This window comes from Streptomyces camelliae (assembly GCF_027625935.1).
Taxonomy (GTDB): domain Bacteria; phylum Actinomycetota; class Actinomycetes; order Streptomycetales; family Streptomycetaceae; genus Streptomyces; species Streptomyces camelliae.
Genome location: NZ_CP115300.1, coordinates 6,836,140 through 6,893,810, shown reverse-complemented (window position 1 = coordinate 6,893,810; position 57,671 = coordinate 6,836,140). Strand labels below are relative to the sequence as shown.

42 protein-coding genes and 2 pseudogenes (1 of these 44 running past the window's edge) are annotated in these 57,671 nt (G+C 70.4%); 24 read left to right on the top strand and 20 right to left on the bottom strand.

The annotated features are described in order from the left end of the window. The first annotated feature begins 14 nt into the window (after positions 1–14). A complete protein-coding gene (gene corA / locus O1G22_RS31565; protein WP_225096535.1) occupies positions 15–1,142 on the top strand; it encodes a magnesium/cobalt transporter CorA in 1,128 nt (375 codons plus the stop codon). 3 nt (positions 1,143–1,145) lie between these two features. On the opposite strand, the gene O1G22_RS31560 is transcribed toward corA, so the two are convergent. Beyond that, on the bottom strand, positions 1,146–1,778 hold the full coding sequence (locus tag O1G22_RS31560) for a nucleoside/nucleotide kinase family protein (protein ID WP_270084423.1): 633 nt from the start codon (positions 1,776–1,778) through the stop codon (positions 1,146–1,148). A 105-nt stretch (positions 1,779–1,883) separates the two neighbouring features. Continuing rightward, complete coding sequence (locus tag O1G22_RS31555) at positions 1,884–2,264, bottom strand: winged helix-turn-helix transcriptional regulator (protein ID WP_225096818.1); 381 nt, start codon at positions 2,262–2,264, stop codon at positions 1,884–1,886. Between the two features lie 152 nt (positions 2,265–2,416). Between O1G22_RS31555 and O1G22_RS31550 the strand changes: the two genes are divergently transcribed. The 4 genes from O1G22_RS31550 (at position 2,417) to O1G22_RS31535 (ending at position 6,174) form a co-directional block, all read left to right on the top strand. Beyond that, positions 2,417–3,175 (top strand): NAD(P)-dependent oxidoreductase, encoded by a 759-nt coding sequence (locus O1G22_RS31550; RefSeq protein ID WP_270084422.1) that lies wholly within the window; start codon positions 2,417–2,419, stop codon positions 3,173–3,175. Positions 3,176–3,180: 5 nt separating this feature from the next. After that, positions 3,181–3,882, top strand: coding sequence for a DUF2293 domain-containing protein (locus tag O1G22_RS31545; protein WP_225096538.1), 702 nt, complete (start codon positions 3,181–3,183; stop codon positions 3,880–3,882). Positions 3,883–4,057: 175 nt separating this feature from the next. Next, complete coding sequence (locus tag O1G22_RS31540; RefSeq protein ID WP_270086603.1) at positions 4,058–4,537, top strand: anthrone oxygenase family protein; 480 nt, start codon at positions 4,058–4,060, stop codon at positions 4,535–4,537. A 149-nt stretch (positions 4,538–4,686) separates the two neighbouring features. Further along, a complete protein-coding gene (locus O1G22_RS31535; RefSeq protein ID WP_270084421.1) occupies positions 4,687–6,174 on the top strand; it encodes a glutamate synthase subunit beta in 1,488 nt (495 codons plus the stop codon). A gap of 54 nt (positions 6,175–6,228) precedes the next feature. Here the strand turns inward: O1G22_RS31535 and O1G22_RS31530 are convergent, their stop codons facing one another. Beyond that, positions 6,229–6,801: a carboxymuconolactone decarboxylase family protein gene (locus O1G22_RS31530; protein WP_270084420.1), complete on the bottom strand. Its 573-nt coding sequence runs from the start codon at positions 6,799–6,801 to the stop codon at positions 6,229–6,231. A 46-nt stretch (positions 6,802–6,847) separates the two neighbouring features. Here O1G22_RS31530 and pdxR point away from each other — a divergent pair, with 46 nt between their 5' ends. Beyond that, complete coding sequence (pdxR, locus tag O1G22_RS31525; protein ID WP_270084419.1) at positions 6,848–8,278, top strand: MocR-like pyridoxine biosynthesis transcription factor PdxR; 1,431 nt, start codon at positions 6,848–6,850, stop codon at positions 8,276–8,278. A 98-nt stretch (positions 8,279–8,376) separates the two neighbouring features. Here pdxR and O1G22_RS31520 read toward each other — a convergent pair. From O1G22_RS31520 to O1G22_RS31510, 3 genes and pseudogenes are all read right to left on the bottom strand, one after another. Next, positions 8,377–9,197, bottom strand: a pseudogene (locus tag O1G22_RS31520) (SAM-dependent methyltransferase). A 63-nt stretch (positions 9,198–9,260) separates the two neighbouring features. Further along, positions 9,261–9,515, bottom strand: coding sequence for a DUF397 domain-containing protein (locus O1G22_RS31515; protein WP_071382716.1), 255 nt, complete (start codon positions 9,513–9,515; stop codon positions 9,261–9,263). Then, entirely contained in the window at positions 9,516–10,376 is an 861-nt protein-coding gene (locus O1G22_RS31510) for a helix-turn-helix domain-containing protein (protein ID WP_270084418.1), read from the bottom strand. Positions 10,377–10,581: 205 nt separating this feature from the next. Here O1G22_RS31510 and O1G22_RS31505 point away from each other — a divergent pair. From O1G22_RS31505 to O1G22_RS31495, 3 genes and pseudogenes are all read left to right on the top strand, one after another. Beyond that, a pseudogene (locus O1G22_RS31505) lies at positions 10,582–11,289 on the top strand (ATP-binding protein); the annotation flags it as partial. A gap of 515 nt (positions 11,290–11,804) precedes the next feature. Next, on the top strand, positions 11,805–12,194 hold the full coding sequence (locus O1G22_RS31500; RefSeq protein WP_270086602.1) for a hypothetical protein: 390 nt from the start codon (positions 11,805–11,807) through the stop codon (positions 12,192–12,194). A 154-nt stretch (positions 12,195–12,348) separates the two neighbouring features. Further along, positions 12,349–14,346, top strand: a complete 1,998-nt coding sequence (locus O1G22_RS31495) for an ATP-binding cassette domain-containing protein (protein WP_270084417.1) — start codon at positions 12,349–12,351, stop codon at positions 14,344–14,346. Between the two features lie 6 nt (positions 14,347–14,352). Here the strand turns inward: O1G22_RS31495 and O1G22_RS31490 are convergent, their stop codons facing one another. The 5 genes from O1G22_RS31490 to O1G22_RS31470 all read right to left on the bottom strand — a co-directional run bounded on the left by O1G22_RS31490 (position 14,353) and on the right by O1G22_RS31470 (position 19,762). Beyond that, positions 14,353–14,523 (bottom strand): hypothetical protein, encoded by a 171-nt coding sequence (locus O1G22_RS31490; RefSeq protein WP_487416693.1) that lies wholly within the window; start codon positions 14,521–14,523, stop codon positions 14,353–14,355. A gap of 178 nt (positions 14,524–14,701) precedes the next feature. Continuing rightward, positions 14,702–15,352, bottom strand: coding sequence for a DUF899 domain-containing protein (locus O1G22_RS31485; protein WP_270084415.1), 651 nt, complete (start codon positions 15,350–15,352; stop codon positions 14,702–14,704). 78 nt (positions 15,353–15,430) lie between these two features. After that, on the bottom strand, positions 15,431–16,597 hold the full coding sequence (locus tag O1G22_RS31480; protein ID WP_270084414.1) for a cytochrome P450 family protein: 1,167 nt from the start codon (positions 16,595–16,597) through the stop codon (positions 15,431–15,433). A gap of 183 nt (positions 16,598–16,780) precedes the next feature. Beyond that, positions 16,781–18,739, bottom strand: coding sequence for an FUSC family protein (locus tag O1G22_RS31475; protein WP_270084413.1), 1,959 nt, complete (start codon positions 18,737–18,739; stop codon positions 16,781–16,783). A 258-nt stretch (positions 18,740–18,997) separates the two neighbouring features. Then, positions 18,998–19,762, bottom strand: coding sequence for a nucleotidyltransferase family protein (locus O1G22_RS31470; RefSeq protein WP_270084412.1), 765 nt, complete (start codon positions 19,760–19,762; stop codon positions 18,998–19,000). Between the two features lie 226 nt (positions 19,763–19,988). Between O1G22_RS31470 and O1G22_RS31465 the strand changes: the two genes are divergently transcribed. The 3 genes from O1G22_RS31465 to O1G22_RS31455 are packed head-to-tail and all read left to right on the top strand — an operon-like array spanning position 19,989 to position 29,217. Beyond that, entirely contained in the window at positions 19,989–21,197 is a 1,209-nt protein-coding gene (locus O1G22_RS31465) for a serine/threonine-protein kinase (RefSeq protein WP_270084411.1), read from the top strand. Positions 21,198–21,254: 57 nt separating this feature from the next. Then, the gene (locus O1G22_RS31460) at positions 21,255–24,128 is read left to right on the top strand and encodes a DEAD/DEAH box helicase (protein WP_270084410.1); all 2,874 of its coding nucleotides are present in this window, start codon (positions 21,255–21,257) and stop codon (positions 24,126–24,128) included. Positions 24,129–24,156: 28 nt separating this feature from the next. After that, entirely contained in the window at positions 24,157–29,217 is a 5,061-nt protein-coding gene (locus tag O1G22_RS31455) for a class I SAM-dependent DNA methyltransferase (RefSeq protein ID WP_270084409.1), read from the top strand. Positions 29,218–29,264: 47 nt separating this feature from the next. Here O1G22_RS31455 and O1G22_RS31450 read toward each other — a convergent pair whose 3' ends face one another. Continuing rightward, positions 29,265–29,447, bottom strand: a complete 183-nt coding sequence (locus O1G22_RS31450; protein WP_270084408.1) for a DUF397 domain-containing protein — start codon at positions 29,445–29,447, stop codon at positions 29,265–29,267. Then, positions 29,444–30,280: a helix-turn-helix domain-containing protein gene (locus tag O1G22_RS31445; protein ID WP_270084407.1), complete on the bottom strand. Its 837-nt coding sequence runs from the start codon at positions 30,278–30,280 to the stop codon at positions 29,444–29,446. Before O1G22_RS31445 ends, O1G22_RS31450 begins: the two co-directional genes overlap by 4 nt. A gap of 138 nt (positions 30,281–30,418) precedes the next feature. On the opposite strand from O1G22_RS31445, the gene O1G22_RS31440 reads away from it, so the two are divergent. The 6 genes from O1G22_RS31440 (at position 30,419) to O1G22_RS31415 (ending at position 36,401) form a co-directional block, all read left to right on the top strand. Continuing rightward, complete coding sequence (locus O1G22_RS31440; protein WP_333492380.1) at positions 30,419–30,835, top strand: ATP-binding protein; 417 nt, start codon at positions 30,419–30,421, stop codon at positions 30,833–30,835. Positions 30,836–30,967: 132 nt separating this feature from the next. Then, positions 30,968–32,179, top strand: coding sequence for an AAA family ATPase (locus O1G22_RS31435; protein WP_270084406.1), 1,212 nt, complete (start codon positions 30,968–30,970; stop codon positions 32,177–32,179). Further along, entirely contained in the window at positions 32,179–32,838 is a 660-nt protein-coding gene (locus O1G22_RS31430) for a hypothetical protein (protein WP_270084405.1), read from the top strand. The genes O1G22_RS31435 and O1G22_RS31430 overlap by 1 nt, the downstream gene beginning before the upstream one ends. A 109-nt stretch (positions 32,839–32,947) precedes the next feature. Continuing rightward, entirely contained in the window at positions 32,948–34,261 is a 1,314-nt protein-coding gene (locus O1G22_RS31425) for a DUF262 domain-containing protein (protein WP_270084404.1), read from the top strand. Next, positions 34,258–35,409: an AAA family ATPase gene (locus O1G22_RS31420; RefSeq protein ID WP_270084403.1), complete on the top strand. Its 1,152-nt coding sequence runs from the start codon at positions 34,258–34,260 to the stop codon at positions 35,407–35,409. Before O1G22_RS31425 ends, O1G22_RS31420 begins: the two co-directional genes overlap by 4 nt. 59 nt (positions 35,410–35,468) lie before the next feature. Then, positions 35,469–36,401, top strand: a complete 933-nt coding sequence (locus O1G22_RS31415) for a hypothetical protein (protein ID WP_270084402.1) — start codon at positions 35,469–35,471, stop codon at positions 36,399–36,401. 322 nt (positions 36,402–36,723) lie between these two features. Here the strand turns inward: O1G22_RS31415 and O1G22_RS31410 are convergent, their stop codons facing one another. After that, positions 36,724–39,468 carry an AAA domain-containing protein gene (locus O1G22_RS31410; RefSeq protein WP_270086600.1) on the bottom strand — a complete coding sequence of 915 codons (2,745 nt, stop codon included), beginning with the start codon at positions 39,466–39,468 and terminating at the stop codon, positions 36,724–36,726. Between the two features lie 445 nt (positions 39,469–39,913). Further along, entirely contained in the window at positions 39,914–41,011 is a 1,098-nt protein-coding gene (locus tag O1G22_RS31405) for a beta family protein (protein WP_270084401.1), read from the bottom strand. Between the two features lie 197 nt (positions 41,012–41,208). On the opposite strand from O1G22_RS31405, the gene O1G22_RS31400 reads away from it, so the two are divergent. From O1G22_RS31400 to O1G22_RS31385, 4 genes are read left to right on the top strand one after another with little or no spacing between them, the layout of a single operon-like run. Beyond that, the gene (locus O1G22_RS31400) at positions 41,209–48,111 is read left to right on the top strand and encodes a DEAD/DEAH box helicase (RefSeq protein WP_270084400.1); all 6,903 of its coding nucleotides are present in this window, start codon (positions 41,209–41,211) and stop codon (positions 48,109–48,111) included. Beyond that, positions 48,108–50,375 carry a UvrD-helicase domain-containing protein gene (locus tag O1G22_RS31395; protein ID WP_270084399.1) on the top strand — a complete coding sequence of 756 codons (2,268 nt, stop codon included), beginning with the start codon at positions 48,108–48,110 and terminating at the stop codon, positions 50,373–50,375. Before O1G22_RS31400 ends, O1G22_RS31395 begins: the two co-directional genes overlap by 4 nt. A gap of 36 nt (positions 50,376–50,411) precedes the next feature. Then, positions 50,412–50,828: a RidA family protein gene (locus O1G22_RS31390; RefSeq protein WP_270084398.1), complete on the top strand. Its 417-nt coding sequence runs from the start codon at positions 50,412–50,414 to the stop codon at positions 50,826–50,828. After that, positions 50,825–51,283, top strand: a complete 459-nt coding sequence (locus tag O1G22_RS31385) for a GNAT family N-acetyltransferase (RefSeq protein ID WP_270084397.1) — start codon at positions 50,825–50,827, stop codon at positions 51,281–51,283. Before O1G22_RS31390 ends, O1G22_RS31385 begins: the two co-directional genes overlap by 4 nt. A gap of 19 nt (positions 51,284–51,302) precedes the next feature. Here O1G22_RS31385 and O1G22_RS31380 read toward each other — a convergent pair whose 3' ends face one another. Then, positions 51,303–52,019: an aspartate/glutamate racemase family protein gene (locus O1G22_RS31380; protein WP_270084396.1), complete on the bottom strand. Its 717-nt coding sequence runs from the start codon at positions 52,017–52,019 to the stop codon at positions 51,303–51,305. Between the two features lie 5 nt (positions 52,020–52,024). Next, positions 52,025–53,485, bottom strand: coding sequence for an NCS1 family nucleobase:cation symporter-1 (locus O1G22_RS31375; RefSeq protein ID WP_270084395.1), 1,461 nt, complete (start codon positions 53,483–53,485; stop codon positions 52,025–52,027). A gap of 145 nt (positions 53,486–53,630) precedes the next feature. Between O1G22_RS31375 and O1G22_RS31370 the strand changes: the two genes are divergently transcribed. Beyond that, positions 53,631–54,308 (top strand): GntR family transcriptional regulator, encoded by a 678-nt coding sequence (locus O1G22_RS31370; RefSeq protein WP_270084394.1) that lies wholly within the window; start codon positions 53,631–53,633, stop codon positions 54,306–54,308. 375 nt (positions 54,309–54,683) lie between these two features. Here the strand turns inward: O1G22_RS31370 and O1G22_RS31365 are convergent, their stop codons facing one another. Next, positions 54,684–55,376 carry a uracil-DNA glycosylase gene (locus O1G22_RS31365; RefSeq protein ID WP_270084393.1) on the bottom strand — a complete coding sequence of 231 codons (693 nt, stop codon included), beginning with the start codon at positions 55,374–55,376 and terminating at the stop codon, positions 54,684–54,686. Between the two features lie 170 nt (positions 55,377–55,546). On the opposite strand from O1G22_RS31365, the gene O1G22_RS31360 reads away from it, so the two are divergent. Further along, positions 55,547–56,353 (top strand): RNA-binding S4 domain-containing protein, encoded by an 807-nt coding sequence (locus tag O1G22_RS31360; protein WP_270084392.1) that lies wholly within the window; start codon positions 55,547–55,549, stop codon positions 56,351–56,353. A gap of 65 nt (positions 56,354–56,418) precedes the next feature. Here O1G22_RS31360 and O1G22_RS31355 read toward each other — a convergent pair whose 3' ends face one another. Beyond that, positions 56,419–57,102: a class I SAM-dependent methyltransferase gene (locus O1G22_RS31355; protein WP_270084391.1), complete on the bottom strand. Its 684-nt coding sequence runs from the start codon at positions 57,100–57,102 to the stop codon at positions 56,419–56,421. A gap of 98 nt (positions 57,103–57,200) precedes the next feature. Then, a protein-coding gene (locus O1G22_RS31350) for an acyltransferase domain-containing protein (RefSeq protein WP_270084390.1) crosses the window boundary here: on the bottom strand, positions 57,201–57,671 show its 3' portion. Its footprint extends 438 nt past the window's final position; the window shows 471 of its 909 coding nt (coding positions 439–909); its start codon lies off the right edge, out of view — the gene reads right to left on this strand; its stop codon occupies positions 57,201–57,203.

Genomic DNA, 57,671 nt, shown 5'->3' with positions numbered 1-57,671 from the left:
GCGAGGAGATCCAGATGTCCATGGCGGGGAATCTGCGACGGGTCACGGGACTGGGCAAGGCCGCCGGCCTGCGCAAGGTGGCACGGCTGGCCAGGCGGCGGCCGCGCGTGGACCTGAGCCATCCCGCCAGATCACCGCTGGGCTCCTCGGTGGTCAACTGCGTGACGTATCAGGACGGTGTGCGGGTGCCGACCTGCACCGACCTCGTGGACGCCGTGCGGATGGTACGCAAGACCGGCGAGGGATTCGTCTGGCTGGGGCTGCACGAGCCGACGGACCGTGAGTTCGCGGGGATCGCGGAGCTGTTCGACCTGCATCCCCTGGCCGTTGAGGACGCGGTCGAGGCCCACCAGCGCCCGAAGCTGGAGCACTACGGCAACACGCTCTTCGCGGTCTTCAAGACCGTCTGCTACGTGGAGCACGAACGGCTGACGGCGACCAGCGAGGTGGTGAACACCGGCGAGATCATGGTGTTCGTCGGCGAGGACTTCGTGATCACGGTGCGGCACGGCCGACACGGCTCGCTGGGCCCGCTGCGCGAGGAGCTGGAGTCGCATCCGCACCAGCTGTCGAAGGGGCCCGCAGCGGTGCTGCACGCGATCGCCGACCATGTCGTGGACGACTATCTGAGCGTCACGGACGCGGTGCAGGCCGACATCGACCAGGTCGAGACGGAGGTGTTCGCCGAGGACGGCGCACGGCTCGACCCCGGCCGGATCTACCAGATGAAGCGTGAGCTGCTGGAGCTGAAGCGGGCGGTGGTGCCGCTGAGCCGCCCGGTGGAGGACCTGGCCACCCGGCCCATACGGGTCGTCCCTCCGGAGATACAGGCCTACTTCCGCGATGTGCTCGACCATCTGATCCGGGCCAAGGACCAGATCGCGGCGTTCGACGAGCTGCTCAACTCCATCCTCCAGGCCCATCTCGCGCAGGTGACCGTTGCGCAGAACGAGGACATGCGCAAGATCACCGCGTGGGCCGCGATCATCGCCGTACCGACGATGGTGTGCGGTGTGTACGGCATGAACTTCGACCACATGCCGGAGCTGCACTGGCAGTTCGGGTACCCATTGGCCATGGTCGTCATGGCGGGTGCGTGCGTGGCGCTGTACCGGGGCTTCCGGCGCAACGGCTGGCTCTGAGCGTCAGCCGCTCCAGGCGGGGTGGCGTGGGTCGTCGGCGCGCACCAGGACGTCCGCCGTGCCGGCCGGATCGGTCTCGGACGCGTAGCGCTCGAAGGCGGGCAGCGTCCAGTGTTCGGCCTCGGGGGTATGGCGGCGCAGGGCGGCCGGGGAGAGGAGGAGGTGCACGGTCAGGTCGAACGGGAACCAGTGGCGCAGCAGGAGGGGGCCATGGAGCAACAGGATCCCGCCGGGCGGGAGTTGGACGTAGGGGCTGCGGGTGGCACGGTCGGTGGCCGGGTCCCACAGGTCGGGCAGGACGCGCCCGCTGCCTCCGGGATCGAGCGGGCCGAAGACCTCACGCCAGAGGGCGCCGGTGTCGAACCATCCGCCGTAGTACGACTCCGCGTCGCGTCGCCCGTGTTCGAGGCGCAGCGAGGCGGGGCGCAGGAAACCTTCGGCGTCGACCACGAGCGAGGGCCGGCCGCGCACGCGCAGCGCCTCGCCGACCCGCTCGGCGAGGTCTCCGGGACGCGCGGCCGGGGCCCCGTCGAAGCCGACGCGCGGCCAGGCGCCCCCGTCGGCCGGCTCCAGTCCGGCGAGCCGGTCGGCCAGCTGCTCGGCGAGCCGGTCCCAGGTGATCGCTTCGAGTCGCACAGGGCCCATGATGCCGGGTGGCGGAGAAGGAGGTGGCGGCGCCTGCCGGAGGGCGGGGGTGCGCTCCGGCAGGGGACGGGTCCCGGGCGGCACGGGGCGGGCGGCTCAGCCTCGGTCCGCCGCTGTCCGCCGGGCTGCCAGCAGAGCGGGGAGATGGGTCTCGCTCCAGGCGCGGGCCGCGTCGAGAAGGGGGATCAGCGTGCGGCCGAGGGGGGTGAGGGCGTACTCGACCCGGGGCGGGTTCTCGTCGTAGGCGGTGCGGGTGACCAGTCCGTCGCGCTCCATGGCGCGCAGGGTCTCGCTGAGGACCTTGGGCGTGACGGCTCTGAGCGGAACACGCAGTTCACCGAAGCGGCGCGGGCCGTCCTGGAGACAGCGGATCACCATGCCCGCCCACTTGTCGCCCACGCGGACGGGCATCACGGAGGACGGACAGAGGGGGTGGAACATGTCGGGATCGAGAGGTGCGGGCCGGCCGGCATCCATGGCGCCGGCGGTGGACCGCGACAGGTCGGCCATTCTGTGCGGCGAGTCGGTCATGAGCCGAGGGTATCGCCGATACCGTTGAAGTAACCGGGGGTCCGCTCCCTAACGTCCTGGCCGTACGCGAACAGCCGTGCAGGACAGGGAGGTTGGGGATGAAGGGGATCGTGATCTTCGGTGCCGGAGGCCGGGCCGGGCGGGCGGTGACGGCCGAGGCACTGGCGCGGGGCCGCACGGTGACTGCGGTGGTGCGGGATCCGGCGCGGTATCCGGATCTCGGTGCCGAAGGCGTCACGGTGGTACAGGGCGATGTCCTGGATGCCGGGACGGTCGCCCGGGTCGCCGCCGGGCACGCCGGTGCCGTGCACGCCGTCTCGCCGTTCAGCGGGCCCGAGGACGCGGTCGGCTCGGTCGACCCGCGGTTCTTCGTGCGGGCCGCCGACGCGCTGCTCGACGGGCTCGGCGCGGCCGGAGTGTCACGGCTGGTCGCGGTGGGGCTGGGGGCCAATCTGCTCGGCGCGGACGGGCGGATGGTGCTGGACGACCCGGTGGCCTTCCCGCAGCCGCTGCGGCCCTTCGCACTGGCGCACACCGCCGGGCTGCACCGGCTGCGGGAACGCGCTGACGGTCCCGTCGACTGGGTGATGCTGACGCCCGCCGGGTTCCTGGAGCACGGCGGGCCACGGACGGGGCGGTACCGGGTCGGCGGGGAGCGGCTGCCCAGTGTCGGCGGTGCCGGGAGCAACGGCAGAGGTGAGCCGTGGCTGTCGTACGCCGATCTCGCGGTGGCGGTGGTGGACGAGATCGAGACTCCCGCGCGGCACCGTACGCGGGTGTCGGTGTTCAACGTGCGGGGCAGGGAGGAGGACGACAGGCAGGGACACGGAGTCAGTGGGCGGCGGCGGGGAAAGTAGCGCGTATGGGCCTTTCCTCGACATCAACTCCCCACTCCCCCGGGCGGCTTGTCGTCGTCCAGAGCGCCAAGCGCAAGCGGTGTGCCACCTGCCGGGGCGGGCCGCTGTCGCTGCTGATGCTGGAGGACGGGGCGCCGCGCTGTCTGGACTGTGCCGACCTCGGGCACCTGGTGTTCCTGCCGCGCGGTGACACGGCGCTGACCCGCAGAGCGCGGGAGGAGAGCACGCTGTCGGCGGTGGTAGTGCGGTTCAACCGGCGCAGGAGCCGGTACGAACGGCAGGGCGTGCTCGTGGAGGAGGCCGCGCTGGCCCGGGCCGAGGCCCGCTGTCTGGCGGACGCGGAGGCGCGGCGCCGGCGGCGGGCACGGGACGCGCGGCGCAGGGCGGCGGAGGACGAGCGGTTCGTGGCGGCGTTCGCGGCCGAGATACTCCGGTTGCTGCCCGGCTGTCCGGCCGAGCGAGCCCGGGCCGTCGCGGCGCACGCGTCCGTGCGGGGCAGCGGGCGGGTCGGGCGCAGCGCGGCCGGGCGGGCGCTGACGGAGGGGGCGGTGCTCTCGGCGGTCGTCGCGGCCGTACGGCATGTGGACACGCCGTACGACCAGCTGCTGATGAGCGGGGTGCCGCGGTACGAGGCACGGCGCCGGATCGCCCCGGCCGTGGCGGGCGTGCTGCGGGCGTGGCAGGGCACCGGGGCGGACGTCGGCTGAGGAACAGGAGGGCAGGAGGAAGGAGGGCCCGGAGGAAGGAGGGCCGGGAGGGAAGGGCGGGAGGGAGGGGACGGGAAGAGACGGGGTCGGCATGTGGTCCGGCCTGGGCATGGACTGGGGGACGGTGCTTCCGGGCCCCGGCCCGGGTGGGACGAGACGAGATGAGGGCGTGGAGATGATCGAGGGGCCGTTCTTCGTGCTGGTCGTGGCGGGGATCCTGGGCAGCGGGCTGGTCGCCGGGGTGTTCTGCGCCTTCTCGGCGTTCGTGATGCGGGGGCTCGCGGCGCTGCCGCCCGCGCAGGGTGTGGCGGCGATGAACGCGATCAACGTCGCGGCGGTACGGCCCGCCTTCATGACCGTGTTCGGCGGTGCCGCGATGCTGAACGCGATGATCGCGGTGGTGACGTTCGTGGTGTGGCCGGAGGACGGGACGGTCGAACTGCTGCTGGGCAGCGCGCTGTATCTGCTCGGTGCGTTCGGGCTGACGGCGGTGGCGAACGTCCCCCGCAACGACAGGCTGGCCCGGCTGGCGGCAGGCGCGCCGGAGGCCGCCGTGTACTGGCCGGTGTATGTGCGCGAGTGGACGTTCTGGAACCACGTCCGCACCGTCGCCTCGGCCGCGGCCGCCCTGGTCTACGTCCTGGCGCTCACCTGACCGTGCCCGGCCCGCCCACGGCCTCACCCGGACTGTCCACGGCCTCACCCGGACCGTCCCGGCCGCCGCCCGCTACTCTGCGCGACCCGCGGTGCGGACGTATCGTGGCCGGAAGAGTGCCGGAAGAGTGCCGAAAAGTGGCGACGATCATGGCCGATCCCAAGGGTTTCATGACCACGCCGCGCCAGGAGTGGCCGCGGCGGCCCGTCGAGGAGCGGGTGCGGGACTGGGACGAGGTGTACGTCCCGGGAGCGCTGCTGCCCATCATCAGCAAGCAGGCCGACCGCTGCATGGACTGTGGCGTCCCGTTCTGCCACGACGCCTGCCCGCTGGGCAATCTGATCCCCGAGTGGAACGACCTGGTCTCGCGGGAGGACTGGCGGGCGGCGAGCGACCGGCTGCACGCGACGAACAACTTCCCCGAGTTCACGGGGCGGTTGTGTCCGGCTCCCTGCGAGGCGGGGTGCGTGCTGGCGATCAACCAGCCGGCCGTGACCATCAAGAACGTCGAGTGCGCGATCGCCGACCGGGCCTGGGAGGAGGGTTTCGTCCCGCCGCGGCCGCCCGAGCGGCTGTCGGACAAGACGGTCGCGGTCATCGGTTCCGGGCCCACCGGGCTCGCCGCGGCGCAACAGCTGACCCGGGCCGGGCACACGGTCGCCGTGTACGAGAAGGACGACCGGCTGGGCGGGCTGATGCGGTACGGCATCCCCGGGTTCAAGATGGAGAAGCACCATCTGGAGCGGCGGATCGGGCAGATGCGGGCCGAGGGCACGAAGTTCCGTACGTCGACGGCGGTCGGGCGGGACGTCGGGGCGGTGGAGCTGCGCGGGCGGTACGACGCCGTCGTCGTCGCCACGGGTGCGACGGCGTGGCGGGAACTTCCGGTGCCGGGCCGGTCGTTGGACGGGATACACCAGGCGATGGAGTATCTGCCGCTGGCCAATCGAGTGTGTGAGGGGGATCTGGAGGTTTCACCGCTGTCGGCGGCCGGCCGGCATGTGGTGATCGTGGGTGGCGGGGACACCGGTGCGGACTGCCTGGGGACCGCGGTGCGCGAGGGGGCCGCATCCGTGACCCAGCTGGACATCTACGCGCTGCCGGGTGCCGAGCGGGACGAGGACACCGAGCCGTGGCCGACGTACCCGAAGGTCTACCGGCTGTCGGCGGCGCATGAGGAGGCGCGGGATCTGCGGACGGCGCCGGCGGCGGACGCGGACGCCCGGCTGTTCGCCGCGTCCACGCTCCGCTTCACCGGGGACGACGGCGGGCATGTGCGGTCGCTGCATCTGGTGGAGGTCGACGAGCTGCGCCGCCCGCTGCCGGGCACCGGGCGGACACTCCCCGCCGACCTCGTGCTCCTCGCCCTCGGGTTCTCCGGGCCGGACCAGGAGGACGGGCTGTTCGGACAGTTGGGCCTGGCGCTCACCCCGCGCGGCACGATCGCCCGGGACGACGGCTTCGCGACCAACGTCCCCGGGGTGTTCGCCGCCGGGGACGCGGCGCGCGGACAGTCGCTCATCGTCTGGGCGATCGCGGAGGGGCGGGCGGTGGCGGCGGCCGTCGACCGCTATCTGACGGGCAGTTCACGGCTGCCCGCCCCGGTGTCACCGCGGGACCGGCCGATGCGGGTGTAGGCGAGACGCCATGACGACCGTGATGACGGGGGTGACTGGGATGACGGGGATCGGTCACCCCTGCCGCTCGTCCGTGCCCGCCACCTTGCCCGTCGACAGGGCCACCCGGTTCCAGGTGTTGATCGTGAGGATGAGGGCGAGGACGTGGGCCAGTTCCTCCTCCTCGAAGTGGGCGGCGGCCTCGGCGTAGACGGTGTCGGGGACGCCTCCGTCGGCGACCAGGGTCACGGCCTCCGTCAGGGCGAGCGCGGCCTGCTCCCTCGGCGTGAAGAAGTGCCGGGCCTCACGCCAGACGGCGACCATGTGGAGCCGGTCCTCGCTCTCGCCGGCCTTGCGGGCGTCGTTGGTGTGCATGTGCAGGCAGTACGCGCAGTGGTTGAGGTGCGAGGCGCGGATCTGGATCAGCTCGACCAGCGCGGGGTCGAGGCCCTGACGGGCGGCGGCGTCGAAGCCGATGATCGCGCGGAAGACCTTCGGCGCGGCCTTCGCGAAGTCGAGTCGGGTGCGGCCGGCCTCGACGGCAGCGATCGCGGCGGTGACCTCGGGTGCGAGGGTGGTGTCGGGTGCGGAGGTGACGTCGGGTGCGGTGGTGACGTCGGGTGCGGTGGTGATCGTGTTCGTCGTCATGGCTTCAACCTACGGGCCGAAAAGACCGGCAGTAGGGTGCATTTCCATGACGGAATCATGGGTCAATTTCGCGGAGCGGATCGGTGCCGACCTGCACCTTGAGCTGTCGGGTCCGGGCGGGCGGCGGGCCGCGCTGATCCGGGCGCTGCGGGAGGCCGTACGCAGCGGACGGCTGGCTCCGGGCACGCGCCTGCCGCCGTACCGTTCGCTCGCCGCCGACCTGGGCGTGGCCCGCAACACGGTGGCCGACGCGTACGCGGAGCTGGTCGCGGAGGGCTGGCTGACCGCCCGTCAGGGTTCCGGGACCCGGGTCGCCGAGCGGGCGGAGCCGCTGCGCGGCGCCGTACGGACCCCTGTGAAAGCACGTCCCCGCGCGCGTGGGCCGCGGCACGATCTGCGGCAGGGCGCGCCCGAGGCCTCCGCATTCCCGCGGGCCGCCTGGGCGGCCGCGTACCGCCGGGCGCTGCAGGCCGCGCCGAGCGAGGCGTTCGGGCCCGGGGATCCGGCCGGGCGGCGGGAGCTGCGGGAGGCGTTGGCGGAATACCTGGCACGCGCGCGTGGCGTGCGGACCGAGCCGGACCGGATCGTCGTCTGCTCGGGCTTCGCGCACGCGCTGCGGCTGCTGTTCGGCCAGGGCGGCCAGGGCGCGGGCGGGGTGCTGCGCGGTCCACTGGGCGTGGAGGCGTACGGGCTGGGTTTCCACCGGGAGCTGCTCGCGACGGCCGGCGTGCGGACGGTGCCGCTGCCGCTGGACGGGGACGGCGCGCGCGTGGACGTACTCCGGCGGGAGCGGGCCGTACTGCTCACGCCCGCGCACCAGTTTCCGACCGGCGGCCCGCTGCATCCGGAGCGGCGGGCGGCCGTGATCGACTGGGCACGCGCGCGGGGGACGGTGGTGCTGGAGGACGACTACGACGGCGAGTTCCGCTACGACCGCAGACCCGTCGGCGCGCTCCAGGGCCTCGACCCGGAGCGGGTGATCCACATCGGGTCGGTCAGCAAGAGCCTGTCGCCGGCGCTGCGGCTGGGCTGGATGGTGCTGCCGGAGCGGTACGTCGGGCGCGTGCTCGCGGCGAAGGGGGAGCGGGAGGGCTGGGCGAGCGTCCTGGACCAGCTGGCGCTCGCGGAGTTCATCGTCTCCGGGTCGTACGACCGTCATGTGCGGCGCATGCGGCAGCGCTACCGGCACCGGCGTGACCGGCTCGTCGCGGCGCTCGCCGCGCACGCGCCGCATGTCGAGGTGACGGGTCTCGCGGCCGGTCTGCACGCGGTGCTGCGGCTGCCGCAGGGCACCGAACGGTCCACGGTCAAGGCCGCCGCATGGCAGGGCGTCGCCCTGGACGGCCTCGCCGCGTTCCGGCATCCGCAGGCCGAGCCGACGGCGGGTGACGGACTGGTGGTGGGGTACGCGGCCAGCGCCGAACACGCCTACGGCGCGGCACTGGAGGCCTTGTGCACGGTCCTGCCGCCCGGGTGAGGGAGCGGACGAGACTCCCACGGACCCGAGACTCCCCCGACTCCGAGAGTCCCCCGGCCCCGGGCCCCCGGCCCCGAGAGTCCCCCGGCCCCTGCCGCCTACCCCTTCCGGGCCACCGCCCCGTACCCCGGAATCACCCCGTCGTCCTGCCCCGGGACCGGTTCGCCCAGTTCCGGGTGCCACTTGTGGACGATCTCCACGCCCGGCTCGATCAGTTCGAGGCCGGAGAAGAAGCGGGCGAACTCCTCTCTGGAGCGCAGGGCCAGGGTGACGCCGGCCGCCTTCAGCTTCGCCACGGCGGCCGCCGACTCCTCGGGGGTGAAGTCGGCCGTCGCGTGGGTCATCATCAGGTAGCTGCCGGCGGGCAGTTCGGACAGCAGGCGGGTGACCAGTTCGTGCGCGCCGTCCTCGTCGGGGACGAAGTGCAGCAGGGCGACGAGGGAGAGCGCCACCGGGCGGTCGAGGTCCAGGATCCGGCGCGCGCCCGCGACGATCGCGTCCGGATCGCGGACGTCGGTCTGGAGGTACTCGGTCGCGCCCTCCGGTGTGCTGCGCAGCAGGGCCGCCGCGTGGGCCAGCACGATCGGGTCGTTGTCGCAGTGGACGACGCGGGCGTCGGGCGCGACCCTCCCCCACTGCCCGAAAGGCGTGGGAGGTACCCCCAGGCGACCTGGTGCAGACTCGGCTCGGTGGGTATGCCCGTGCCGATGTCCAGGAACTGCCGTACGCCCTGCTGGGCCAGCCAGCGGGTGGCGCGGTGCATGAACGCCCGGTTGACGCGGGCCATCACCGGCACCCGGGGGTCGAGGGCCAGCATCTGCCGGCCCATCGCCTCGTCGACGGGGTAGTTGTCCTTGCCGCCGAGATACCAGTCGTACATCCGCGCGGGATGCGGCTTGCTGGTGTCGATCTCGACCATTGATCAAGCACCCATCAATTCAGCGTCAGACAGAGGAGTTGAGGGAACGGTCACACAAGGAGGTCACGACAGCAGGAAGTCGGCCTCCCCCGCCTTGGCGCCCTCGATGAAGGCGGTCATCTCGTCCGTGGTGTAGATCAGCGCCGGTCCGTCCGGGTCGGTGGACTGGCGCACGGCGATCCGGCCGTCGGCCAGCTTCATCGCCTCCAGGCAGTTTCCGCCGTTGCCGCCGCTCCAGGGCTTGTGCCACCCCTCGCTGCCCAGCTCCCGCGCGGGCATGCCGTTGTAGACGTGTCCGCGGGGCTTGATGCGATCCATTCACAGCTCCTTGCGGAGATCCTGGAGGATCTCCTTCGTGCGTTGTGCCGTAGCGGCCTGCGCCGCCATGCGGTCCATGACCTCCAGGTGGGTCGCCACCTCGGTGCGCGCGTCCAGATAGACCGCGCCGGTCAGGTACTCGCTGTAGACCATGTCCGGCAGTTCTGACATGGCAAATCGGAACAGCACGAAGGGCCCGTACGTCCCCGGGTGCGGCCCGCCCGCGAACGGGGCCACCTGGAGCGTCACATGGGGCAGCTTCGCGGCCTCCAGCAACCTGTCGATCTGCGCGCGCATCACCTCCGGGCCACCGACCTGACGACGCAGGGCGGTCTCGTCCATCACCGCCCAGAATCGGGGGGCGTCGGGACGGGTGAGCAACTCCTGGCGTTGCATGCGCAGTGCGACGTGCCGCTCGATGTCGTCCGGGCTGGTCTGGCCGATGGCACCGGACGTGAGCACACCGCGCGCGTAGTCCTCGGTCTGGAGCAGGCCCGGGACGAAGTGCGGCTCGTACGAACGGATCAGGCTCGCCGCGCCCTCCAGGCTGACGTACATCGAGAACCAGCCCGGCAGGATGTCGTGGAACCGCTGCCACCAGCCGGGCTTGTTGGCGTCCTCGGCGAGTTGGACGAAGAGGTCGGCCTCGTCGTCGGGAACGCCGTAGGCCTTCAGCAGCAGTTGCAGGTACGGGATCTTGAGAGCGACCTCGGCCATCTCCATACGGCGGATGGTGGCGGGCGCGACACGCAGGACGCGGGCGGCCTCCTCGCGCTTCAGCCCGGCGCGTTCCCGCAGGTCCAACAGGCGCCGGCCGAGGACCACCTGGCCCACCGTCGGCGCGGACCGCGGCTCGCTCACGCTGCCACCTCCACCGAAAGCCTCACTCCACCGAGAGCCGCACAGCCATGTTTCCCGACAGCCCTGCGGCGCCGTTCGAAGATTCATTCGAAGACCGGGCGGGCCTTCGATGCCCTCAATTGGCGCCGCTCGACGTGCTGTTGCGAGCAGTGTGCCACGGCCCCTGACCAAGTCACACAGCACTCTGCAATTTTCAGAGTGACACTTGCCAAGTGTTCACGGCGGGGAGATAGTGGCAAGCGTGATTCCGTCCGCGCCCTTAGGAACAGACGCCGCCGCAGACCGTTCCGGTCTCGGTGCCGCGTCGGGAGCAGCCCCTCAGCGGGACGCTGCCGAGCGCCGGTTCCGCTTCGAGCTGGCCGCACATCCGGGTTCCGTCGCTCAGGCGAGACGCCTGGCGCAGGCCCGGCTCACCGGCTGGTCGGTGTGCGCGGACACCTGCGAGAGCGCAGCCCTGGTCATATCCGAGCTGGTCACGAACGCGATCGTGCACACCGCGAGCAGCCGTGTCGTGTGCGAGCTGCACGATCACGACAACATCGTGCGTATATCCGTCAGTGACGAGGGCTGTGCTCCCGGCGAACCCCACCCGTCCCCGCAGCGACCGGACGAGGAGCACGGGAGGGGATTGTTTCTCGTCGACGCGCTGTGCCGGGCCTGGGGTGCCCAGGAGCACGGCCCCGGCCTGCTCGTCTGGGCCGACCTGCCGCGGCAGACCGACGCCGCCCCCGGCATCGCCGACCCCTGCAACGACCTCGGCTGGGGCGCCCGCCCCAAGCCGGACCGTCCGGACGACTCCCGCGAGGACGAACCGACGGGGACCGGCCATGAGGACACGGAACAGGCCGTCCCGGGCGGGCACGCGGTCACGCAGCCACGCGGACACGGGACGTACGGCACACACGGGGTTGCGGAGCCGCTCGGTCACGAGTCCCACGGCACACACGGGGTTGCAGAGCCGCTCGGTCACGAGTCCCACGGCACACACGGGGTTGCAGAGCCACTCGGTCACGAGGCACACCGCACGCACGGGACCGGGGCGCAACTCGGGCACGACGCAAACCCCACGCACGGGACCGGGGAACAGCTCGGACACGAGGCACGCCACACGCACGGAGCCGCGGAGCCTTCGTTGTCCCAGGCGCCCGAGTGGCAGCACCGCCACATGCTGCCGGAGCAGCGGATGTATCAGGCAGCCGAGCAGTACGGCTACGGGATACCCGAGCCGCGCCGGCACGGCGGCCTGCCGGAGCCGCACCGGCACCGGCCCCCGGACCGCCCCTGGCACCAGCCGCTGCACCGGGCTCCCGAACAGCACCGCGCCGGGGAACGGCCGTGACCGGCGGACCCGACATCACCGGCGCGGACCAGAACGACACCGATGCGCCCGCCGCCGAGCGTCCGATCGGTCTCGACACCCTCGTCCGGATGCAGCGCCGGCGGCCCGTCCCGGACGCGCCCCGACGGCTGCTGCTCCCGGAGGGCATGACGGCCCCGCTCGGCTGTGACGCGGTGGCCGTGCCGGACCGGCTCGGCCCGCTCGTCGTACCGCGGTTGCCCCGGCTGGGCTGTGTGTACACCGACGGCGCGCAGTGGTGGTGGATCGTTCCGGCAGACTCCGACTACGCGCTCCCCTGGCCGTCTCCCGCCCAGTACGCCCCCGGCGCCCTGGTCACCGTGCCCGCCCGGCTCATCCATCGCCCCGAGGGCACGGTGCCGTACACCCCGCCGATTCCGCTGTACCTGGCCATGTGCCGAGCGCTGGGGACGGCGCCGGACTGGTCTCGGGCTCAGCCGCTGCGCTTGCTCGGGTCGTGACGCCGCGCCCTTTCAGGTCGGCTGCCTCAGTCGGCTGATCGGCCGACGGCCCCTCCCGTACCCCTCGTACGCCCCCCTCGCTCCCCCGCGCGCCCTGCCCGCCGTCGGTCCGCCTGGGGATAGTGGCGGTCGGTGACGCGCCGGGAGGTGGGCGGTGGGGAAGCGGCGGGACGCGGCTGAGCCCGTGGTGTCGGAGTCCGAGCGGCTGCTGTTCGGGGGGCCGCTGCGGTACGACATGGGGTGGAACGAGCACGCGGACGCCTTCCTGGAGCTGAGCTTCCGCGCGATGGTGGTGCGGCTGCCCGGCATGCTGGCGTCCAGTCTCCGGCTGGCCCTGCAGGCGGACGCCCGCGCCGCACGGGTCGTACTCGCCGCCGAGGCCGTCCGCGGCGCCGCCCAGGCGGTGATCCTGCTGGCCGTGAACAGCGTGCTCCGCGAGCTGCTCGCCGGCCCCGACGTCGGGCAGCGGCTGCGCTCGGCCGCCCCCGCCCTGTTCGCCGTGGCCGCCATGTCCCTGGTGAACGCCCTGCTGCGGGCGGCCTCCACCTATGCCACGGGGCGGCTGGAGCCGAAGGTCGAGCGGGTGGCGACCGAGCTGTATCTGGAGCGGGCGGCGAACGTGGAGCTGGCCGCGATCGAGGACCACGCCTTCCACAAGCTGCTGGACACGGCCCAGTACGGCGCCGAGTCCGCCCGCCGCATGATCTCCTACGGCACCCGGGTGATCAGCGCGCTGATCTCGCTGATCGCGGCGGCCGGCGTGCTGGCGGTGCTGCATCCGGTGCTGCTGCCGCTGCTGGTCACGATGACCCTGCCCAGCGCCTGGGGCGCGCTGACCAACGCGCGCCGGCGCTACGAGTCCTTTCACACCTGGGTGCAGCACGCCCGGGCCGGCCGGCTGATCAGCAACCTGCTCACCGAGCCCGCCGCCGCTCCGGAGATCCGGGTGCACGGGGTCGGGCCGTTCCTGCTGCGCCATTTCCGGTCCATGTCGGAGACGGCGGAGGCGGAACAGGCCCGGCTGTCCCGGCTGGCCGCGCGGACCGGCCTGATCGCGGCGGGCTGGACGGGCCTCGCCACGCTCGCGACGTACGCCACGCTGGGCGCACTTCTGCTGGCCGGTGCGATGGCCCTGTCGGTGGCCGGTACGGCCGTGATCGCGATCCGTACCGGTGCGTCGAGCCTGGACACGCTGGTCCTGGAGATCAACCAGCTGCACGAGGAGGCCCTGTTCGTGGGCGATCTGCACCGGCTCTACGCGGAGGCGGCGAAGCGGGCCGTCCCGACGGGCGGCGAGGCCCTGCCGGAGGATCCGAAGGAGATCCGGTTCGAGAACGTCACGTTCAGCTATCCGGGCGACCCGGCCCGTCCGGGCGACTCGGCCCGTCCGGGCGACCCGGCCCGTCCGGGCGACCCGGTACGCCCCGCTCTGGACGACGTCACCCTCAGCCTGCCGCTCGGCCGGATCATCGCGCTCGTCGGCGAGAACGGCTCGGGCAAGACGACGCTGGTCAAGCTGCTCGCGGGCCTGTACGTCCCGGACCGGGGCCGGATCCTGTGGGACGGCGTCGACGCGGCGCGGGCCGACCGGCGGCTGCTCGCCGAGCGTGTCGCGATGGTGGCGCAGGACTTCAAGCGCTGGCCGTTCACCGCCCGGGTGAACGTGGCCGTCGGCCGCTCCTCCGCGCCCCTGACCGAGGAGGCCCTGGCCGCGGCGGTCGCCGAGGCGGGGGCCGAGGAGGTGGTCGCGGGTCTGCCGCGCGGCCTGGACACCCTGCTCGCCCGCAACTTCAGCGGCGGGCACGAGCTGTCCGGCGGCCAGTGGCAGCGGCTCGGCATCGCCCGGGCCGCGTATCGGCGCGGGCGGCTGCTGATCGTGGACGAACCGACAGCGGCGCTGGACGCACGGGCCGAGCTGGAGGTGTTCGAGAAGATCCGGGCGCTGGCGGGCAGCGGGCAGACGGTCGTGCTGATCACCCACCGGCTGGCCTCGGTGCGGCACGCCGATCTGGTGCATGTGCTGGAGCGGGGGCGCCTGGTGGAGTCCGGCACCCCGCAGGAGCTGCTGGCCAGGGGCGGTGTCTATGCCGAGCTGTACGCGCTCCAGGCGGACCAGTTCACGGCCCGGGTGCCGGCGCCGAAGCCCGCCTGAGCCGGCTCACTCAGCGCCGTCGCCGCGCACGATCACCAGGAACATGTCCGTCGCGAGGTCCATGACGACCTCGGCGGGCAGGCCTTCCAGACGCCGGGCGTGCGCGAACTCCTCAGCGGGCCGGGACCCCCGCGGACCACCGGCGGGAAAGCGTTCGAGCACCGTTCGCCCGTTCACCATCTCGCACCTCCAGAAAGCGTCGCTCTGAGAGGAGTTAACGCCCTGGAGAACGGAATCGCCTCGCCGAGTGACGGGACTGAGACATTACCGACACCCGTTCGGCGCGGACCACGAGAATCCGCTCACTTTGCGACATGAGCCGGACACGCCATGTCCTCGAACGTCACCCGCTGTGTCAGCCGTCGTACTCGTCGTGCAGGCGCAGCCGGTCGCTGCCGGCGGGGCTGCGGCCCAGCGCGGTGAGATCGAGCAGACCGGCGAGCGTGCAGGCGCCGTCCAGCCCGTCCTCGAAGACCGAGTAGGTGTGGAAGACCCGGTCGTGGTCGCGCAGGAAACAGCTGATGCCCGGGCGCTCGGCCAGGCCCTGGTCGGACTCCACGGTGGCCTCGAAGTCGCGGTTGAAGTCGCCGTAGGACGGCACGTACGAGTACCAGGGCACCGTCCAGCCCATCCGTGCCTTGAACGGCAGGAACCGGGTGAACGGGGCCCGGGAGACGGATGCGAACGAGGTGTTCCGGGCGCGCAGATGGGCGAGATGGCCGAGCTGGTCGAGGAAGGCCGAGCAGCAGGGGCAGCCCGCCTCCCACTCCGGCGCGAACATGAAGTGGTGCACGACGAGCTGGGCCCGTCCCTCGAAGAGGTCGAGGAGCGTGGCCTTGCCGTCGCCGCCCTCGAAGACGTACTCCGTGTCGACCTCGACCATGGGCAGCCGCCGCCGCTGCGCGCTCAGCTCCGCGCGCGCCCGTCTGACCGCCTCTTCCTCGCGCTGCAACTCCTCGCGCGCCACGCGCCACTGCTCGCGCGAGACGATCTCCGGAAGCGACATGGGCCCTCCTGTCCGACGGTCGGTTCGGGATGGTGACCGTCGCCGGGGGCGGAACTCATCGCCGGGCGCGAAGATTTTTCAGTAGGTCACGGGCAGGGCCCTGAGCCCCCGGGCACGCATCGACGGACGCCAGGACAGTTCGGTGTCGGCCAGGGCGAGTTCGGGAAGGCGTTCCAGCAGGGCGGCCAGGGCGATCTCCGTCTCCGCGCGGGCCAGCGGAGCGCCGAGGCAGTAGTGGATGCCGTGCCCGAGGGCGAGATGCCCGGCGGCGTCGCGGGAGAGGTCGAGCCGGTCGGGGTCGGGGAAGCGGTCCGGGTCGCGGTTGGCGGCGGACAGCGAGACCCAGACCGTCTCGCCCGCCGGGATGGTCACCCCGGCGATCGTCACGTCCTCGACCGGGAACCGGCGCATGGCCAACAGCATCGGACCCTCATGACGGGCGAACTCCTCGACCGCCGCCGGGAGTTGCGCCGGATCCTTGCGCAGGGCGGCGAGCTGGTCCGGGTGCTGGAGGAGGGCCAGCACGGAGTTGCCGATGAGCTGGACCGTGTTCTCGTACCCGGCGAAGAGGATGAGGAAGGCCAGCGACATCAGCTCCTCCTCGCCGAGCCGGTCGCCGTCGTCGCGTACGGCGATCAGGTCGGAGAGCAGATCGTCGGCCGGCTCCTCGCGTTTGGCGGCGACGAGCCGGGTGAGGAAGCCCAGCATCGATGCCATGGCCTCCTTCGAGGCGTCCGGGCGGGCCGGGTCGGGGGCCGTGAGACAGTCGGTCCACTGCCGGAAGTCCAGCCGGTCCCCCTCCGGGATGCCGAGCAGGTCGCAGATGACGGTGATGGGCAGCGGGGCGGCGTAGGAGGCGACCAGGTCGGTACTGCCGTGCGGCCCGAGCGCGTCGAGGAGCCGGTCGGCGGTACGGCGGATCGGCGCGCGGAGCTGCTCGACGCGGCGCGGGGTGAAGGCCCGGCCGACCAGGCGCCGGATGCGGGTGTGGTCGGGCGGGTCCATGTTGAGGAGGTTGGCGTCGAGCGCGGGCGGCAGCGACAGGCCCTTGTACCTACCGGCTACACCACTCCGCTTGTCCAGCGACAGCCGCGGGTCGGCGAGCGCGGCCCGGACGTCCTCGTACCGGGTGACGAGCCAGGCGGGAGTGCCGTCGGGTCCGGCGATGCGCTGCACGGGGGCGGTGTCCCGCAGGCGCCGGTAGACGTCGTAGGGGTGATGGATGAGGCCGTCCGCGAGTTCCATGCGCATCAGCCTACGCGGCGTCAGGTCTCGTGCACCTGACCTGGCGGGCGTAGGCATGCAGTACTCCAACTCACGTACGAGTTAAGGAATTTCGAGGTGAGCGGTGGCTCGCAGCCGCACAAGCAGCACGCGGGTCCGCCATATGACTGCGCGAGTCCGCCGTACGACTGCACGGCTACGCGGCTACGCGGCGGCGGGCAGCGGGGGTGCCTCGATTCCCTGAAGCTCCAGCTCGGTCAGGGCCTCCCGCAGTTGGCGGATGTGCCGGGGGGTGAGCCGGCCGGTGTCGTCGAGGTGGACGGCACAGGCGGTGGTCGTGTCGACAAGTCGCTCCAGGACGTCCGCGACGGCGTCCGTGCCCGCGGTGTGCCGGGCCAGCGCGGGCAGTTCGGCGGCGGCGAGGGCGATGGCGGTGCGGGCCTCGGCGAGGGTGCGGTAGGCCTCACGGCGCAGTGCCCAGCGCTCGGCGCGAGCGTCGAGGGACTCACCCTCGGCGCGAGCGTCGACGGACTCACCCTCGGTGCGATCGCCGACGGACTCACCCTCGGTGCGATCGCCGACGGACTCGCGCTCGGTGCGGTCACCGGACTCGCCGAGGACGTGCACGAGGTAGGCGTGCGCGGCGTTTCCGGCCGCGGCGAGCCGGGCCCGTACCCCGCCACCGCGCTCCCCCGGCATCGGCAGGTGCCCGACGACCAGCACGAGCGCGCAGGCGAGCAGCGTCTCGCCGATGCGGCTGACGGAGGTGACGGAGGCCTGCGGTTCGCCGCCGACCATGACGAGCGCGAGGACGAGGACGGTGACGACGGCGGTCAGCGCGGCGAAGTGCCGGGTGGCGACCGGGACGAGCGCCCCGCAGACCGCGACCAGCGCGATCAGCCCCGCCGGGTGCGGCAGCAGCGCGGCGAGCCCGGCGAACACCAGGGCGCCCAGCACGGTTCCGGCGGCCCGGCACAGCACCCGGGAGGCGAGCGGCCCGAGGTCGGGCTTGACGAGGAAGACGGCGGTGGCGGGCAGCCAGTACCAGTGCTGGTGCTGCCCGTACCAGCGGGCGTGGTGCAGCGCCTGGGCGATGGCGGCGCTGGCCCCGAAGCAGAGGGCGACACGCAGCCCGTACTCGCGCCCGCCGGTGCCGAACGCGGCCCGGACCACGTCCTTCGGGCTCTGCCGGCGAGCGAGCAACCGGTGGTCACGGCTCTCGGCCCGGTCGAAGGCCTCGGCGGCGTGCAACAGGGCGTCGTCCAGCGCCCGCAGGGCGGGCGCCGAGCGGTGCGGGGCGGGCAGCGGGCCGGTGCCGGTGTTGCCACGGACGGCGGCGGCGAGCCGCCGGGGGCCCTCCGCCGCCCGCGCGGCGATGGGCTCTCCGGCCCAGTACAGGGCGGTGGCGGCCTCGGCGAGGGGCAGCGCGGCCGCGTACTGGGCGTGCAGCCGGCGCTCGGCGGCGGAACTGGCGTACCGGCGCAGCCGGGGTCCGGCGAGGGCGTCCTGGGCGTGGTCGAGGGCGGCGGTGAGCGCGGCCCGCCGGGCGGTGGCGTGGTCACCGCCCACGGCGTCGAGAAGGGCGGCGACGGCGTCGTACACATCGGCGACCGCCTCCCGCTCCCCGTCGAACCGGAAGTCCCCGGCGAGCGAGCCGGGCGTGGGCAGCGCGAGCCGCAGCAGGATCAGCCACCCGGCGCCGGCGAGGAAGGCGAGCGCCCGCTGCCAGCCGCTGATGGCTGCGGGCATCCCGGCGCCGAGGGCCGCGGCGACGAGCAACTGCGTACCGGCGGCGGAGGCGACGGGTCCGACCGCGCTGATGCCGCCGGCGGCCAGCCCCAGCAGGGTGAGCACGAGGGTGAGCGGTACGGCGGTCAGGCCCTGCCCGGCGTACGTCCCCACGAGCAGCCCGAGGCCACCGGCCAGCGCGGGCACCCCGAGCCGTTTGACGGAGGCGCGCCGGCTGCCGGGACGGTCGTTGATGCCGGCGAGCATCGCGGCGATGGCGGCGAGCACGCCACTGGGCAGCCGGTCGGCGAGCACCCCGGCGAGCAGCAGGGGTCCGGCGGCGAGCGCACCCCGGGTCACCGCGCTCCAGGGCACGGGACCGCGCTGGGTGCGCAGGGCGTGGGCGAGCCAGAGGGGTGCGGCGGGCCGGGACACGGGGCTCCTGTTCGTACGAGGGCGGGGTGGGGATGGGGGTGCCTTCGGACGACGGCGGCCGGGTGGGCTGTGCTTCCACGGTAGGGCGGGTTTGCCGTGCGAACCGGGCGATCAGGTTTCACCCATGTGAAAGGTGCCGAGTGGACCGGTTTCTTTATGAACGCAACTCATGCACGCACCTCATGCACGGACCTCGCCAACGCACCTCATGCACGCACCTCGCAAACGCACCTCATGCACGTACCTCATGCACGCACTTCATGAACGCGATGCCGCGATGGCCTCCTCCGCCTGAGCCACGGCGCCGAGCAGGGCGGCCGGTTCGGCCCGCAGCCCGCCCACGACGGCGTCGATCCCTCGCAGCCCGGCCCGCTCCAGCAGCCGCTTCTCGTTGGTCACCCACTCCCCGCGCGCCGCGAGCACCCCGTGCGCGGCCTGGGTGGCGGCGGTGGCGATGGCTCCGGCGGTCTCGGTGAGCCGGCCGTGGGGGGCGTGGTTGGCCTTGGCGTAGCCGAGGGTGACGCGAGCGGTGCCGTGCCAGCGCTCGGCGGCGCTGACCCGCAGCTTGTCCGGGTAGCCCGCCGGGCGCGGAAGGGTGCCCCTGAGCACCTGGTTGACGGCGAGTTCGGCCACGAGCAGGTACGTGGGAATGCCGGCGAGATGGAAGAGCAGCGGCTCCACCCGGAACCGTCCCTCCTCGGCCTCCGCCAGCTCGTGCTCGACCACGTCGAGATCCCGGTAGTGCACATCGACCCGGCGCCCGTCGACGTTCAGCCAGGCCCCGCCGTTGAACACCCCGCCACCCCAGCCGCCGACCTCGGACACCTCGCCCTCCCAGCCGACGGCCCGCAGGTCATCGGGGTCGAAGGGGCCGCGGTAGTAGATCGCCATGTCCCAGTCGCTGTCGGGGCGGTGGGTGCCCTGGGCCCGGGAGCCGCCGAGAGCGACGGCCTGCACGGTGGGCAGGGCGGCGAGGCGGTCGGCGGTGGCGGCGAGAAACCGGGAGTCGGTCGACTGGTCCATGCCCTCAGCCTGCCGCAGCCACCCCGAAGCCCGCTCCCGAAATTCCGTCGAGCCCTGCGTGCGCAGGAGGCCGCGAGCCCTGCGTGCGCAGGGGACGGTGAAGTCCGATCAAGCGGATCACATCGTTCCGCACATTTCCTGCACCTCTCGGCACGGTCTTCCCTCGCTTGGACTACCGTTACGCCTTGCGCACACCGCATGACCAGGGCGAAAGGACGGGACTCACGTGAACGCGGCGCCGCTGAGCCCGGAGGATCCGGTCAGGCTCGGTGACTTCGAGTTGCTGGGCCGCATCGGTCACGGCGGTATGGGACAGGTGTACCTCGGCGAGTCACCAGGTGGTGAGCCCGCGGCGGTCAAGGTCATCAAGCCGGCGGTGGTCGACTCGGAGACCCGGTTGCGCTTCGCCCAGGAGGTGGAGGTGCTGAAGACCGTGTGGGGTCCGCGCATCGCCGCCTTCATGGACGCGGACCCCGGGGCCGACCAGCCCTGGCTTGCCACCGAATACGTGGACGGCCCGGACCTGCGCCGACACGTGGCCGACTGCGGACCGCTGCCCGCGGCGCTGGTCGCCTCGCTCGGCGCCACCCTCGCCGAGGCACTCTCCGGCGTGCACAAGCAGGGCCTGCTGCATCGCGATCTCAAGCCCGCCAACATCCTGCTCGGTCCGAACGGCCCGAAGATCATCGACTTCGGACTCGCGGTCTTCACGGAGTCCAGCGCTTCCCTGACCGCCCCCAACACGGTCCTCGGCACGCCCACCTGCATGGCACCGGAGCAGGCGAACGGCATCAAGCCCCTGCTCGCGCCGGTCGACGTCTATGCGCTCGGTGCCGTGCTGCTGTACGCGGCGACCGGCCACTACCCGTTCCAGGCCGAGAACATCCACGCTCTCTTCCATCTGATCACCAAGGCCGACGCGCAGCCGGACCTGACCGGTGTCCCGGACCAGCTGGTCCCTCTGCTGACCGCCATGCTGGCCTACGACCCGAACGCCCGGCCCACCCTGCAGGGCGTCGTGCAGCAGTGCCGCGCCGTCATCGAGAACGAGGGGCTCACCGTCGCACAGGCGCGCCGCCGCCTGACCACGTACACGGCGACCACGGCGACCACGACGGTTACGACGACCACGACGGCCACGACGTCTCCGGCCATCGCCCCGGCGCCCCCCGCCCCCTCCCCTCAGGACCTGCCCACAGTCACGGCTCCCCAGCAGCCCGGCCCACCCGCCCCCGCCGAGCCGGCACCCCCATCAGCCGTCCCCTACACCCCGACGGTGAGGGAGCACCCTGCGCACTCTGCGCACCCTCCGCACCCCCCGCAACGGCCGCACCCTCCGCAGCGGCCGCGCCCACCGCGAGTGGGTCATTCCGCGCAGGCCAGGCGCGTGGCCCAACAGCTGCGTGAGACCTACGCTCAACGAGCCAAGTTCTGACATCCGACTGACACCCGACCCCGCCGACACCCCCGTTCTCGCGCAGGAGGCAGCCCCGTGACCGTCGAGCCGTCCGGCGTTGCTGAGACCGTTCCTCTCAGCAGCGATGAAGGGGACGCGAAGTATCCGCCCGGCTCGCAGATCGAGGTCCGCGACGAGGAGTGGCTGGTCCGCAACGTCCGGCACACCGCCCACGACGGTGACCGTATCGAGGCGGTGGGTGTCTCGGAGTTCGTGCGGGACCAGGAAGCCGTCTTCTTCACCAAGCTCGACGACGTGCAGTTGATGGATCCGCGCAGGACCAGGCTGGCCTCCGACGACTCCCCGAACTTCCGGCGCAGCCGCCTCTTCCTGGAGGCCATTCTGCGCAAGACGCCGCTTCCGCAGTCCGAACGCGGACTGGCCCTCGCGGACACCTTTCTCCTCGACGCGCTGCCGTATCAGCACCGGCCCGCGCAGCTGGCGTTGTCCGGCAGGAACCTGCGTCCGCGCATGCTCATCGCCGACGTGGTGGGCCTCGGCAAGACGCTGGAGATCGGGCTGACGCTCGCGGAGCTGATCCGCCGGGGCCGCGGCGAACGCATTCTGGTCGTGACCCCCCAGCACGTCCTGGAGCAGTTCCAGCACGAGTTGTGGACCCGCTTCGCGATTCCGCTGATCCGTCTCGACTCGGTCGGCATCGAACGCATTCAGCGGGAGATCCCGGCCGGCCGCAACCCGTTCACGTACTTCAAGCGGGTCATCGTCTCCATCGACACCCTGAAGAACACGGACCAGTACAAGCATCATCTGGAGCGCATCACCTGGGACGCGGTCGTGATCGACGAGTCCCACAATCTCATCAACCGCGGCTCGCTGCGCAATCAGCTGGCCCGGCTGCTCGCCCCGCAGACCGACGCCCTGATCCTCGCCTCGGCCACCCCGCACAACGGCGACGCCCGTTCCTTCGCCGAGCTGATCTCCCTGCTCGACCCTGCCGCGATCCGCGACCCGGAGCGTTACGAGGCGAAGGACATCGAGCACCTCTTCATCCGGCGTACGAAGATCAGCCCCGAGGTGCGCGAGCAGATGAGGGGACAGTGGGCGGACCGCGGTCCCAGCGTCTCGGTGCACTGTGCGGCGACCCCCGCCGAGGAGAAGATCTTCGAGGAGCTGGCACAGGTGTGGCTCCCGCGGGACGACGGCACGCCGTCGGTGAGCGAGAGCCGCCTCTTCCCGTACACGCTCCTCAAGTCCTTCCTCTCCTCGCACGTGGCCCTGGCCGCGACGGTCGACGCCCGGATCAGGACGCTGAAGGCGAAGGAGGACCCGGCGCCGGACGCCGAGCTCGCCGCGCTCCGGCGTCTGAGCGACCTGGCGTTCGTCATGACGGAGACGGACTCGGCGAAGTTCGAGTCTCTGGTGCGACAGCTGCGGGAGATCGGCGTCGGGCCGCAGAGCGACACCCGGGTCGTCGTCTTCTCCGAACGCGTGCAGACCCTGGAGTGGCTGCGGGAGAAGGTCCCTGCGGCTCTCGGCTTCAAGGGCAGGGCCCAGCGGGAAGCCGCGCGCGTCATGCACGGCGGCCTCTCCGACGAACAGCAGATGCAATGCGTCGAGGACTTCGGCCTGGCGGACACGCCGGTACGTCTGCTGTTCACGGGTGACGTGGCATCCGAGGGTGTCAACCTGCACCGCCAGTGCCACCACCTCATCCACTACGACGTCCCCTGGTCGCTGATCCGCATCGAGCAGCGCAACGGCCGTATCGACCGCTACGGACAGGCCCACCAGCCGCAGTTCCGGGCGTTGATCCTCACCAGCGAGACGGACGGCGCGAAGGACGACCGCACGGTCGCCGAGCGCCTGCTGGAACGCGAGGACGAGGCGCACCGCAGCCTGGGCACGGCCGAGGCGGTCTCCGGTCTCTACCGCGCGGAGGCGGAGGAGAAGTCGCTGATCCAGGACCTGCTGCGAGGCCGTACGGTCGACGAGTCGCTGGACGCCACGGCGCAGGCCGCCGTGGACGAGGACACCGGCACCGACTTCCTGGCGGACTTCTTCGGCGCGGTCGGCGACGGCACCGGCGATCCCGACGCGCCCGACGCGTCCGACGACCCCCACGGCACGGTTCCGCCCGCCCCGGCGGACGTACCGCGCCTGTTCGCCGGCACACGGGACTTCATCGACGACGCGATCCGCGAGGTCTTCCCCGACGCGCAGCGGCAGCTGGAGCTGGACCAGGACGCCGAGACCGGCCTGATCTCCTTCCGGCCGCCGTCCGACCTCGTCCACCGCATGAAGTCACTGCCGCCGGACTACCGACGCGAACAGCGCCTGCACGAACGCCTGCTGGTCACGCTGAACCGCAAGCTCGCCGACCTCTCCCTCGTCCGGGCCCGGGAGTCGTCCTCGTCCAGCTGGCCGGAGATCTCGCTCCTCACCGACCTCCACCCGGTGGTGGAGTGGCTGACGGACAAGGTGCTGGTGCGGCTCGGCCGTCAGGAGGCGCCGGTCATCACGGCGGACGTCGACGCTCCCACCTACCTCGTCCAGGGCATCTTCTCGAACGCGCTGGGCCGGCCGACCGTGGTGAAGTGGATGGCCGTGCAGCGCGGCGAGGTCACCGACGACATGGTGGGCATACTGCGCCGCGCGGGTGTCGGCCCGACCATGGCCAACCCGCTGCACGACCACGACCTTCACCTGCTGAGTTCGGGTATCCCGGGCGCCCTGGAGGCGGCCGAACGCTTTCTGCGCCGGCACAGCGCCGCCTGGGACAAGGCGCTGGCCGACCCGATCGAGAAGTACAAGCAGCGTCTCGGTACGTGGGAGCAGCCGACACTGGCGGGCGAGCGCACCAAGACCGACCTGGCCGGTCTGGCCGACTCTCTCCTGACCACCGGCCGCCCGATGCTCCGCGTCCTCGCCGTCCTCGACTCCACCGACTGATCACCCGAGCCCCGAGGTCCATTCCGTCATGTCGTACGACTCCCTCGTCAACCGCGGCGACTACTTCTCCGCGCACTACCTGGCCGAGGTCTTCCCGAAGGACCTCAAGGCCGGACTGCTCGCGACCTGGAAGGAACGGGAGGAGGCGGCCGCCCGCCCGGCAGAGGGCACGGACGCCGAGGACGCCCTCCCGGTGACACCGCGCCTGGGCCTGCGCGAGCTGCGCCGCCCCTACTTCCGGGCGCGCGCGTCCTTCGCGGAGGCTGCGGCCGAACCGGACGACGACGCGACGACCTACGACGCCCCGTCCTGGCGTGAGCGGGCGGCGGCCCTCAACGCCGACGTCCTGCGAGCCCTGGGCTACGACGCGAAGCCGCAGACGCTGACGGTGGACCGCGCGGACCACACCTACGAGATCCAGGTGGCCCACGCCGAGCCGGGCCTGGTCGCCCTGGACTGCGGCTGGGCGGCGGAACCGGACGCGGCCCTGGACCCGGCGGGCCCCGGCCGCCTCCTCCATCCCCTGGCCGTCGACGCCTCCACCGAGATCACGACGGGCTCGAAACTGGCGTCGTTCCTGTTCGCGACCGAGGAACCCCCACGGTACGTCCTGCTGCTGGTCGGCGGTGTGGTGATCCTGGCCGACCGTACGGTGTGGGGCGAGGGCCGCTACCTGGCGGCCTCCCTGGACGCGGCGCTGGAACGCAACGACACCCGTGCGGGCGGCGAACTCGACACCCTGGCGGCCCTGTTCGGTGCGGACTCCCTGCGGACGCCGGAGGAGGGCGGCGAGAACCCGCTCGCCACGCTGGTCGACAAGTCGACGAAGCACGCGGTGGGCGTGTCGAGCGACCTGCGCGACGGGCTTCGGCTGTCGGTGGAGCTGATCGCGAACGAGGTACTGAACCGCATCCGCGCGAAGGGCCTCCGCCCGGAGGAGATCGCGGAACTCCCGGAACTGTCCAAGCAGTTGACACGTGAGTCGCTGCGCTACCTGTACCGCATCCTGTTCCTCCTCTACGCCGAGGCCCGCCCCGAACTGGGCATCCTGCCGTCGGACTACCCCGAGTACCACCAGGGGTACGGCCTCGGGCGGCTCGGCGAGCTGGTGGCGGAGCGGGATCTGGTGGGCGAGAAGGCCCGCGAGGGTACGTACCTGTACGACTCGTTGGACCTGCTCTTCCGCATGGTCCAGGAGGGCTACCGCTCCCGCCGGACGCATGGCGCAGCCGCCGAGACCGTCGACGACGTCGTATCGGAGGACATCGGCCTGCGCTTCGAGCCCCTGCACTCCAAGCTCTTCGAACCGGAGTCGATCCGCCTGATCGGCCGGCGCTCGGTGGTGGACCCGCGCTTCGACGAGGACGAGACCGGCGAGCCGGTGTACGTCGACACCCGCCTGCGCAACGCCACCCTGTACCGCGTCCTGCGCCTGCTGATGCTCACCCGGGGCAGGAAGGGCGAGCGCGGCGGCTTCATCTCCTACGCCCAGCTCGGCATCAACCAGCTCGGTGCCGTGTACGAGGGCCTGATGTCGTACTCCGGCTTCGTGGCGGACGAGGAGCTGTACGAGGTCGCCAAGGGCGGCTACTCGAAGGACGGCTCCTGGCTGGTGCCCGCATCGAAGGCGGACGAGTACCCGGACTCTGTCTTCGTCCGGCGCCGGGACGAGGAGACCGGCGAGGAGGTGCGGGTCCGATACCGCCCCGGTTCCTTCGTCTACCGCCTCTCCGGCCGCGACCGGCAGACCTCTGCGTCGTACTACACGCCCGAGTCGCTGACGAAGGTCACGGTGCAGCTCGCCTTGCAGCACCGCCTGGACCAGGACGGTGAGGTGACCGAGGCACGGGAACTGCTGGACTGGAAGATCTGCGAGCCTGCGCTCGGCTCGGGCGCGTTCCTGAACGAGGCCATCAATCAGGTGGCGGCGGAGTATCTGCGGCGCCGGCAGGACGAGTTGGGCGTCGCCATCGACACCGAGAAGTACGCGGTCGAGCTGCAGAAGGCGAAGGCGTACATCGCGCTGCACAACTCGTACGGCGTGGACCTGAACTCGACGGCTGTGGAGCTGGCCGAGGTCTCGCTGTGGCTGAACACGATGCATCCGGGGATGGAGGCGCCGTGGTTCGGGCTGCATTTGAGGAGGGGTAACTCGCTGATCGGCGGCCGGAGGGAGGTGTATGCCGCCGAGAGACTGAAGAAGGGGGGCTGGCTGGGGGCCACTCCGGAGCGCTTCCCGTTGACGGAGGCGGGCGAGGGGCTTCCGGAGGGGGCTGTTCATCACTTCCTGCTGCCCGCGAAGGAGTGGGGCTCGGTCGCGGCCGAGAAGGAGGCGAAGGCGCTGGCCCCTGAGGGGGCCAAGGCCCTGGGTGCGTGGCGGAAGGCCGTCACCAAGTCACCGTCCAAGAAGCAGACCGAGCGGTTGCAGGGGCTGGCCCGGCGGGTCGAGTACCTGTGGGGGCTGGTCGTACGACGCCTGGAGATCTCCGAGCGGGACATCTCGCGGCGGATCGAGGTGTGGGGCGCGGAGGGTGATTGGCTGCGGTCGCCTGAGGTGGCTGTGCAGCGGGAGAAGGTCCTGGCGGATCTTGAGGCCGTCGACACGCCTTACTGGCGCCTGAAGACGCTGATGGACGCGTGGTGTGCGCTGTGGTTCTGGCCCGTGCAGAGCGCTGCGCTCCTTGACGGGAGCGATGAGCGGTACCGGCGGGTCGTCGAGCTGGAGCAGTCGGGGGCGTTCGAGTCCTCCTCGGGCGCGGATGTGCTCATGTCGTGGGAGGCCGATGCGCTGCCTGGTTTCGGGGTCGAGGCCAAGCAGGTCGAACTGACCCGGGGTGACTTGGACAAGCGGCGCAGTGGGCGCCGGAAGGAGGCGGTGGGTGAGCAGCGCCGCGCTGTGATTCCGCTGGCCGACCTTGACGACTGGCTGGACTTCGCGGAGTCGTTGCTGGGGCGCCGGGATGTGCCTTCGGACTCGCTGATCTCCGAGTTCGAGCGGCTGGATGAGCTTGAGCCGTATGAGGATGGGCTGCCGGATTTGATGGGTATGGATCCGGCTCATCATTTGGAGGAGCGGTATCCATGGGCGGGGGTTGCTCGGGATGTTGCTGGGCAGCAGGGGTTCTTTCATTGGGAGTTGGAGTTCGCGCAGGTGTTTGCGCGGGCGGGTGGGTTTGATTTGCAGGTGGGGAATCCGCCTTGGGTGCGGCCTGATTGGCTTGAAGACGCAGTTCTCGCGGAGTTTGAACCTTGGTTCAAACTGGCAGAAGACCCCACCACAGAGGAGAAACGTCTACGCAAAGCGGAAGTTCTCAACTCAAACGACACCTATTACCTCTCCGAATTGAGCCAGAACTCTGGAATCGGGACGTTCCTTAGCTCGGCATGCACTTACCCGCTTTCCGGCGGAACGCGCCCAAATCTTTACCGCGTCTTCATGCAGGCAACTTGGCAACACTCAGACCAGGCAGGAATTATCGGCCTGATTCACCAGGACACCCACTTCGATGGTGTCAAGGAAGGCGGCATCCGCGAGGCCGCTTACTCCAGGCTCCTAGTTCATGCAAGCTTTGTTAACGCAGGAAACTGGGCCTTTGAGGCTGGTCGAACCCTTGAATTCGGAATCCACATCTACGGACACCCTAAAGATATTGACTTCCTCAACCTGAGCCAGCTATATAGCGCGGAGACGCTAATTGAATCCTTGAGGCATGACGGAACCGGCGAGATGCCTGGGCAAAAATTCCGCGGGGATTGGGATCGACGCCCACATCGCAGCAGGATTGTTCGGGTAACCAGGGATCAACTCGCCCAATGGCGTCGCCTTGATGGCGATACCCAGAACCCGGTGTCCCAGACTCCACTGCGATACCCCATCACGAGCGCCGAACAGGGAGTAATCTCTGCCCTCTCCGCGGCCCCCGCAAGAATTGGTGAGGCAAGCCCATGGTTCAGCAGAGGGTTCGACGTGAATGCCGCAAAAAAGAAGGGACTTATAAGAGATGTCCTTCACCAGCCCGACAGTTGGCACGAGGTGATTCTCCAGGGGTCCCACATCTCCGCCTCCACGCCGTTTTCGAAACAGCCAAACATGCCCATGAAGAACTCCAAGGATTGGTCTCCGTGGGACATTAAAAATATTCACGCGAAATCAATCCCCAGGACACTCTTCGCGCCAGCATGTGCGATAGAGGAACTCGTGAGCCAACAGGAGTCCTGGCCCTCGAAATCTGATACACACAAGCCTGTCGAATTCTTTAGACTGGCCTGGAGAAGGGTAATCGACCCAAAGAGCACAGAGAGAAGCCTATTCGCTGCAATTATCCCTCCCGGACCGACCCACAACGACAGTATTTTCTGTGTCGCGTGGCCAGATCCGAGACTCACGGTATTGCAGGCCGGAATGTGGTCTTCTCTGCCGATGGACTACCTGCTTCGCCTCTCCGGTAGGTCAAACTTCCAAACAACCGACATGGAGAAGATGCCAGCTGCCGACCCGAATCACCCGCTCGCCGATGCGCTGCTAATCCGAGCGCTGCGCCTGAATGTCATCACGGACGCCTACTCCACACTATGGGAAGACCTTTGCAATCCAGCACGACTAGAAAAGGAAGAATGGGCCTATAATGGATGGCTTAACCTTCGACCCATTGCAGCCGACCTCACATCACGCTGGAATGCAGATTCCCCCCTGCGGTCGGAGTATCAGCGCCGGGCCGCCCTGGTGGAACTGGACGCCCTGGTAGCCGTCTGGTTCGGCATTACCGCGGAGCAGCTCGTTGCTATTTTTCGGTCAAGGTATCCAATTCTCATGAATCGTGAGGATTCGATGTACTTTGATGCAAATGGTCGCCGAATTGCAGCGGATCCGTACGCGTATGGATATAGGCAAAACAAATCTTCGTACGAAGCACTCCTTCAGCACTTGTCTGACCCTGCCCATGTAGAGCCTCCCGAGGGCTACCAGGCCCCCTTCTACAAGGCCGACCGAGAAGCCGAAATGCGGGCCGCGCACGCGCACTTCCAGGCCCGCCTGGACGCGGAGATCGCCGCCGGCCGCTGGTCACCACCGGAACCCGCCTCGGCATGACGAAGGGCCCTCGGCACGTGACGTACGCGCCGAGGGCTCTCTCGTTGTCAGACCGCAGCGAACTCCACGAACGCGCTCCACGTGCCGGGCTCCACGGTCAGTGCAGGTCGGCTCGTGTCCTTGGAGTCACGGACGTGCACAGCGTCCGAGGTGGCGGCGACCTCGACGCACTCGCCGCCTTCGCCGCTGCTGTAGCTGCTCTTGACCCAGGTCAGCGCTTCGACGCTCATGTCTCCCCTAGCAACTTCTCAATAAGGGCCAGCGATTCTCGCGGAGTGAGAGCCTCGGCCCGCAGGATCCCGTACTGCTCCTCGAACGCGCGGACCGACTTCCGCTCCGTGTAGAGACGGCTGTCCTTGTGCGCCTCCACATACGCGATCCTCCGCCCTTCCTTGGTTTCGATCAAGGTGAACGGACCAGCCAGCCCAGCATGCTCTTCCCGCTCCGTCGGCATGACCTGGATCTCGACGTTGCGCCGTTGCCCGATCAGAAGCATCTGCTCCAGCTGGCCCCGCATCACCGACCAGCCGCCCAGCGGGCGCCGTAGAACCGACTCCTCGATGACGAAGCTGATGGTGGGCATCGGCACCCGGGAGAAGATCTCCTGTCGGGCCAGCCGCGCTGCGACACGTTGCACGACCGTCTCCTCGTCCAGCAGCGGACGCCGCATGGTGAACACGGCTCGCGCGTACTCTTCCGTCTGCAAGAGCCCCGGTACAGCCTGGGCGGCGTACACGTGGAGCTCAACCGCCTCTGCCTCCAACCGCGCCGCATCCCGAAAGAACGCCGGATACTGTGCCCGAGCCACCTCCTCCTTACTGGCACTCAACACCCCACCCGCACTCAGCAGTTCATCCGCCTGGTCGATGAACTTGGGCGGTGGAATCCGCCTCCCCTGCTCGAAGGAAGCAATGGTCGACGCGGAGTACCCCACCATCGACCCGAACGTCGCCCGGTCCAGCCCCGCCCGCTCCCGGAACAGCTTCAGTTGCCGCCCGAAGACGACCAGGATGCCCGTACCGACCTCGTACTCGCCCTCCGGCGCCCGCACTTCCTCACTCACACCCCGGCTCCTTCCATCCCCGTACCCGAACGGTCACGCCCCACCCCGCGTACAGGCAGACCACCGCCCCGTACAGCCCGCAAGGCGTCAGCAGTTCACCCCTGTAAACGTTACTCACTGTGCACCACCGTTAACCGCATGAAGTCGGAAACTCATGAGTTCGCCATGCGGTTCACCTCCACCCCGCGCGGTGCCCGCCTCGCCCGCCGTCTCGTCTCGCACCGACTGAACGAGTGGGGCCACCCTTACGCCACCCCGCTCAACGACACGCTCACCCTCATCACGGCCGAGCTCACCGCGAACGCCGTACGCCACGGACACGTGCCCGGACGCGACTTCCACCTGCAACTCACGTACGTCGACGGCACGTTCCGTATCGAGGTGTCCGACACCCGAGGCGAACGGCTTCCGTGCCCCACCCGCCCGCAGGAGGATCCCGGCGCCGAGTCCGGCCGGGGGCTCCTCCTCGTGGACGCGCTGGCCGACAAGTGGGGCGTGGCCCCTCGCCCCTCCGCGCCCGGCAAGACCGTATGGGCGGAGGTCCTCGATGACTGAGCGGCCGTCAAACTCCCGCCCTGTTCGGAGATTTCGTGAAGGCGGTCGATCTTCCGCCGATATCCTTGCCCTCGCTACTGCCCCTGGCCACGGGCGCAAGCCCCCTGGCCCCGGAACGGATTGGCGCGCCGCTTGGACAGCCGATTTCTGCGACTCCGCGTGGAGAACTTCCGCACGCTGACCCGGATGGAGCTGCCCCTGGGGCCCCTCGCCGTCCTGGTCGGACCCAACGCGGCGGGCAAGTCGAACGTTCTCAGGGTGTTCGAGTTCCTCGCGGACGTGGCGAGGGCCGGAATCGAGGCCACGCTGGACGCACGGGGCGGATACGAGGAGATCGCCTACCGGGGCGGCGACCACACCCTCTCGGGGATGCACATCAGTCTCGAAGGACTGTGGAGCGAGCACGCCTCCGAGAGGTTCCCGGACGAGTACACCCTCAGCCTGCTCCGCCGACGGGTGGCGGGTGACAGCCGTGGCCGGTACCACTTCTCGCGCAGGGAGCGGTTCGTTCTGCATACCGAACCCGGCGCGGAGTCAGCCTTCGACCTCTTCCAGGACACGGCGGCCGTCGACAGCGCCGTACCTGGCGAGCAGCCGTCCCGCCCGCCCGAGATCCCCCGGATGGCCACCGGACTCCAGGCGGACACCCTTCCCCTGCCCGCCGGCGGTCCTTCCGCGACCGCGATACGCGGGCTGGCGAAGCATCTCACCGACGTACGGGTCTTCGACGCCGACGTACGTGCCGCGAGGCGCCCCTCGCCGGTCGGGTTCCCGGGGCAGCTCCTGGCCAACGACGCCTCCAACCTCGCCGACTTCCTCCTGGAACTCCGCAAGGACGCCGAGGCCTGGTCCCGGCTGCTGGAGGACGTCACCGCCCTGGTGCCGTCCGTCGAGGACATCGACGTACTCCCCAGCCGTGGGCACTCCGACCGGGTCGGTGTCCAGCTCAAGGAGCGCAACCTGCGCGGCCGTACCAGCCTCGCGGACGCCTCCTTCGGCACCGTGCGCATCCTGTGTCTGCTCGCCCTCCTGCACGATCCGAACCCACCGGTGCTGACGTGCATCGAGGAGATCGACCACGGACTGCATCCGCACGCCCTTGAGCTGGTCGCCGAGCGGATGCGCGAGGCGAGCGAGCGGACGCAGCTGATCGCCACCACGCACGCCCCGGTCCTCGTCGACCAGCTCGTGCCCGAGGAGGTCGTGATCTGCGAGCGGGACGAGAAGGGCGCCTCCCGGATCCCGGCGACCAGCACGGAGCTGATCCACGAGGTGGTCGAGGCGTCCGAGGGGCTGCCCCTGGGCGAGCTGTGGTTCTCGGGGGCGCTGGGCGGAGGACGGTAATGGCGTCGAACAAGCGGGGCGGTGCCGCTCCTGCGAAGTCGGTGATCGTCATCGCGGGGGAAGGGCAGAACGACAGGGATGTACTGAAGCATCTCGTGCCTGCCCTGGGACCGTGGCCCAGGACGAGGCGCCCGAAGCTCGTCGAGATAAAGACGAAGATGGCGCTCAGCAAGGCGCAGGGCCAACTGGTCCCCCGGCTCGACAAGCTGCGCATGCTCGCCAACGGTCTGGCCCAGAAGGCCCAGGCCCAACTCGCCGGAATCGTCGTGCACGTGGACCTCGACGCCGTCATAGACGAACGCTACGACGAGCGCCGCAAGCAGCTCGCCGGCGGCCTGCAGAAGACCTTCGGCTGCGACACGGCCCTCGCGCTGGCCGCCGACGAGATGGAAGCCTGGCTGATGCTGTTCCCCGAAGCCTTTGAGAAGGTCAGACCTGGGTGGCGACTGTCCGACCAGGACCGCAGGCGCGATCTCGGTGCCATAGCGGAGGGCTCGAAGGAACGCCTGAAGGCCCAGCTGACCCAGCCCCCGTACCGGGAGAGCGACGCACCTGAGGTCATGAAGGCGGCCGTGGCACACAACCTGCTCACCCAGTGCGATCCGAGCCGCAACCGCTCGTACGCCGACTTCGCGGCCGAACTCGAACAGTGGACGTGACCAGCCCGGTGGCAGCCCCGCGCCCACGCCGCCCATCAGTCCCCCATCAGGCAGAATCGAGACGGAGAGCACAGGGTCATTCCGACCAGGAGACGGGACGCGAGGAAACATGTCGTCGGAGGACAGCATCGGCAGCCGTGGGGTGGCGCGGGAGCAGCAGTCGCTGTTCAGCCGCTATCTGGACCACGCTCACGCCGAGGACAGCGGAGGGTTCCAGGTCGAGGTCGGCGCCGACGGCCGGAGCACCGATGTCGAGCTGGAGCTTCCCGACAGCGAGGCCGAGGACGCGGCGGACCGGATCACGGCGCCGTACGACCCCTCCAAGATCGAGATCCAGACCAGTAATCCGACCATCAACCTGCTCATGTCCCGGCTGAGCAACCGCATGATCGATCTCGCTCCCGACTTCCAGCGCCGTGCCGGGATCTGGTCGGACGAGCAGCAGAGCAGGCTGATCGAGTCGCTGTTGCTGCGGATTCCGATCCCCTCCTTCTACGCGGCCGAGCTGGACGACAGCGACTGGACCCAGGACAGCTCGTGGGCCATCGTCGATGGCATCCAGCGGCTGACCGCCATCGCCCGGTTCATCGCGCCCGAGGCGCTCGCCGAGGTGGCCGGCATCGACAAGGGGCCGCTTCGGCTGCGCGGCCTGGAGTACCTGAAGGACGACTTCGAGGGCAAGGGATACAAGGACCTGACCGGGCGGCTGCAGATCCGCCTGAACGAGACACAGGTCGTCATCCATGTCATCCGGCCCGGCACTCCGGAAGCGGTCAAGTTCAACATCTTCGCCCGGATCAATACCGGCGGTCTCCCGCTCACCCGGCAGGAGATCCGGCATGCGCTCATCCCTGGGCCGGCCCGTCAGCTGCTCTCCTCGCTCGCCGAGTCGGAGGCGTTCAAGTCGGCCACCAGCAACGGCGTCTACAGCGAACGCATGGCCGACCGCGAGATGGTGCTGCGCACTCTGGCCTTCCGCCTCACACCGCCCGACTCCTTCAAGGCCCAGGACTTCGACCAGTTCCTCGCGCTCACCATGCGGCAGATCAACAGGCTGTCCCAGGAGGAACGGGACGCGCACGCGAGAGACTTCACACAGGCCATGCGGACGGCCGAGGCGATCTTCGACGGACATGCCTTCCGCAAGCTCTACCCAGGTCAGACTCGGCGCTCCCCCGTCAACAAGGCGATCTTCGAAGCCGTGGCAGTGAACCTGGCCGAGCTCTCTGACGCCGAGCGGCACAGGTTGGTAGCGGCCCGGGAGCAGGTGGTCGAGGGTTTCCAGCAGCTCATGACCGACCGGTACTTCGAACGCGCCGTATCCGTCGGCACCGGCGACCGCGCCAAGGTGTACACCCGATTCGAGAGGGTCAGTGAGCTCTTTCGGGGCGTTCTCTCCAACAACAGGGGTATCGCACAGTGATCGACCAGTTGTCGCTGACCAACTTCAAGGCCTTCCGCTCGGCCCACATCCCGCTCGCCCCGGTCACCCTGCTCACCGGCCTCAACTCGTCCGGCAAAAGCACGGTCCTGCAGTCCCTCGCCCTGCTGCGCCAGTCGTACGACTCGGGCACGCTCCTCTCCATCGACGGCGACTCGGACGAGCGCGGGGGCTTCCTCCTCGACGGCGACCTGGTCGAGCTCGGGACCGGACAGGATGTGCTCCACGAGGACTTCGTGCGTGCGGAGGGCGAGCCGGACCCCCTGATCACTGTCGGCTTCCGCATGGCGGACGGGCAGATGTACGAGTGGTCCGCGCGGTACGTCTCCGAGGAGGACGTGCTGCCCCTGCGCCGTACCCGCACGGTGGACCCAGCCCTCTGGGGCGAGATCCCGCTCTTCTCCCGCCGCTTCCAGTACCTCAAGGCCGACCGCATCGTCCCGGCGACCAGCTATCCCAGGTCACACCACCAGGCCATCGGACGGGGCTTCCTCGGCTCGCGCGGCGAGCACACCGTCAACTTCCTGCGACACCATGCCCAGGATCTCGTGCCCGAAGGACCCCTGCGGCACCCCGAAGCACGCGCACACACCTTCCTGGACCAGGTTGGGGCGTGGATGCAGGAACTGTGCCCGGGGGTCAACCTGGAGGCGACGGAGATCCCAGGGACCGACTCGGTCCGGCTCAGCTACGGCTTCGGCGGCACGGCCGGTCTGGACTCATCCAGCCGGCGCCGGCCCACCAATGTCGGGTTCGGCCTCACCTACGCCCTGCCGATCGTCGTAGCCTGTCTCACCGCTGCGCCCGGCAGCCTGATCCTCCTGGAAAACCCTGAGGCGCATCTCCACCCACGTGGTCAGGCCCGGATGGCCGCCCTGATCGCCGCCGCGGCGTCGGCGGGGGCCCAGGTGATCGTGGAGACGCACAGCGACCACGTCCTCGACGGCACGCGTCTCGCGGTCAAACAGGGACGGCTGAAGGCGTCCGACACGGCGGTTCACTACTTCCGTGGCAATGGAGCGGATGTCGAGATCGTCTCTCCCGCCGTCGGTGAGGACGGCATGCTGTCCGAATGGCCCAAGGGGTTCTTCGACGAGACGGACCACACGCTCGACCAGCTCCTCGGCTGACCGCCCAGGTACTTCGGCCGTCATCAGTCTGTCTCGCACGCCAGGGGGGCGCGTCACACATGCTGATCTTCTTCAACGAGAGGTCCTGCGACTCGGACTGCACGCAGGACGAGGCCCGCCAGGCCATGCTCGACTTCGTCAAGGTGTGCCAACGCATCTGGCAGATCCACCGCGGTACGACCCTGGTGAGCGAGGTTCGGCTGGAGGACCTGGAGATCGCGCCCGGCTACTACCTGCAGAAGTGGCGCAACGAACCGCAGAGCCGGGATGCCTGGCGTTTCATGCGCCAGGTGCTCCAGCGCAAGGCACCGCTCTCCGGCGTACTGCCCAAACCTCCGGACGACCAGGAGAGCGAGTACCGCCACGAAGGGAAGCCGGCGCTCGGCCTGGCGGCCGCCCATATCATGAACTCGCCCGCCGTCAGCCTCCCCTCAGCTCCCTGCTGGGAAGCCTCCTGGCTCAAGGTGGACTACGAGCTCCTCGACGAGGACGGATACGTCCAGGACACAGCGGACATCAGACACGCCTCGGCACACGCACACGTCGAGGAGCACGAGGAATGGATCCGCGAGACAGCCGCCGCCTCCGCAATCACAGGTGCGGATCTGTGGGACCAGCGGAACGACCTCTTCCCGTACCTCCAGTTCGTCCCCGGAGTGGAAGAGAACCTCAGGGACCTGCCGGGCGTGGCCGTGCCCTCCGTCCGTGAGGAACTGCTCCGCCTCAACGCCGCCGCGGAGGCATGGCGCCCCGGGGAGTCTGAGCCGGTCTGGGCCGTCAAGGTCGTACCCGAGAGCGACACCCGTATCAACCTGGGTCTCTGTCACTTCACCGACCTCGACGGGACCCGGGAGTTGTTCAGCCTGCACACGCGCTATCGGCCCAGGCCTGGGCGTATCCACTTCCGGCTGATCACCGAGGAGGGCAAGATCCGCATCGGCTACATCGGTCGCAAGCGGCTGGAGGACGGTGTGCCACGCAGGGCGCGCTGAACACCTCACCGGACGCGGGCACGCTGGACCTTCCGCTCGCACTCGGCATGCCCGCAGCGAGCTGATTGGGACCCGGCCTTCACATCCCCGGTGCCAAGGTGAACCAAAGGGTGAGCAACGGCTCCAAGGCGTACGTGATCTGCACCGAGACAGGCCTACGGCTACGGCCCGCACAACAACCCGAAGGTGTTGTACGTCGGTCCCGGCGGCGTGCACAGCACGGCGTCCGCCGACACGCAAAGCGCTTGTCAGCGTCAGCGGAGCCGCCAGGCATGACCCGGCCGATCTGCCGGACAAGCGCCAACGGAGCGCGCCCGGCACGTCAGGGGAGCCAGCGGCGTGCCTGCTCGCGTGTGACACGGGCGGCATCGACATACCAGAGCTTGTTCGGCTTGTCCCACCTGGCACCGAGCAACTTCTTGGCCTCGTCCTTCTCAGCGAACGGGACGTCGAGGTAGAGACGTCCGTTGACTACGGCACCCGGGCTAATGCCGCTCGCCGACGGGGCGGCGGCATCGGCCGTGCCCCGTGAGGCGCTGGAGACTCCGCCCGACAGGGCACCTCGGCCCCCCGACACGCGCGGGTTCCACGCCGGCTTGTCCTTACGAGCCCGTTCGATGACACGGCTGACGCGCTCGCAGGACGTGGGGTCCGTGAACCGCATCATCAGGTCGGTGGGACCGGTGTTCGCGAGCAAGTTGAGCGAGCCGTGCCAGAGAACGGTGCCGTCGAGGATGAGCACCTTCTCGTGCATGCGCTCGCGGAAGTCCACCTCGCAGCCCTGCGCCCGGAGTTCATCGATCCGCTGCTGGTGGCGCTCGGCCGCGGCATCGTCCCGTTGTTCCTCGGCGGCGCGGGTGTAGACGACCACGCGGACTCCGTCGCCGGCCCGTCGGCCGAGCAGCACGGACCACTTGCGGACCGGATTCGGGTCGAGGAAGGGGCAGTAGATCTCGATGCTGGTCGTCGCCCGCTCGATGTCCCACGCCACGGCCTTGTGGACCTCGTCCGCGGGGAAGAAGGCCGGCCGCTGCAGTTCCTCCTCGGTGAGGGCGGAGAGCTGGGCGGCGTCCCGGATAGGGACGAGCTGATCGGCCGACATCACCTGGGCGTGGCTCTCCAGATGATCGAGCATGACGCGGGCCTCGCTGTGCGGTGCCAGATGTTGGCGCAGATGGGCGAGGTCGGCCACGACGATCAGGTGGTCCTGGGCGCGGCTGAGGGCGACGTTCAGAAGCCGGCAGGTGTGGGAGGAGAGCCCGGATCCCTTGTAGAAGAAGCCGGGATCCTTGCCCGCGCCGACGGCGGTGTCGAAGATGACGATCGGACGCTGGCTGCCCTGGAACCGGTGGATCGTGTCGACGAGGCCTTCGTACTCCTCCCCGAAGCGGTACTTGAGACTACCCTGCAACGCCTTGACCTGGGCGCGGTACGGGGCGATGACAGCCAACCGGTCCGTGGCGCGCTCACCGTGCGAAAGCTCCGTGCTGTCCCACTTGCGGGCGGGAAGGACATCCTCGTACTGAAGTCCGCGGACGAGTTCGTGGACGACCGCCTCATTGACCGTGTTGGCCTTGTTGTCGGGGCCCGCGATCCGCTGCTTCGAGGTGTCGATGAGGATGACCGCGGAATCGACCAGCGAGTTGACGGGGATGCGGCTTCGGTCGTCCCGGCCTGTCCTAAGCGGGGCGTCCGGGTAGGCGACGACGTTCACCACGTCGCAGATCGGTTCGCGCATGCGGTACTGGGTGTCCAGGGACACGAGCCTGGGGTCCTGTCGCACCGCCCCTGACCCGGCGACCAGACCCGAGGCGTGGAAGGCGTCCAGGGACGCCCACTGCCGGGAGTGCGCGCGCTCCTCCTCCGTCGCCTTTCGGTCGCTCTCCCCCTTGGTGACGGCGGGAAGCTGCCGGAAGTCCCCCGCGACGACCACCCGCTTTCCGGCAAGGCCCGCGACCAGCCACGCCGACGGCAGATCCACCATGCCTGCCTCGTCGATCACGACGACGTCCACACGGTCCAGCAGTTTTCGCGACTGGACCGCCTTCGCAACGGTGGCTCCCATGACCCGGCACTTGGCACGCACGGTGTCCTGGATCTTCCTGCGCTGCTGGTCCAGCTCGTCCAGCAGCTTCTGTGCGGCCTCCGCCTGCTGTGCGAGCGCGGCCCGGTCGGGGATTCCGGTAAGGCGTGCCCTGGCGGCGGCAAGACGCCCGCTCAACTCGTCGATCTGCTGGGCGGCCTGGCTCGCCCGGCGGTTGGCCTCGCCGTTTCGCTGCCGGGCGCCTCGGATCGCAGCGTCGGCCTGCACGAGTTCGTTCCGCAGGTCGGCCAGCTGAGTCTCTTTGCGCTTGGCGAAGAGGCCGCCAGGTGTTCCGAGCCGACTGATCTTCAGGCGCGTCTCTGCGACGTGTGCCTCGCCTTGCAGCGCCTCTTGCTCGGCGGCCGCACTCTGTGTCCTGGCAGCGGTATGAGCTGCACGGGCTGTCGCGAACTGTTCGGTCAGAGACGTCACATCGTCGTGGAGAGTGATGAGAGCCCGGACGTCCTTGAGTGTTTGCGTCGCCTCCGTGAGCGCCTCGTCCAGCTGGGCCGAGACCCGGGCGGTGATCTGCGCCGTGTCGACGTACTCGCCGTACCGCTCACGCAAAGAGGGCACCTCGATGTCGCCGGACCGCTGCACCAGCCCCTCGGCGAACCCCTCCTGGGTGGCGAGGAGATCGCAGATGCGTTCCAGCGCCTGGTCCACCGCCACCTTCGTCGGAGCGAGGAAAAGCACGTTGTGTCCCTGTCGGAAGCTCCCCTCGACGATATGCCCCACAACGTCCGTCTTACCCGTTCCCGGCGGCCCCCACAGGAAGAGAATCTGGCTTGCCAGCGCCTGCTCGATGGCCAGCCTTTGGCGTGAATTCAGCCTCAGGCTCCGCCAGTTCGCGATCCACCGGCTCGGATCGGGATCACGCGCGGTCTGTGGATCCCCCTGACCGACGAGCCATCCAGCGCTTTCCGTGCGGATCGGACTGTCGGCTTCTCCGGCCGACTCCAGACGCTCGGCGAGGACGGCCATTCCCGCGGAATCGTCTTTCCTGATCTGGGCATTACGCACGGAGTCACCGAGGCTCTCCGCGGTGCTGAGCCGCACGGTCCCGTCGGGCATCCGGGACGCTTCCGCCGTCGACCAGGGACCGCGGGAGTGCGATGCCCGGACAAGCACCGGGGCGCCGTCCAGCGACTCGTGCCACTTCTTGCAGACGAAGAGATACTCGAAGCGTCCGGCCCCGGATGACACGAGGCGGCCGCCGGAGAGCGCCACCTTCTGTGCGTCGTTTCCGTCGCTGCGGCGCTCCGCCTGAATTTCCGACCGCACGGCGGCCAGCAGTTCGGTCACCGGATAGGGCTTCTTGCCCTGCGCCATACGTTCCCCCGAGTTCAACCCGAACGCTTTCCGCGAGCGTTTCACCAGCCGACCAGGCGACTCTACGTGGGGCCCGTCGAGAGCGAATCCCTTTCGGTCACGCCTCGTGCAGGAGCTGGTTCATGACGAAGTTCATGTGCTGGACGTGCCCCACCTTGATCCAGGTCTCCGCGCTGCCCGAGCCCTTGGCCCCCTCCCCCTGCGCACACGCGATCAGCCACCGTTCTCCGTCGCTGCAGTCCGCGCCCCGGAACACCGCCGACTCCGTGATCCGGCGGGCCATGGCGCGGACACGGTCGATGCGGTCTCCGCCGCCGCCTCTGGTGGGGACGCGCCCTATGAGAAAGGTGTCCGGCCCGGTGTAGCGCATCAGCCCCCAGGGCGGTCCGGACTCTCGCACATGGGGGATGTTCGCGCTGAACGCGTGCTCCGCCGAGTAGTCCCCGTAGACCACGGTGCCCGGAAACGCCGGACGGGCCGCGCGCACCGTCTGGTGGAGTTGCCGGTCGTACCGCTCAGCGATATGGAGCTCCGTGCCGGGGCTGTCGTACATGCGGGGGAAGGCCCCGGAAGTGAGAACGACCGTGCGCCAGGGCAGGAGCGTGCCCAGCACGTCGAGAGCCGCGACGGCCGTCTTGCCGGCCTCGCCCGCGTCCGTGACCGCTCCGAGGTCCAGGATGAGGTCCGTCAGTGACGGAGGCAGGCGGAGCCGGTTGAGCAGGGCCAGCAGTTCGTTCGACCGGGGTTCGTCGGGCGGGGCGTCCACCAGTACGCGTATGCCCATGCCGCGTTCACTCAGAGCGGCCAGGTCGGCCGTGTAACGCTGGATTGCGGGGTCCCGTTCCGGGCCGGTCACCAGGCGCAGGCGGCTTCGGGTCGCCAGTCGCCACAAGCCCGACGCGGCGCCGTGGATACTGCCTTCGACATGGACGGCGTCCAGCCAACCGGGCAGGCCGTCCATCGCCTCGATCAGCCGGTCCGTGCGGGGAGTGAGCCAACTGTCCAGCGTCGCCCGGTCGTTGTCCGGGTCGGGTTTCGGCGTGGAGGGCACGCCACGGGTGCGCTCCGGCCCGATGCGCGGCACCAGCGTCCACAGCGGCGCGATCCGCCCTCGTACGGAGAAATCCAGTCGCTCATAGGCCTCCCAGGCATTCCGCCGGGCGGGCAGGACCGGTACGTACAACGGCTCGACCATCGCGGCTCCCCCTCGCCCCGCTGAATCGCCCATCGCCCCTGGTCACAGGGTGACCGGGCATTCTTTGTCACGAAAGAGAGCAATTCCGGCCAGAAGCGATCCTGGATTCCCGCAGCGGAAGCGGTGAACCGGGAGACGCTGTCAGACCTCCGCTATACGGTTGACCCGTACACTGACCTGGGACGAAGGAGCACGTCGTGCGGCCGACCCTGGCCGCCGCGCAGGTGCGCGGCAGTCTGACGCAATACCTCACGACGACCTACGCCCTGACCGACTCGGTGACCCGCGCCGCCCTGGAGCGGTTTCTCAGCCACCCCGAGACGGGGATCTTCCGCGGACCGTATCTCCGGATCCGGACCCCCTTTCACACGGCGGACGACGGCTGGCGGCAGCATCTGGAGTGGACGCCCGGCTTCCCGCCGTACCGGCATCAGGCCAAGGCCTGGGAGCGGCTCAGCACACTGCGGGGGCCCGCGGCTCCCACGCTGATCACCACGGGAACCGGGTCCGGCAAGACGGAGTCCTTCCTCGTCCCCGTGCTCGACCACTGCCGCAGGCAGAAGGCCGAGGGACGGGGCGGGGTCAAGGCCGTGCTGCTGTATCCGATGAACGCGCTCGCCACCGACCAGGCGGGCCGCATCGGCGAGTACCTGGCGCATCCGGAGCTGGCCCAGGTGACCGCCGGCCTCTACATCGGCGACCGGCCCGACACGGACTTCCGGCGGGTGATGACCCGGCGTGAGGAGATGCGGGTCTCGCCGCCGGATGTGCTGATCACGAACTACAAGATGCTCGACCTGCTGTTGCAGCGCGGCGAGGACCGGCCGCTGTGGGAGGGCGCGGACATCACGTACGTGGTGCTCGACGAGTTCCACACGTACGACGGTGCCCAGGGCACGGACGTGGCGATGCTGTTGCGGCGGCTGGCGAAGGCCACCGGAAAGGACCGGCCCGGGCGGCCGCTCGGCGGAATCTGCCCGGTGGCCACCTCCGCGACCCTGGGCGAGAACGTGTCCGGCAGCCAGCAGGGCGGCATCCTCGATGTGGCGGGCCAGGTCTTCGGTGTGCCCTTCGCCGCGGACGCGGTGATCGGCGAGGAGCGGATGACCGCGGGCCAGTTCACCGGCGAGGTCGATTACGAACTGCCCGAGCCTCCCTCCCCGAAGGAGGTGATCGAGTGCTCGGGCGGTCCAGGAGTGGAGGCCCGGCCGGACCTGCTCGATCTCGACGGGCTCGCGGAGCGGTTGCTCGGGCGGCGCGGACTCGACGCCTTCCAGCTCGGCAGACTGCTGAAGCGGCATGACTTCACCCACGGTGTGCTGTCCTTGCTGGACGGTGAGCCGCTGAGCGAGTGGGAACTGCGGGACCGCATGAGCCGGTTCGGGTACGCATGGGGGCGTACCGCGCGGGAGAACCCCCGGCTGGCTCTTCAGGCCCTCGCCCGGTTCGTGGCGCTGCTCTCGGCCGCCCGGGATCCGGACTCCGGCGAGAAGCGGCCGCGCCCGCTGCTGCACATCGAGGCCCACCTGTGGGTGCGGCCGGTCACACGGGTGCTGCGCGGCGTCGGGCCGAACCCCGAGTTCCGCTGGTACGAGGACGACCGCACCGCCGCCCGCCGTGCCGCGCTCGCCGCCGCGCCCGCAGGAGCCGAGGGCGAGGACGCAGAGCGCTCGTCGGGCGGATGGCCCTCGGGCGACGCCCGGCGGGCCCAGGCACAGCCGGGGGCCGACACCGCCGTACGACCGGCCGCCGTGCACCTGCCCGCCGTCTACTGCCGCACCTGCGGTCGCTCCGGATGGGCGGCGCTGTCCCCGGAGGCGGATCCACAGCAGCTGGTGATGGCACAGGACCGGGTGTGGCGCGCGGGCGTGGGCCGGGACAAGCGGCGCATCCGGTACTTCATCGCCGCCACCGCCGCCGAGCGGGACGAGGCGCTCGACGCGCTGACCGGCGCCCGGCCGTCCTCGGGGCGGGGCAGCGGTGTCGATCCGCTCTCCGTCGTCGTGCTGGACGGCGCACAGGGCAGGTACCGGCTGCCCACGGCCGCCGACCGCGAAGAGCTGCAGGACGGCTGGTTCGCGCTGGCCATCACCGACAAGAAGTCGGCTGACAGAGCCGCTGTCGACGACCGTTGCCCCGCGTGCAACACCGACAACGGCATCCGCTTCCTCGGCACCTCTCTCGCGGCGCTCGCCTCGGCGACCGTCACCCAGCTGTTCACCGGCGGCGACATCGCCCTCGTACCGGAAGAACGCAAGACGCTTCTCTTCAACGACTCCACTCAGGACGCCGCTCACCGCGCGGGATACGTGGCCAACGCTTCGTACAAGTTCTCGCTGCGGTCCCTGCTCGCCCACACCCTCGCCGACTCACCGCTGCCGCTGGCGCTGAACGACCTGATCGGCAACGTGCTCGACGCCGTCGACGATCCCCAGGCGCTGACCGCCGTCGTGCCGCCGGACCTGCACGACGAGCCGGGGGTGGACCGGCTGCTGTCCGGGCGGGGCACGGGCGACGCCCGCACCTGGAAGCTCATCGGCGAGCGGCTGGCGTTCGCGACAGTGATGGAGTTCGGCCTGCGCTCCCGCCAGGGCCGCACCCTGGAGCTGACCCGGACCGTGGCGGCCGAGGTCGCGCTGCGCGATCCGGAGAAGGTCGCCCTGCTGGCCCGTGACCTGCATCTGACCCTGCCCGGTCAGCTGGTGGCGGTGGGTGATCTGCCCACCCCTGATCGCTATCTCGCGTTCGTCCGGGGACTGCTGGAGCGGATCCGGCTGCGCGGAGGCATACGGCACCGGTGGCTCGATCCGTGGATGCGGGATGCCGGAGTCACCCGGTTCAAGGTGTGGGGTGGGCGCCCCGACGGCATGCCCGCGTTCCCCGACGGCGTGGCCGCGCCCCGGTTCCTGCTGGACGCCCCCAAGGAGAGGTCCACCTTCGACACGGCCACCGGCCGGCTCGGCTGGTACCAGGACTGGACCCGGCGCTGCCTCGGCCTGGACGCGAACGGAGCGAACGAGTACCTGCGACGGCTGCTGCCGGTGCTGGCGGAGGACGGTGTCCTCGCGGTCCGCACCGCGCAGGACCGGGCGACCAGGGTGTACGGCCTGCAGCCGGGCCATGTCGAGGTGCGCCTGCTGGACGACGCCGTCGTGAACAAGGCCTTCGTGAGCTGCCCGGACTGCGGCTGGGAGCAGGTCGTACCGCCCGAGCGCAAGACCCGCTGGTACGGGCACCCCTGCCCCCGCTACCGGTGCAAGGGGGTACTGAGGCCGCCGCAGGACGACGTCACGCTGAGCCTGACCGGCAGCTCCGGGGGGTTCGGCGGCTCCCGCGAACGCGACTACCAGAACGACTACTACCGGCGGCTGTATCTGACCGGAGGCACCTTCCGCGTGGTGACGGCCGAGCACACCGGCATGCTCACGCGACCGCAGCGCGAGCGGGTCGAGCGGACCTTCCGCGACGGCACCCACTACACCGACCCCAATGTGCTCTCCTGCACGCCCACGCTCGAACTCGGCATCGACATCGGCGATCTGTCGGCCGTACTCCTCGGCTCGCTGCCGAAGGGCCCCGCCAACTACGTACAGCGGGCCGGCCGCGCCGGACGCCGGACGGGCAACGCCCTGGTGGTCGCCTTCGGCGGGCGGCGGGCGCGGGACCTGTACTACCTGGACGAACCCCGCGAGATGATCGCCGGTGACATCGTCCCGCCCGGCTGCTACCTGTCCGCGGTGGAGATCCTGCGCCGCCAGTACACGGCGCACCTGCTGGACCTGGCCGCCCGGGGAGCGCTCGCCACCGCGGACGGCGAGCGGCTGCAGCCCGCGCCCCGGCTGGTGTCCGCGCTCTTCGGCACCACAGGCTGGTGCCAGGACCTCGCGGACGCGGCGCTCACCCATGGCGCCGCGCTGGTCGAGGACTTCCTCGGCCTCTTTCCGGCAGCCGGACCGGACGGGACCGGGGTCACCGAGCACGCTGCCGAGGAACTGCGGGCGTACGCGACCGGCGGCATCGTCCGCTCCCTCCAGGAGGCGGAGGAGGACTGGACGTCCCGGCGTGAGGAACTGCGGCGCAGGATCGCGGCCATCGACACCGCCATGGACGGCCTTGTCCGCTCCGATCCCGAACAGGACCGGGAGTACCGCGAGTTGCTGGCCGAGCGCCGCACCACCGGTGATCTGCTGCGCGAGCTGAGCCAGGCCGGCGCCCACGGCGCACTCGTCGACCTGGGGCTGCTGCCGAACTACAGCCTCACCGACACCACGACCCAGCTGGAGGCGACGCTCTACTGGACCGAGCAGGAGACCGAGGGCGACAGCGAGGCCGCCGGCACGAAGAAGACGTACCGCAGCGAGGTGCGCGACTACGAGCGATCACGCCGGCTCGCCCTGGCCGAGCTCGCTCCGGGCAACAGCTTCTACGTCAACGGCTACCGGCACGTCGTCCGCGCCCTCGACATCGGAAGCCCGGAGCGCCGGGCCTGGTCGGTGTGGCGGCTGTGCCCGGCGTGCGGGTACGTACGCACGGAGAACGCCAAGGCGGACACGTCGCCCTGTCCCCGCTGCGGCGGCCGGGAGATCGCCGATGCCGGGTGCGTCCAGTACGTCCTGGAACCACGGCGGGTGATCGCCCGGGACAAACGGGACGACGCCCGCGTCCGGGACGACAAGGACGAACGCGACCGGCGCCGGTACGCCATGCTCACGACCGTCGACATCGACCCGGTGCATCTCGCGTCGGGCTCCTGGCGGCACGACACGGCCGTGTTCGGCGTCGACTTCACCCGGCGCGCCGTCGTCCGGACGCTGAATCTGGGCCTGGACCGCCAGGACGGCAGCAGCACCGTGCCCCTCGCCGGCGACGACGTGCGCATCAATCCCTTCTACGTGTGCACCGGTTGCGGCGGGACGACCGCCGACGGCCGTCCGGTGGTGGACCAGCCCCATGACGCCCTCACCGAGTCCCTGGCCGCATCCAGCAGGGCCAGTGCCCACCATCTGCTGTGGTGTCCGCGCCGCAAGACGAGGGCGGCCGGCGGCGGACAGGGCAAGGGCGAGGACATCCCCCTGCTCCTCGCCCACGAACTGGTCACCGAAGCCGTGCGCATCCTGCTCCCCGCGTCCGTGGCCCGCGCCAGGGAACGGCTGGCTTCGTTCACGGCTGCCCTGTTCGTGGGGATCGCCGCCCGGTACGGCGGAGACCCCGACCACATCGACATCGCCGCCGCGTCCATGCCCGACGGAGGGGACGCCGACTGGCCCCGGCGTTTCCTCGTGGTCTACGACCGGCTGCCGGGCGGCACCGGCTACCTGCACCGCCTCGCCTCGGCCGACGGGTTCCGTGAGGTGCTCCTCAAGGCCAGGGAGACCATCGAGAGCTGTGCCTGCATCGAGAAGGGCATGGACGGCTGCCACCGCTGCCTGCTCCGTCGTGTCCCCGCGGGCGACTACGACCGGGTGAGCCGCAACGAAGTACGGCAGATGCTCGACGAGCTCCTCGGCGAGACCGGGGAGCTCTGGAAGACCTCCCCGGTCGTGGCGACGCACACCATCCCCTTGGAGCGTCAGGCCGAGAGCGACCTTGAGGTCATGTTCATCGACACGCTCCGGGAGTGGGCCCGCCGGCCCGGTTCCCGGGCCAGTGCGGACGCCTACACGACGACGGCGGGTACGTACTCGCTCGACCTGCGGCTGACCGGCCCGGCCGGGACGACCCTGAGCTGGCGGGTGTCCCAGCAACGCGCTCTCGACGGGACCCGGCCGGACGTGCTGTTCGAACGGCTCGACGCACCTGGCCCCCGACTGGCGCTGTACCTGGACGGATTCGAGTTCCATGCCACGGCCCGCCACAACCGCCTCGCCGACGACGCCGCGAAGCGCACCCGGCTCCGGGCCGACGGACTGCGTGTCTTCCAGCTGACGTACTACGACGTGAAGGAGTGGCGCACACGGGTGTACAACACGGGCACCGTGCCCCCGGGTCCGGCCGACCCCGTGTGGCAGCCCTACGGTGAGCAGGGCAGACGCCAGGCCCGCGACTACTACGCCAAGGTACGGCGGGGCCTGCCGGGCGAACTCGCCGAGACCGTCTGGGTCAACCCGGCGGAGACGCTGCTGACGTATCTCCGCTCACCTGAAGGGGACGTGTGGCTGGCCCGCGCGGAGGCCGCCGTCGCCGGCCTGACCGGGGCTCGGCCCGAATCGGCGGCCGTGTCCGGCGACGCCGTGGGCGCCCAGGTGACTGCCGCGCTCCAGGGTGCGCCGCTCTCCGGAGCGGGCGGTCCCCTGCGCGTGCTCAGTGCGGTGGACCGCTCGGACTGCCGGGTGGTCGCGGTGGCCGACGGGCGGCGCAAGCCCCCCTCCTGGACGGCGCTGACCATCCTGGACGACACCCCCTCGGCCCTCACCGGCTCCCAGGCGCACAAGGAACGCTGGCGCGCGTGGCTGTACTGGAGCAACCTGCTGCAGTTCCTGGAGCACGGAGGCGGGGACAGCGCGCAGTTGACCACGAGCCGGCTCGACGGTTTCTCGCCGGACGGCCTCGCCGTCACGGGTGGCTCCGGGTGGCTCGCCTCCACCCGGGTCGATCTCGGCGCGGTCATCGGTGTTCCCACGCCGACCGAGCACCTCGTCCGTGAGCAGGACGGTGAGAACGCCCTTCCCGCCGTCGACTCCGAGCAGTCGGTCGAGCAGGCACGGCCTTCCGCGGCGACGGGCTCCGGCTGGGACACCGTCCTTGAGTACCTGGATCCGGACGAACCCGGCCTTCAGCTGCTGGCGGTCTCGCTCGCCACGCGCGGTGTGCCCGCCCCCGTCGACGGGTTCGAACTCGACGAGCACGGTTGGATGGCCGAACTCGCCTGGCCGGAGCAGAAGATCGGTGTGGTGCTGGCGCCGCAAACGGGCGAAGCGGAACCCGATTACGAAGCGCAGGACCGGGACCGGGCCTTCGGCGCGGCCGGCTGGGACGTGCGGCCCGCCACCGACTGGACCGCCGAAGAGCTGGCCCGCCGACTCGTCGTACAACCATCGATGCCTGCCGAGCATCGTGATCAGCGCAGCAACGGAACGACTCTGGGGGAGCCCCACCGATGAACACCGCGCGTGTGACTCTTCGTCTGCTCGACAAGGCCGACAAGGAGATCCTCAGACTCCCTCGTGCGGTCAAGGGCGCTCTCTACGACTTCCAGCACAAATTCAAGGCGAACCCCCGAGCCACGGGTCTGGCGCTCAAACAGCTCCGCGGGGACAGCAGGCTGTGGTCGGCCCGGGTCAATGACGAGTACCGCGCGCTGCTGCTGCGCCTCTCCGACGACGACTGGCTGATCGTCTCGGTCAAGCACCGCAAGGAGGTCTACGAGAACCTCGACCGGCTCTCGTACGGCATCAACCAGGTCACCGGTGCCATCGAGTACGTCGACCTCCAAGTGGTCGAGGAGAGCGTGCTGCGCAGAAGTGCGCCCGCACCGGCGGCGGCCGCGGCACCGCCGGAGCCGGCGCAGGCCCCGCCGCTGTTCGCGCTCTTCACCGACCAGCAGCTCATCGGCCTGGGTGTCGCCGAGCCCCTCGTTCCGGTGGTCCGGACCCTCACCACGGAGGAACAGCTCCTCGGGCTCGTCGAGTACGCGCCCCAGCTGACCGGCGAGATCCTGCTCTCGCTGTTCGACGGCAAGAGCTACGACGAGGTTCTGGAACAGGTGACGGCCCCCGTCGCCGCGCCGGAGCCGGTGGACACGGAAGACTTCCAGGCTGCCGCCGAACGTCCGGCGACCATGGTCACGACGACGGACGAGGCTCTCCGTGAGGCCCTGGAAGGCAAGGACTTCGGCCGTTGGAAAGTCTTCCTGCACCCGACGCAGGCCAAGCTGGTGGAGCGGGACTACTCCGGTCCCGCCCGGGTGGGAGGCGGTCCCGGCACCGGAAAGACCATCGTCGCCCTGCACCGGGTCAGGCATCTGGTCCAGCAGCTTCCCCCGGGCCGTACCAAGCCGGTTCTCCTGACGACGTACAACAAGAATCTCGCGGCGGATCTCCGGGCCCGCCTCATGGAGCTGGGCGGCGAGGAGTTGCTCGACCGCGTGGAGATCAGCCATGTCGACCAGCTGGCGTTGCGCGTGGTGCGAGAGGCCGAGCCCGGCAACGCCAAACAGACGGTCGACGACAACCAGGTGCTGCGCGAGTGGCGTGCCATGCTCGACGAGCTGGGTGAGTCGGCCTGGGACGCGGAGTTTCTGCACGACGAGTGGACTCAGGTCATCCTCGGTCAGGCAGTGGCCTCTCGCACCGAGTACTTCCGGGCCCGGCGCGCAGGCCGGGGCCGTAACATCACCCGAGCCGAGCGGGCCGAGATCTGGCAGCTGGCGGAGAAGTTCACCCAGCGCCTGGACCGGCTGGGCCGTCAGACGTGGGCACAGGTGGCCGAGCGCGCCGCACGTCTGGAGATGGAACGGGAGCTGCGGATCCTGCGAGTCGAGAAGCAGCGAGAACAGGCCGGCGGTCGCGACAACGTACATCTCCAGGACGGCTCCGCCGGATGGCTGCGGTACCGCTACCGGCACATCGTGGTGGACGAGGCACAGGACCTGCGGCCAGGACACTGGAAGATGCTGCGCGCCATGGTCGCGCGGGACCGCAACGACATCTTCCTCGTCGGCGACACCCACCAGCGGATCTACAACAACCAGGTGACCTTGGGCAGCCTCGGCGTCAACATCCGAGGCCGGTCCGCCAAGCTCACCCTCAGCTACCGCACCACCCGGCAGATTCTGGGATCCGCTCTCGGGGTGCTGGAAGGCGAGTCGTTCGACGACCTCGACGGCGACCAGGAATCACTCGGCGGATACCGGTCCGTCCTCAGCGGCGGCCGACCCACCTTGCACCCGAGTCCGGACTGGGACTCGGAGCGTGCGGCGGTGGCGGAACTGCTCGCGGAATGGTCCGACATCCCGCTGGAGCAGATCGCGATCTGTGTGCCGACCAACGCAATGGCGCAGGAGGTTGCGGTCACCCTGGCCCGTGCCGGGATCAGGGCCGTCGAGATCGGCCCGGACGGCCCACGCGGAGACGAAGGAGTACACATCGGAACGATGTTCCGGTTCAAGGGGCTTGAGTATCAGCGCATGATCATCGCCGGTGTGAGCGAAGGTCTTGTCCCCCGCGAGGCCGTCATCCAGATGGAACGCTCCGACGCATTGCGCCATCGACGGGAGATCCAGCGCGCACGGTCGCTTCTGTTCGTCGCCGCCACGCGCTCCCGGGACGCGCTCGCCATCTTCTGGCACGGCGAACCCAGCCGCTTCCTCGGCCCGCTTCTCCAGGCCGAGAAATCGGGATGCGTCGGCGCTGCCGGGCGCGGATGATCGGGAGGTTGTCGAGCCACTGCCCGAGGAGCCGTCATGATCCGCCGAGTGACCGTGCCCAGCCTCTTCCCGCCGCCCACCTACGCGCACGCCTCGGTGGTGGAGGCCGGCACCAGGCTTGCCTTTCTCGCCGGGTCCGTGCCGCTCGACGCTCGGGGGGAGCTGGTGGGACCGGGGGACGCCGTGCGGCAGGCCGAGCAGGTGATCGCCAATCTGCGGGAGCAACTGGACGCCGTGGGGAGCGACTTGGCGCATGTGGTCGTGACCGATGTGTACGTGGTGAGCGCGGAGCCCGCCGTGCTGTCGGCGGTGTGGGACGTGGTCGAGGCCTCGGGCCTGAGCGCGGGGCCGCACTCGTCCACGCTGATCGGCGTCGCCTGCCTCGGGTACCCCGGGCAGCTGGTGGAGATCACGGCCACGGCGGTGGTGCTGGAGGGGGCGGGGCGGGAATGAGTGACGTCGTTCTCCGGCGGGCGGGGGCGGCGGACGCCGGGGCCGCCGCCGATGTGTGGCTGCGGTCGTTCCGTGCCGCGCTGCCCACCGTCGTCCGGCCGCGCTCCGACGACGACGTACGGAATCACTTCCGGGACGTCGTCGTGCCGTTGCGGGAGACCTGGGTGGCGGAGGCGGCCGATGCCGGGATCGTCGGCGTGATGGTGCTGCGCGAAGGGGAGTTGTCCCAGCTGTACCTGGACCCGGACTGGCGGGGGCGCGGGATCGGCGACCGGTTCGTCGCGCTGGCCAAGGAGCGCGCTCCGGGCGGGCTGACCCTGTGGACCTTCCAGGTCAACAAGCCCGCCCACCGGTTCTACGAGCGGCACGGATTCACGGCCGTCGAGTTCACCGACGGGAGTGGTAACGAGGAACGGGAACCGGATGTGCGGTACGTCTGGCGGCCCCAGGCCTGACCCGACGCCCGGCTCACTTCTACGGCCGCCCCCACCTCCTCTCCTTCGGCAAGGGTTTGCCGTAGCTGCCCGCCCGGCTCGTCCTCAGGCCCAGGGCCACCAGGGACTCCGCGAGCCGGACCGCCGCCGCGACGCCGTCGACCACCGGCAGACCGAGCTTCTCGCCCACCGTGCGCTGCAGGCCCGTCATCCCGGCGCAGCCCAGGACCAGCACCTCGGCGCCGGCGTCGCGGGCCCGCTCGGCCGCCGACAGGAACGCGGACTCCGTACGCCCGGGGTCGTCGGCCAGGTCGAGGACGCCGAGGCCGGTGCCGACGACGGCGGCGCAGTTGCGGGCCACGCCGGCCGTCTCCAGGCTGTCCTCGATCTGGCCGCGCGAGCGGTCGAGGGTGGTGACGACGCCGTAGCGGCGGCCGAGGAGGCAGGCGAGGTGGGCGGCGGCCTCGGTGATGTCCACGACCGGGACGTCCACCAGTTCTCGTACGCCTTCCCGGCCGTGCTCACCGAATCCGGCCAGGACGACGGCGTCGTACGGCGGCCCGTCGTAGGTGCGCAGGGTGTCGAGGACGGCCGCGGCCGAGAGATAGCTGTCGAGCCATCCCTCGGCCGAGGCCGGGCCCCAGGCGGGGGTCAGACCGGTCACGGTGGTGCCCGGGCTCGCGGTGGCCTGGGCACCTCGCACGATCTCGTCGGTCATCTCCCGCGTGGTGTTGCAGTTGGTGACGATGATCCGCACGTCCGTCAGGCCTCCTGCGCCGTGAGATCCGTGCGCTGCCGCCGGCACAGCGCCGCGTACAGGGCGGCGGCGAGTGCGGTGCCGATGAACCAGGAGTACGGCGCCACATCGCTGAAGCTCTTCACCAGCGCCAGCACGGCGGCGACCGCGGCGGAGGGCAGGAACGCCCACAGCGCCTTGGGGTTGACGCCCTTGCGGTAGTGGTAGGGGCTGCCCGGCCGGGCGTCGAACAGCGCGTCGACGTCGACCTTGCCGCGCTTGACCCAGTAGTAGTCGATCATGATCACGCCGAACAGCGGGCCGAGGAAGGCGCCGAGGCCGCCGAGGAAGTAGTTGACGACGGTCGGGTTCGAGAAGAGGTTCCAGGGGGTGACGAGCAGGGCGGCCACCGTGCTGATCATGCCGCCGATCTTGAAGGTGATCTTCTGCGGCCAGACGTTGGCGAGGTCGTACGCCGGTGAGACGAAGTTGGCGACGATGTTCACGCCCATGGTCGCCACCGCGAAGGTGAACGCGGCCACGACGAGCACCCAGGTGTTGCCCACCTTGGCGACCAGTTCCGCCGGGTCGGTGATGGCCTGCCCGAACGCCTTCAGTGAGCCCGCCGTGACGATCACCGAGACGACGACGAAGGCGGTTGAGTTGATGGGCAGGCCCCAGAAGTTGCCGCGCCGGACGGTCTTGTAGTCGGGTGTGAAGCGGGAGAAGTCGCAGAAGTTGAGCATCAGCGTGCCGTAGGTGGCCAGGATGAGGCCGATCGCGCCGAACCACTGACGCCACTGCTCGCCGGTGGACACCGGGTGCGGGGTGGAGGTGAGCGAGATGCTCCAGTGGGCCTTGGCCAGGACCCAGACCGCCAGCGCGATCATCACCAGCCAGATCGCGGGACCGCAGAAGTCCTGGAACTTCCGTACGGATTCCATGCCCTGCGTGATGATCAGCGCCTGGATCAGCCAGAGGGAGAGGAAGGAGATCCAGCCGAGCGCGTCCAGGCCGAGGAAGGAGTGGTGGGTGAGGGAGACGAGGCCCGGCCAGGCGGCCAGCAGCATCACGTTGACGGCGACGGAGGCCAGATAGGTCTGGATGCCGTACCACATGATGGCGATCACGGCCCGGATCAGCGCCGGGATGTTGGCGCCCCAGACGCCGAAGCTGATGCGGCTGACCACAGGGAACGGCACACCGTGGCGCTGGCCGATCTTCCCCATCCGGTTCATGCCGACGTAGATGAGCACGAAACCGGCCAGCAGGGCCGTGAAGACCTGCCAGACGTTCATGCCGAGGACCAGCAGACCGGCGGCGAAGGTGTAGTTGCCGAGGTTGTGGACGTCGGACATCCACATGGCGAACAGGTCGAAGACCTTCCAGTTCCGCTGCGCGGCGGGGGCGAGGTCCTCGTTGACGAGGCGGGGGTCGGGGACGAACGCGGTGGCGCCGGTGGCTTCGGCGCGATCAGCGAGGGACACGGGGCCTCCATGAGCGAGGGGACGGAGGACGGCGGCGAGTTTGGTATACCAAACTGCCGACATGGTGCCTTCGTCAAGCATTCGCACCGATGTCGTTGCCGTTACAGCCCGGTAAAAGACCCCTCGCTTCGGCGAAGATGGGCCCATGACGAAGATCGAACCCCTGGGCGCGGTGCGCGAACGGGTCCTGGCGAGCCTGCGGGAGGACATCATCGCCGGGCGCCTGGCCCCCGGTGACCGGCTCGTCGAACGGGAGCTGGCCGAGCGGTTCGGCGTTTCGCGGGTGCCGGTGCGGGAGGCGATCCGCGCGCTCGTCGCCGAGGGCTTCGTCCTCTTCGAGTCCGCCCGCCGCACGGTCGTACGCCGGCTGACGCCGACCGACGTCCGGGAACTCTTCGAACTGCGCGAGGCGTTGGAGGTCTACGCGGCGGGGCTGGCGGCGACCCGAGTGACTCCGGAGGCCCTCGCGGAGCTGCGGGAGCTGCTGGAGCAGGCGGCGCGGGCGACGAAGGAGGGCGATGCCGAGGCGATCACGGACATCAACACCCGCTTCCACGACCGCATCCGCGCCCTGGCCGGCAACAGCCTGCTGATCTCGGTCATGGAGCCGGTCGACGGCCGCCTGCGCTGGCTCACCCGGCGCAACGAGGAGTGGCCCCAACTCCTCACCGAACACCGCGAGTTGTACGAAGCGATCGCCTCCGGCGACCCGGCCCGAGCCCGCACCCACGCCCTCGACCACGTCCGCGCCAACTATCGGTCGACGGTGCGGCATCTGTTCGGCATGGATCCGGCAGAGGGAGACCAATCCGGCAGGGACTGAACCGACGGTGGCGGGGCCGGCCGTGGCAGGGCCGGCCGTGGCCTGAGCAGGCGGGGACTGCCGAGGCGTGACGGGGCCGAGCGAGGGGGCTGGGGCCGGCAGGGACGGAGTCGACGGGGACTGGGGCGCGGGTGGCGGGGCCGACAGCGGCTGAGGCGACGGGCGTTGGGGCGGCGGGGACTGGGGCAAGGATGGCCAGCCGACGGGACCGAGGGTGCAGGGGCCAGTGGGGCCGGCCGAGGGTGGCCCGGTCGCTGTCGGCGGCTCAGGGGACGACGGTCGTACAGGACGGCTCAGGGGACGGCGGTCGTACGGGGCGGCCGAGCAGACGGCTGTCGTAGGGGGCGGCTCAAGGTCGGCGGCTGAGGTCGGCCATCACAGGCCGGCCGTCTTCGCCGCCGTGCTCAGCACCTCGCGCAGCATCTCGGCGGTGAGCCTGCCCGTGAAGGTGTTGCGCTGGCTGACGTGGAAGCAGCCGAAGAGGTCGAGGTCGTCGAGCGCGACCCGGGTGCCGTGAGCGAAGACCGGGCGGGGCCGGGGCACTCTCCAGCCCGCCTCGGCGAACGCCGGCAGCGCGGCCTGCCAGCCGAAGGCGCCGAGGACGACGGCAGCCTTCAGCGTCGGGCGCAGCAGCTTCAGCTCCTGGACCAGCCAGGGGCGGCAGGTGTCGCGCTCGCCGGTGGTCGGCTTGTTGGCGGGCGGCGCGCAGTGCACGGGCGCGGTGACACGGACACCGTAGAGCTCCAGTCCGTCGCCGGCGCTGACGGAGGTCGGCTGCGAGGCGAGCCCCACGTCGTACAGCGCCTGGTAGAGCACGTCTCCGGAGCGGTCGCCGGTGAACATCCGGCCGGTGCGATTGCCTCCGTGCGCGGCGGGGGCCAGCCCGATGATCAGCAGCCGGGCGTCGGCCGGGCCGAAGCCGGGCACCGGCCGCCCCCAGTACGTCCAGTCGGCGAACGCGGCCCGCTTGGTCCGGGCCACCTCCTCACGCCACTCCACCAGCCGGGGACAGGCCCGGCACTCCGTGACGCGCCGGTCGAGCCGGGCGAGAGCGCAGCTGACGTCCATAAGGCCACGGTATGCCCCCCGACTCCTGCCCCTCCCTCCCCGACGCAGCCCGGGTGAAAGCGGCCCCACACCCCATGAGGCCCCTGATCTGCACGGACAGCCCCGCACCGCTTCCCCGCCCCCTGGAAAACGCGTCCGGCGCAACCGGCCCGGGGCGTTAAGGTCGGTTCATGGCTTCCGAGGATGCGGACGACAACCTGAACCGTGGAACCGGCGGACCGGACGGCGTGAGCCCCGCCCAGCACCCCGACGACTCCGGTACGTCAGGCGGCCGGCCCCTCGATCCCAAGATCGCCGCCGCGGTGGCCGCCGCCGAGGCCGCGGGGCCGGCGACCGGGGAAACGGTCCGGATCGACAGCTGGATCTGGGCCGTACGTCTGATCAAGACGCGTTCCCTGGGCGCCACCGCCTGCCGGGGCGGCCATGTGCATGTGAACGGTGAGCGGGTGAAGCCCGCCTACGCCGTGCGCGTCGGCGACGAGGTACGCCTGCGGCACGAGGGCCGGGAACGCGTCGTGATCGTCAAGCGCCTGATCCGCAAGCGCGTCGGCGCACCCGTGGCCGTCCAGTGCTACATCGACAACTCCCCGCCGCCCCCGCCCCGCGAGTCCGTGGCCCCCGCCGGCCTGCGCGACCGAGGCACCGGCCGCCCCACCAAGCGAGACCGCCGCGAGATGGAACGCCTCCGCAGCCTCGGCACTCCGGGCCCCTTCACCGGCCCCGGAGGCTTCGGCGCCGGCCCCGGAGGCTTCGCCGGGATGGGTGGACCGGGCGGATCCAGTGGGGCTGGTGGAACGGGCGGGCAGGGCGGCCGTACCAAGTCCGGCGGATCCGGCGGACGTGGCTCGTCCGCCGGAGCGGGTGGCCGCGCGAGCCGTGGCGGTGGCCCCGGCGGGCCGGGCGGATCCGGTGGGCGGGGTGACGCCGGTGCGTCAGGCGGGCGCGGTGGATCGGGCGGGCGTTCCCGGGGGCGCTGATCCGTCCCCGGCCGGGCTGCCGGAGCACGGTGCACCGCTCCCGGTGAGGCAGCGGTGGACGCCCGCTATGCCTTGGGTACGGCCCGCACCCACACCCTGTCCGGTGTCAGATACGTGTCCACCTCCAGTCCCGCCTCCTCCAGTGCCGACTCGAACTGCTCCTTCGTCAGGGGCCGGGCCAGGAACGTCTGGGTCCAGACCGTGTCCGGGAACACGTACTCGACGTGGACCGAGTTCACCCCTTCGCCGACGGGCTCCGCCGAGGCGATCCGGATCGTCAAGCCGCTCGGGTGGACCCGCTCCCTGGGCACGTTCGTGTGATAGTCCTCGCCCTCCCGTTGGATGAGCACGCAGCCGCCCTCCGCCACATGCCGGGCGCAGGTGCGCAGCAGGCCTCTGCGGACCTCCTCGTCGCCGGCGTGGACGAGGAACGACGCGAGCATCACGACGTCGAACTTCTCGCCGCCCAGGTCCAGTTCCTCGATGGGGGCGCACACCGTGCGCGCCCCGCGGATCCGGGTCAGCATGTCGGCGGACTCGTCCACCGCCGTGACCGTGAAGCCCCGCTCGATCAGGGGGTGGGTCACGCGGCCCACTCCGCTGCCGAGCTCCAGGATGTGCGCCCCGGCCGGTACCGCCGCCGCGATGATGTCCGGCTCGTCGCCCACCGGCAGCCGCTCGTACAGCTCGACCGCGCAGCCGTCCGGGGTGATCGCTCCGGGTCCGGTGCCTTCGTGTCCCTCACGCATTTCGACCGTCATGCCCGAACAACGGCCCGCTCCCGCACGCCCGTTCCCCTCCCGCGCCAGTTCACCCTTTCGAGTGACGCACCTCCGCCCCGCGCTGTTCAGCCGGGGAACGGGAACCAGCCATGCCCGATGTACCAGTGACCGCCCGCCCGCAGATGGTCCCCCACCGCCCGCTCCACGGAGGTGTGCCGCGGCAGCTCCGCCACCGGCAGGCCGGGGTCCCCGAAGACGAACCGGACGGGCTCGGTGTCGGCCGGTTCGGTGTCCTCTCGCACGGTGCGGAACCGGTCCTGGAACCGGACGATGTTGGAGCCGGCGGGCAGATAACACCGTAACTGCCGGTCGAGCAGCCAGGAGTGGCACAACGCCGCCACCGGCCGCTCCTCGGGAAAGTGCAGGGCGAAGAAGTCCCGGGCCCACGCCAGGGAGCGGTCGCAGGCGGACGGCGTGAGCGGTCCGTGGTGGTCCGGGATGTGCAGGCTCAGGCAGGGCGTGCCGGGTGCCGCGGTCAGTCCGGCCGCCGCGAGCACCGGCGCCGTGCGCTCCCCGAGCCGCGCCCGCTCGAACTG

Excerpts from the sequence above, each read along its gene's own strand:
- corA (WP_225096535.1), top strand. The coding sequence starts at position 15 with ATGTCCATGGCGGGGAATCTGCGACGGGTCACGGGACTGGGCAAGGCC.
- O1G22_RS31555 (WP_225096818.1), bottom strand. The coding sequence starts at position 2,264 with ATGGATGCCGGCCGGCCCGCACCTCTCGATCCCGACATGTTCCACCCC.
- O1G22_RS31550 (WP_270084422.1), top strand. The coding sequence starts at position 2,417 with ATGAAGGGGATCGTGATCTTCGGTGCCGGAGGCCGGGCCGGGCGGGCG.
- O1G22_RS31545 (WP_225096538.1), top strand. The coding sequence starts at position 3,181 with ATGGGCCTTTCCTCGACATCAACTCCCCACTCCCCCGGGCGGCTTGTC.
- O1G22_RS31540 (WP_270086603.1), top strand. The coding sequence starts at position 4,058 with ATGATCGAGGGGCCGTTCTTCGTGCTGGTCGTGGCGGGGATCCTGGGC.
- O1G22_RS31535 (WP_270084421.1), top strand. The coding sequence starts at position 4,687 with ATGGCCGATCCCAAGGGTTTCATGACCACGCCGCGCCAGGAGTGGCCG.
- O1G22_RS31530 (WP_270084420.1), bottom strand. The coding sequence starts at position 6,801 with ATGACGACGAACACGATCACCACCGCACCCGACGTCACCACCGCACCC.
- pdxR (WP_270084419.1), top strand. The coding sequence starts at position 6,848 with ATGACGGAATCATGGGTCAATTTCGCGGAGCGGATCGGTGCCGACCTG.
- O1G22_RS31515 (WP_071382716.1), bottom strand. The coding sequence starts at position 9,515 with ATGGATCGCATCAAGCCCCGCGGACACGTCTACAACGGCATGCCCGCG.
- O1G22_RS31500 (WP_270086602.1), top strand. The coding sequence starts at position 11,805 with ATGCAGCGCCGGCGGCCCGTCCCGGACGCGCCCCGACGGCTGCTGCTC.
- O1G22_RS31485 (WP_270084415.1), bottom strand. The coding sequence starts at position 15,352 with ATGTCGCTTCCGGAGATCGTCTCGCGCGAGCAGTGGCGCGTGGCGCGC.
- O1G22_RS31480 (WP_270084414.1), bottom strand. The coding sequence starts at position 16,597 with ATGGAACTCGCGGACGGCCTCATCCATCACCCCTACGACGTCTACCGG.
- O1G22_RS31470 (WP_270084412.1), bottom strand. The coding sequence starts at position 19,762 with ATGGACCAGTCGACCGACTCCCGGTTTCTCGCCGCCACCGCCGACCGC.
- O1G22_RS31455 (WP_270084409.1), top strand. The coding sequence starts at position 24,157 with ATGTCGTACGACTCCCTCGTCAACCGCGGCGACTACTTCTCCGCGCAC.
- O1G22_RS31450 (WP_270084408.1), bottom strand. The coding sequence starts at position 29,447 with ATGAGCGTCGAAGCGCTGACCTGGGTCAAGAGCAGCTACAGCAGCGGC.
- O1G22_RS31440 (WP_333492380.1), top strand. The coding sequence starts at position 30,419 with ATGAAGTCGGAAACTCATGAGTTCGCCATGCGGTTCACCTCCACCCCG.
- O1G22_RS31430 (WP_270084405.1), top strand. The coding sequence starts at position 32,179 with ATGGCGTCGAACAAGCGGGGCGGTGCCGCTCCTGCGAAGTCGGTGATC.
- O1G22_RS31425 (WP_270084404.1), top strand. The coding sequence starts at position 32,948 with ATGTCGTCGGAGGACAGCATCGGCAGCCGTGGGGTGGCGCGGGAGCAG.
- O1G22_RS31415 (WP_270084402.1), top strand. The coding sequence starts at position 35,469 with ATGCTGATCTTCTTCAACGAGAGGTCCTGCGACTCGGACTGCACGCAG.
- O1G22_RS31410 (WP_270086600.1), bottom strand. The coding sequence starts at position 39,468 with ATGGCCGTCCTCGCCGAGCGTCTGGAGTCGGCCGGAGAAGCCGACAGT.
- O1G22_RS31405 (WP_270084401.1), bottom strand. The coding sequence starts at position 41,011 with ATGGTCGAGCCGTTGTACGTACCGGTCCTGCCCGCCCGGCGGAATGCC.
- O1G22_RS31395 (WP_270084399.1), top strand. The coding sequence starts at position 48,108 with ATGAACACCGCGCGTGTGACTCTTCGTCTGCTCGACAAGGCCGACAAG.
- O1G22_RS31390 (WP_270084398.1), top strand. The coding sequence starts at position 50,412 with ATGATCCGCCGAGTGACCGTGCCCAGCCTCTTCCCGCCGCCCACCTAC.
- O1G22_RS31385 (WP_270084397.1), top strand. The coding sequence starts at position 50,825 with ATGAGTGACGTCGTTCTCCGGCGGGCGGGGGCGGCGGACGCCGGGGCC.
- O1G22_RS31370 (WP_270084394.1), top strand. The coding sequence starts at position 53,631 with ATGACGAAGATCGAACCCCTGGGCGCGGTGCGCGAACGGGTCCTGGCG.
- O1G22_RS31365 (WP_270084393.1), bottom strand. The coding sequence starts at position 55,376 with ATGGACGTCAGCTGCGCTCTCGCCCGGCTCGACCGGCGCGTCACGGAG.
- O1G22_RS31360 (WP_270084392.1), top strand. The coding sequence starts at position 55,547 with ATGGCTTCCGAGGATGCGGACGACAACCTGAACCGTGGAACCGGCGGA.
- O1G22_RS31355 (WP_270084391.1), bottom strand. The coding sequence starts at position 57,102 with ATGCGTGAGGGACACGAAGGCACCGGACCCGGAGCGATCACCCCGGAC.